General features: G+C 49.4%; 35 protein-coding genes and 1 pseudogene. 13 read left to right on the top strand and 23 right to left on the bottom strand.

What is annotated here, in order from left to right:
- Nucleotides 1-49: 49 nt before the first annotated feature.
- The 5 genes from xdhB to ACUVQO_RS09360 all read right to left on the bottom strand — a co-directional run bounded on the left by xdhB (nt 50) and on the right by ACUVQO_RS09360 (nt 6,793).
- Complete coding sequence (gene xdhB, locus ACUVQO_RS09380; protein ID WP_445925615.1) at nt 50-2,401, bottom strand: xanthine dehydrogenase molybdopterin binding subunit; 2,352 nt, start codon at nt 2,399-2,401, stop codon at nt 50-52.
- Nucleotides 2,402-2,784: 383 nt separating this feature from the next.
- Nucleotides 2,785-4,239: a xanthine dehydrogenase small subunit gene (gene xdhA, locus ACUVQO_RS09375; RefSeq protein WP_445925614.1), complete on the bottom strand. Its 1,455-nt coding sequence runs from the start codon at nt 4,237-4,239 to the stop codon at nt 2,785-2,787.
- A gap of 187 nt (nt 4,240-4,426) precedes the next feature.
- Nucleotides 4,427-5,599, bottom strand: coding sequence for a molybdopterin-synthase adenylyltransferase MoeB (gene moeB / locus ACUVQO_RS09370; RefSeq protein WP_445925613.1), 1,173 nt, complete (start codon nt 5,597-5,599; stop codon nt 4,427-4,429).
- Nucleotides 5,600-5,638: 39 nt separating this feature from the next.
- Complete coding sequence (locus ACUVQO_RS09365) at nt 5,639-6,100, bottom strand: M67 family metallopeptidase (protein WP_445925612.1); 462 nt, start codon at nt 6,098-6,100, stop codon at nt 5,639-5,641.
- 300 nt (nt 6,101-6,400) lie between these two features.
- Nucleotides 6,401-6,793 (bottom strand): DUF6876 family protein, encoded by a 393-nt coding sequence (locus ACUVQO_RS09360; RefSeq protein ID WP_445925611.1) that lies wholly within the window; start codon nt 6,791-6,793, stop codon nt 6,401-6,403.
- 432 nt (nt 6,794-7,225) lie between these two features.
- On the opposite strand from ACUVQO_RS09360, the gene ACUVQO_RS09355 reads away from it, so the two are divergent.
- The 3 genes from ACUVQO_RS09355 (at nt 7,226) to ACUVQO_RS09345 (ending at nt 10,556) form a co-directional block, all read left to right on the top strand.
- Complete coding sequence (locus ACUVQO_RS09355; RefSeq protein WP_445925610.1) at nt 7,226-8,560, top strand: ABC transporter substrate-binding protein; 1,335 nt, start codon at nt 7,226-7,228, stop codon at nt 8,558-8,560.
- A 248-nt stretch (nt 8,561-8,808) separates the two neighbouring features.
- Nucleotides 8,809-9,720, top strand: a complete 912-nt coding sequence (locus tag ACUVQO_RS09350; RefSeq protein WP_445925609.1) for a carbohydrate ABC transporter permease — start codon at nt 8,809-8,811, stop codon at nt 9,718-9,720.
- Nucleotides 9,721-9,725: 5 nt separating this feature from the next.
- Nucleotides 9,726-10,556 carry a carbohydrate ABC transporter permease gene (locus tag ACUVQO_RS09345; RefSeq protein WP_445925608.1) on the top strand — a complete coding sequence of 277 codons (831 nt, stop codon included), beginning with the start codon at nt 9,726-9,728 and terminating at the stop codon, nt 10,554-10,556.
- A gap of 143 nt (nt 10,557-10,699) precedes the next feature.
- On the opposite strand, the gene ACUVQO_RS09340 is transcribed toward ACUVQO_RS09345, so the two are convergent.
- The gene (locus ACUVQO_RS09340; protein WP_445925607.1) at nt 10,700-11,254 is read right to left on the bottom strand and encodes a hypothetical protein; all 555 of its coding nucleotides are present in this window, start codon (nt 11,252-11,254) and stop codon (nt 10,700-10,702) included.
- A 287-nt stretch (nt 11,255-11,541) separates the two neighbouring features.
- Between ACUVQO_RS09340 and ACUVQO_RS09335 the strand changes: the two genes are divergently transcribed.
- On the top strand, nt 11,542-11,868 hold the full coding sequence (locus ACUVQO_RS09335; RefSeq protein ID WP_445925606.1) for a hypothetical protein: 327 nt from the start codon (nt 11,542-11,544) through the stop codon (nt 11,866-11,868).
- A gap of 94 nt (nt 11,869-11,962) precedes the next feature.
- Nucleotides 11,963-12,091, top strand: a complete 129-nt coding sequence (locus ACUVQO_RS09330; RefSeq protein ID WP_445925605.1) for an integrase core domain-containing protein — start codon at nt 11,963-11,965, stop codon at nt 12,089-12,091.
- A 149-nt stretch (nt 12,092-12,240) separates the two neighbouring features.
- Here ACUVQO_RS09330 and ACUVQO_RS09325 read toward each other — a convergent pair whose 3' ends face one another.
- Complete coding sequence (locus tag ACUVQO_RS09325; RefSeq protein ID WP_445925604.1) at nt 12,241-13,818, bottom strand: pentapeptide repeat-containing protein; 1,578 nt, start codon at nt 13,816-13,818, stop codon at nt 12,241-12,243.
- 190 nt (nt 13,819-14,008) lie between these two features.
- Here ACUVQO_RS09325 and ACUVQO_RS09320 point away from each other — a divergent pair, with 190 nt between their 5' ends.
- Nucleotides 14,009-14,851 carry a prephenate/arogenate dehydrogenase gene (locus ACUVQO_RS09320; RefSeq protein ID WP_445925603.1) on the top strand — a complete coding sequence of 281 codons (843 nt, stop codon included), beginning with the start codon at nt 14,009-14,011 and terminating at the stop codon, nt 14,849-14,851.
- Nucleotides 14,852-14,869: 18 nt separating this feature from the next.
- On the opposite strand, the gene ACUVQO_RS09315 is transcribed toward ACUVQO_RS09320, so the two are convergent.
- The 3 genes from ACUVQO_RS09315 to prfC all read right to left on the bottom strand — a co-directional run bounded on the left by ACUVQO_RS09315 (nt 14,870) and on the right by prfC (nt 19,410).
- On the bottom strand, nt 14,870-17,299 hold the full coding sequence (locus tag ACUVQO_RS09315; RefSeq protein WP_445925602.1) for a M48 family metalloprotease: 2,430 nt from the start codon (nt 17,297-17,299) through the stop codon (nt 14,870-14,872).
- Between the two features lie 78 nt (nt 17,300-17,377).
- Complete coding sequence (locus ACUVQO_RS09310; protein WP_445925601.1) at nt 17,378-17,539, bottom strand: hypothetical protein; 162 nt, start codon at nt 17,537-17,539, stop codon at nt 17,378-17,380.
- Nucleotides 17,540-17,781: 242 nt separating this feature from the next.
- On the bottom strand, nt 17,782-19,410 hold the full coding sequence (gene prfC / locus ACUVQO_RS09305) for a peptide chain release factor 3 (protein ID WP_445925600.1): 1,629 nt from the start codon (nt 19,408-19,410) through the stop codon (nt 17,782-17,784).
- Between the two features lie 220 nt (nt 19,411-19,630).
- On the opposite strand from prfC, the gene ACUVQO_RS09300 reads away from it, so the two are divergent.
- Nucleotides 19,631-19,939 carry a DUF4870 domain-containing protein gene (locus tag ACUVQO_RS09300; RefSeq protein WP_445925618.1) on the top strand — a complete coding sequence of 103 codons (309 nt, stop codon included), beginning with the start codon at nt 19,631-19,633 and terminating at the stop codon, nt 19,937-19,939.
- 251 nt (nt 19,940-20,190) lie between these two features.
- On the opposite strand, the gene ACUVQO_RS09295 is transcribed toward ACUVQO_RS09300, so the two are convergent.
- From ACUVQO_RS09295 to ACUVQO_RS09260, 8 genes are all read right to left on the bottom strand, one after another.
- Nucleotides 20,191-21,141 carry an RsmB/NOP family class I SAM-dependent RNA methyltransferase gene (locus tag ACUVQO_RS09295; RefSeq protein ID WP_445925599.1) on the bottom strand — a complete coding sequence of 317 codons (951 nt, stop codon included), beginning with the start codon at nt 21,139-21,141 and terminating at the stop codon, nt 20,191-20,193.
- A gap of 94 nt (nt 21,142-21,235) precedes the next feature.
- The gene (locus tag ACUVQO_RS09290; RefSeq protein ID WP_445925598.1) at nt 21,236-21,820 is read right to left on the bottom strand and encodes a glyoxalase-like domain protein; all 585 of its coding nucleotides are present in this window, start codon (nt 21,818-21,820) and stop codon (nt 21,236-21,238) included.
- A gap of 178 nt (nt 21,821-21,998) precedes the next feature.
- Nucleotides 21,999-23,648 carry an iron uptake porin gene (locus ACUVQO_RS09285; protein ID WP_445925617.1) on the bottom strand — a complete coding sequence of 550 codons (1,650 nt, stop codon included), beginning with the start codon at nt 23,646-23,648 and terminating at the stop codon, nt 21,999-22,001.
- A gap of 352 nt (nt 23,649-24,000) precedes the next feature.
- On the bottom strand, nt 24,001-25,023 hold the full coding sequence (locus ACUVQO_RS09280; RefSeq protein WP_445925597.1) for a GAF and HD-GYP domain-containing protein: 1,023 nt from the start codon (nt 25,021-25,023) through the stop codon (nt 24,001-24,003).
- Between the two features lie 9 nt (nt 25,024-25,032).
- Nucleotides 25,033-25,290, bottom strand: a complete 258-nt coding sequence (locus ACUVQO_RS09275) for a hypothetical protein (RefSeq protein WP_445925596.1) — start codon at nt 25,288-25,290, stop codon at nt 25,033-25,035.
- A 4-nt stretch (nt 25,291-25,294) separates the two neighbouring features.
- Nucleotides 25,295-25,975: a CDP-diacylglycerol--glycerol-3-phosphate 3-phosphatidyltransferase gene (gene pgsA / locus ACUVQO_RS09270; protein ID WP_445925595.1), complete on the bottom strand. Its 681-nt coding sequence runs from the start codon at nt 25,973-25,975 to the stop codon at nt 25,295-25,297.
- A 276-nt stretch (nt 25,976-26,251) separates the two neighbouring features.
- Complete coding sequence (locus ACUVQO_RS09265) at nt 26,252-27,538, bottom strand: hypothetical protein (RefSeq protein WP_445925594.1); 1,287 nt, start codon at nt 27,536-27,538, stop codon at nt 26,252-26,254.
- 164 nt (nt 27,539-27,702) lie between these two features.
- Complete coding sequence (locus ACUVQO_RS09260) at nt 27,703-28,647, bottom strand: peptidoglycan recognition protein family protein (protein WP_445925593.1); 945 nt, start codon at nt 28,645-28,647, stop codon at nt 27,703-27,705.
- A 190-nt stretch (nt 28,648-28,837) separates the two neighbouring features.
- Here ACUVQO_RS09260 and ACUVQO_RS09255 point away from each other — a divergent pair, with 190 nt between their 5' ends.
- The 6 genes and pseudogenes from ACUVQO_RS09255 to ACUVQO_RS09230 all read left to right on the top strand — a co-directional run bounded on the left by ACUVQO_RS09255 (nt 28,838) and on the right by ACUVQO_RS09230 (nt 36,395).
- A complete protein-coding gene (locus tag ACUVQO_RS09255) occupies nt 28,838-30,157 on the top strand; it encodes a protein kinase (RefSeq protein ID WP_445925592.1) in 1,320 nt (439 codons plus the stop codon).
- Nucleotides 30,158-30,515: 358 nt separating this feature from the next.
- Nucleotides 30,516-31,715 carry a BMP family ABC transporter substrate-binding protein gene (locus tag ACUVQO_RS09250; RefSeq protein WP_445925591.1) on the top strand — a complete coding sequence of 400 codons (1,200 nt, stop codon included), beginning with the start codon at nt 30,516-30,518 and terminating at the stop codon, nt 31,713-31,715.
- A 3-nt stretch (nt 31,716-31,718) separates the two neighbouring features.
- A complete protein-coding gene (locus tag ACUVQO_RS09245; RefSeq protein ID WP_445925590.1) occupies nt 31,719-32,858 on the top strand; it encodes an ABC transporter permease in 1,140 nt (379 codons plus the stop codon).
- A gap of 108 nt (nt 32,859-32,966) precedes the next feature.
- Complete coding sequence (locus ACUVQO_RS09240) at nt 32,967-33,923, top strand: ABC transporter permease (protein ID WP_445925589.1); 957 nt, start codon at nt 32,967-32,969, stop codon at nt 33,921-33,923.
- Nucleotides 33,924-34,017: 94 nt separating this feature from the next.
- On the top strand, nt 34,018-35,577 hold the full coding sequence (locus tag ACUVQO_RS09235) for an ABC transporter ATP-binding protein (protein ID WP_445925588.1): 1,560 nt from the start codon (nt 34,018-34,020) through the stop codon (nt 35,575-35,577).
- A gap of 126 nt (nt 35,578-35,703) precedes the next feature.
- A pseudogene (locus ACUVQO_RS09230) lies at nt 35,704-36,395 on the top strand (cysteine hydrolase family protein).
- A gap of 103 nt (nt 36,396-36,498) precedes the next feature.
- Here ACUVQO_RS09230 and argZ read toward each other — a convergent pair.
- The 5 genes from argZ to ACUVQO_RS09205 all read right to left on the bottom strand — a co-directional run bounded on the left by argZ (nt 36,499) and on the right by ACUVQO_RS09205 (nt 42,344).
- Complete coding sequence (argZ, locus tag ACUVQO_RS09225; RefSeq protein WP_445925587.1) at nt 36,499-38,613, bottom strand: bifunctional arginine dihydrolase/ornithine cyclodeaminase; 2,115 nt, start codon at nt 38,611-38,613, stop codon at nt 36,499-36,501.
- A gap of 237 nt (nt 38,614-38,850) precedes the next feature.
- Complete coding sequence (locus ACUVQO_RS09220) at nt 38,851-39,438, bottom strand: GIY-YIG nuclease family protein (RefSeq protein WP_445925616.1); 588 nt, start codon at nt 39,436-39,438, stop codon at nt 38,851-38,853.
- A 184-nt stretch (nt 39,439-39,622) separates the two neighbouring features.
- Nucleotides 39,623-39,937: an HU family DNA-binding protein gene (locus tag ACUVQO_RS09215; protein WP_233743069.1), complete on the bottom strand. Its 315-nt coding sequence runs from the start codon at nt 39,935-39,937 to the stop codon at nt 39,623-39,625.
- 171 nt (nt 39,938-40,108) lie between these two features.
- Nucleotides 40,109-41,584: a glycogen synthase GlgA gene (gene glgA, locus ACUVQO_RS09210; RefSeq protein ID WP_445925586.1), complete on the bottom strand. Its 1,476-nt coding sequence runs from the start codon at nt 41,582-41,584 to the stop codon at nt 40,109-40,111.
- 136 nt (nt 41,585-41,720) lie between these two features.
- Nucleotides 41,721-42,344: a DUF1361 domain-containing protein gene (locus ACUVQO_RS09205; RefSeq protein WP_445925585.1), complete on the bottom strand. Its 624-nt coding sequence runs from the start codon at nt 42,342-42,344 to the stop codon at nt 41,721-41,723.
- Between the last annotated feature and the right edge of the window lie 53 nt (nt 42,345-42,397).

Here is a 42,397-nt window from a genome sequence, read left to right as displayed (position 1 = left end):
AGGCTTCGCATACAGCGCGGGACTTATAGCTCCCCCAACCCCTCAATAGTTAACCGTTAACCGGTGCAGGTTGGAAATTGTCAGAGATTTCAGTCGTGGTTGAAGCAGTAGCTCGCACTTGCTCGATCGCCATCAAGGTCGCCTCTGGGGTTGCAGGAGAAGCGAGGGGCACCGATTGGGGATTGTCTCCAAAGGCGGCAACAGCGGCACGAATCGCTTCCCGGACGGAGAGCGCCAGCATAAAAGGGGGTTCACCCACGGCCTTACTGCCGTAGATCACGCCATCCTGGGCCGCTCGTTCCAGCAAGTGGACATTGAACTGTTCCGGAATTTCGCTAATGGTGGGAATTTTGTAGGTGCTGGGGGCAAAGGTGTGCAAACGGCCCTGATCATCCCAGACCAGTTCTTCCATCGTCAGCCAGCCCATGCCCTGGACAAAGCCACCCTCTACCTGTCCCCGATCGACTAAGGGATTGAGGGATTCACCGACATCATGGACGATATCCACCTGACGTAATTTGAACGTCCCGGTAAAGCCATCCACTTCTACTTCACTGACCGCCGCTCCGTAGGCGTAGTAGTAGAAAGGGCGACCTTTGCCAGTCACGGCATCCCAGTGAATGTGAGGAGTGCGGTAGTAGCCTGTGGCGGAGAGGGAGATGCGATCGCTGTACGCTTGCTGCACCACCGCTTCAAAACTGATCCGCAGTTGGGGATAGGTAGCCGGATAAATCCAATCATCCTCAAACACCAGATCCTCTGGCGCGTCCAGGCTTAACATCCGGGCGGCAACGGGAGCTAACCGGGTTTTGAGCGTTTCACAGGCATCTTTTACGGCCTGTCCGTTTAAATCTGATCCACTGGAAGCTGCAGTAGCAGACGTGTTAGGCACCTTATCCGTACTGGTGGGCATCATCCGGAAGCGATCGATCCTGACCCCCAAGGCTCTGGCCGCAACTTGCAGCATTTTGGTGTGTAAGCCCTGCCCCATCTCCGTGCCACCGTGATTCAGTTGAATGCTGCCGTCAGTGTAGATCAGAATTAACGCTCCGGCCTGGTTGTAAACCGTTTTGTTGAAGGAGATGCCGAATTTGACCGGGGTGATCGCTAAGCCACGTTTCTGATAGGGGTGGGTCTGGTTGAATTCAGCGATCGCGGCCTGCCGTTCTGTAAACCGGGAATTTGCCTTTACTTCCTGCCACACCCGATCAATTCGATTGTCGTAAATCTCCTGTCCATAATGGGTGGTATTGGTTTCGCCAGTGCCCCGGTAAAAATTACGCTCTCGCACGACTTCTGGCGGTAGGCTCAGGTAACGAGCGACGCGATCAACGATTTCCTCAATCACTACCATCCCTTGCGGCCCCCCAAATCCCCGAAAGGCCGTATTGGAGACTTTGTTAGTTTTGGCCATCAAGCCGCGTATTTCCAAATGGGGAATGTAGTAAGCGTTATCGATATGGCACATGGCCCGCTGTAACACAGGGGAGGTTAAATCCATGCTCCACCCGGCATCAGCATACAAAGTGGCTTCCAGGGCGATCAGTTCTCCCTCAGCAGTGAAGCCAACCTTGTAGCGGCCCAGAAAGCCGTGCCGCTTTCCAGTCATGATCATGTCGTGGTGGCGTTTCAGCTTTACCCGCACAGGACGACTGGTTTTGTGAGCCGCGATCGCCGCTGCCGCTGCCATCGGATTCGCCTGAGATTCTTTGCCGCCAAAGCCGCCGCCCATGCGTAAGCAAGTGACCACAATTTGATTTGCAGGTATGCCCAGCACCCGCGCCAGAATCACCTGCATCTCTGTGGGATGCTGAGTAGAGGAATAAACGTGGTAGTGGCCTTCCCCGTCGGGGATCACCCAACTGGTTTGCGTTTCCAGGTAGAAGTGATCCTGTCCCTTGATTGCCACTTCGCCTTCCAGCCAGTGATCCACTTTCTCAATGAGAGCCGCCGGATTCCCGCGATGAATGGTTAACGGAGAGCCAATGAAACTGTTCTGAGCGATCGCCTCCTGGATGGTCAGAATTGGGGACAGGGGTTCATACTTCACCTTGACCTGGGCAGCTCCTAAGCGGGCGGCTTCTTGCGTTTCACCCACTACCCACACTACCGCCTGCCCCCAGTAACTCACCTCATTTACAGGCAGCAACACTTCATCCTGCAAAATTGGCCCGGTATCGTTTTCTCCTGGTATATCTGCTGCGGTTAGAACGGTCACGACTCCCTCTACAGCCTGGGCTGCTGAGGGATCGATTGCCAGAATCCGCGCTCTGGCATGGGGAGACAGCACCGGGTAAAGAGAAAGCATGCCACTGAGTTGCCACTGGTCATCCGTATAAATGGCTGTTCCAGTCACATGATGGACTGCACTTTCATGACTTCTGCGTTTTCCGGCAACCATAGGTACCTAAAGGAGATTTTGGATTTTAGATTGGGAAAGAATGAGAATTGAGTCGAGAATTTATTGGTGATGATTTGTATATGTAGAGGAAGAAGCTGATGAATAGGCTTCTTGCAAATTGGAAAAAAGATAGGATGGGTAAAGGAAAACGTTTCACCCTGTCATACTGGCTGTTTTAAATGGGCATGTCAAGCTTTGTCCATTCTACTGATGATGTCTAATATGCAAGGGTTGCAATGTTTGTACTGGCTAGAGTTACTGACCAAAGCAGATCTTATTCTTGAGACAAAAATGAAAGGTTTAATGTCAGAAACTAATGAAATTCTATCCATGATTATTGTTTTAATTAAAACACTCTGCCCTCAGGCGAATTCATCGTCAATCTAAAATCTAAACTTTTCCTCCATTTCTACAAAGAATTTTTCAAACAGGTTCGCAATTAGCAATTTTCGATATTCAGCACTGCCACGTAGATCGGTTAAGGGAGAAAAGGTGTTTTTCAAGGTGGCTTTTGCAGTCTGGATGGTTGAGTGATTCCAGGGTTGGCCAATCAGGGATTGTTCTACGGCGATCGCCCTTGCCGGAGTGGCGGCAACTCCTCCATAAGCCAGTCGAGCATGAATAATTTGCTGGTCAGCATTCAAGTCGATCGTGAAGGCAGCGGCCACAATGCTGATGTCATCCGTACCCCGTTTACCGACTTTGTAGGACTGGCTGAGGCGACGAACCGCACTAGGAGTTAGCGTTTTGGGGATGCGAATCGAGGCAATCACTTCTCCTGGTTGCAACACGGTTTGACGGTAGCCTGTGAAGAAATCAGCGATTGCCACTTGGCGCTCTCCGGTAGCACTAACCAGTCGCAACTCAGCATCCAGCGCCAGCAAGACGGGAGGCAAATCTCCGATCGGGGATGCTGTGCCAATGTTGCCGCCCATCGTTGCCCGATTCCGCACCTGTCGAGCGGCGAACCAGCGCAGCATTTCATCCAGAGCCGGGAACACCCCTCGCAGCCGATCTTCGATGTGACTTAAGGGCACCACTGCACCAATTTCTATCGCGTCGGAAGTTTCGGTCAACGTCTTCAGTTCGGCCACAGCTTCCAGGGAAATCAGGATTGGGAAGGACTTCGTGTGGTTACTTAGTTCCAGTCCTAAATCCGTTGCTCCTGCGACCAGGGTGGCTGTGGGATGAGTTTGCAGCAGGGCTAATACTTCAGCCAGGGTCGTGGGACGATAGAACCGATCGCTGCCGTTGCTGTAATAAAGAGGTGACAATTCTAAGCGGGCCTGCTGCAGGCGATCGCTAAAAGCATCGCAGGGGGTTGCGACTGTCACCTGTTTGGCCGCCTTGCGAATGGGTATATAACCCGTACAGCGGCAGAGATTTCCCTCGACAGCAACATCATCCACCCTGCGATCGTAATAAGCTGCAAACAGACTCATGATGAAGCCCGGAGTGCAGTAGCCACATTGGGAGCCACCCGTTTGCACCATCGCGGCCTGAACCGGATGCAATTCCCCATTCGCCAAACCCTCCACGGTGATGATTTCTCGATCGGCGATCGCCGCGATCGGAATCAGACAGCTATTCATCGCCTGATAATGCAGTTGGCCATCACTGCCCTGACCAATCACAGCCACTGTACAAGCACCACAATCGCCATCACCACAGCCTTCCTTGGTGCCAATCCGCCCACTTTGCCGTAACCAGTCCAGCAGTGTCAGGGTAGGGGAAATATTTGTCAGACAAACGGCTTCCCCATTCAGCGTAAACCGGAACTGCGGTTGCAAGTCTGGCATTTGCTCTGGCGCCTTGTCTGAACCCTGCACAACACTCATCGTCTACTCCTCAACGATCGATCGCCTTTTGCCCATCCTACCCCTAAGAGCATTTTGCCATCCAAAATCGCAAATCCAAAGTAGAAGATGGTATCACCAATAACAAAACGGCGATCGCGGAACCTCCAAGGTTGAGCGATCGCCCAATTCACCTCTATCTCAGGTATCTCAGGACTTATCTCAGTTGTTAATACTCCGGAACAGACGGATCAATTTCTCGGCTCCAAGCAAGGATACCGCCCTTGACATTGGTTCCCTCAATTCCGGCTTCCTTCAGAATGCTCAGTGCCTTAGCCGATCGTACACCTGACTTGCAATAGACAATTAGCTTTTGCCCATTCAGCAGACTCCGCACTTTATCCACTCCGCTACCGCTTTCAATTTCGGACAGCGGCACCAGCACCGAGTGAGCAATCTTGGCAATTTCGTACTCATTCGGATTGCGGACATCCAGCAACAGAAAATCGGTGTTTCCTTCATCCATTAACAACTGCAGTTGCTGCACGGTGATTTCTGGCAGATGAGCCTGTTGCTCAGCTTCAGCGGCTTTAGCTTGGGGAATGCCGCAGAACATTTCGTAATCGATCAACTTGTCGATTACAGGACGCACGGGATTAGGCCGCAGTTTTAGTTCCCGGAATGTCATGTTGAGGGCATTGTACAGAAGCAGACGACCACTCAGGGTTTCTCCCTGCCCTAGAATAATCTTGACGGTTTCTGTGGCCTGAATCACCCCAATCATACCTGGCAGAATTCCCAACACGCCACCTTCGGCACAGGAGGGAACCAGTCCGGGGGGTGGGGGTTCGGGATACAGATCGCGGTAGTTGGGGCCATCCTGGTAGTTGAAGACCGTGGCCTGCCCCTCGAAGCGGTAGATGGAGCCATAGACATTGGGCTTGCCAAGCAACACACAGGCATCATTCACCAGATAGCGTGTTGGGAAGTTATCGGTGCCATCCACCACAATGTCGTAGGGTTCAAACAGTTTCAGGGCGTTTTCTGAACTGAGGCGGGTTTCGTACAAATCTACCTGGCAGAAAGGATTGATTTCGAGAATCCGCTCTTTAGCCGACTGAATTTTGGGCTTGCCGACCCAGGAGGTGCCGTGAATCACCTGACGCTGCAGGTTGGAGTGATCCACGACATCAAAATCAACCAGACCAATACGGCCAACTCCAGCCGCAGCCAAATAGAGCAACAGGGGTGAACCTAGACCACCTGTACCAATACACAGGACACTGGCGGCTTTCAGACGTTTTTGCCCCTCCAGTCCGACTTCAGGCAGGATCAGGTGTCGCGAATAACGCTCATATTCTTGTTTGGAAAGCTGGATCTCGTCCAGATTGGGATTTAGCATAGCGAGTTTAGTAAGTGATGTGGAAAAGGGGATTGGGGATCAGGGATGGAGAACCATGAGTTCTTCGGGTTGGAATTGATGGTGCTCATCAAGTTGCCAGCTATAGAGTTCCCTAACTTCTCCTTGCCGTATAGACAGAATAACGTAAGAGTATTGCGGCCATGCCAGTTGACGATCGCACTCGGAAGGCAAAGCAGAATGATCGGGATGAGAGTGATAGATCCCAATAATATCCATACCGCGATCGCGAGCATCTCGCATGGCTACCAGCATTTCTTCAGGAGAAATCCAGTAACGACGAGCTTTGGTAATCGAGGGATTGGCTGCCATTTCACTGGCAATTTGTTTGTCCCAGGCATTTTGGACGGCCCGAACCTCTACCAATCTATTCCCTTCTGGCTCGGCAAATCCAAGTAACAATCCGCAACATTCCTCAGGGTAAACCTGCTGCGCGTGGAATTGCATCGCTTGAAGATGATCCGCATTGAGCTTTAATGGCACGGTTTGAAAGCAATGAATCAATGAAGGTGACTGAGATATTAGGCCATGATTCCAGGCCTGCTCCTCAGCAACCTATTTTAGGATGGCCTAGAGCCGATGGTCATAAAATTACTGAAATACACTAAACCTTAATGAAGAGATTAAGAGACAAAGAATAATCTTTGTTAAGAAACAAACGCTAGAACAGGGCAGAAGATAGCCTGAAACTAACCACCTATGGCCCTGAACATCTATTATTTATTTATTGTCCAGGATCTATCGGAGTTTGGCAGGTGCCCTTCAGGGTAATTTCTGTTGTCTTTACTGAAGTACACACGGACTTCGATGCTCATTCGGCAGAAGTAACATACCGTTAACCAACCAGAGTGTCAGGTCGTCCAGGCTGCGATCCACAGAGTCCAATTCTTTGCAGACGATTACTTTGCTGGTTCCCGGTGTTTTACAGGTCAACACACCCGATCCATCTTCCGAGCATGTCAAATGCCAGATCTGGAACAGTTCCAGAGAGCGGTACTGCAGCTTAATCCGGAATTGGCAATAGGCGATCGCGGTCAGTAAACCGCTACATTGGGTGCGATCGCATAACCACTTGACTCCATCGGTAAACACAAACTGATGTAAACAGTGCTGATACCAGCCGTCGATCGTTGTGAACTGGCTTAACCCTAATTGTAATTCCTGTTTCGTTAACAAGGCTCTTTCTCCTGTTGCTGCACTAGCATGAACAGGTAGAGTACCCGATTGGAAAATCTGTTGGTAGAGAGTTTACTTGGTAGAGATTTCAGATTTAGAGTGCCCAAAGAGTAGGGAAGCTAAACGGCTAGCCAGAAATGATTTATCGGCTGAAGCGCAAGCGGCATAACTTTGCAATCAAAGAGTAGGGAAGCTAAACGGCTAGCCAGAAATGAGGTAGTTACAAAGATTTATTAGTATCTGGCGGTTAAAACCGCGACTACATTCACCCAGTCTGCCAACGCAGATTCAATGCAATCAAGGTTTTCAGTAACCTGCGTTGGCAGGTTTTCTCCGGATAGCCGCGACTTCAGTCGCTAGGGTGATTTTGGGGCTATCTAGAGTACAGTATTTTGCTTATAAAATAAGCTTGTTGGCTTACCTGAATCCTTTATGGCGATCGCCCCGTTAAAATCGCTGCGTCACAAGCTGACAAATGTGTCTTTACGATGGGTGCTGGTAGCTGCTGTACTGCAGACCATGGGAGTGATCGGGCTTTCTGCATGTTCCTCCAGTTCAACTCTACAGTTAGGAGGCAATGCTGCTGTCTCTCAAGCAGCGATCGTGACGTTGCGATTCAGCGGTTGGCAGAGTAATCCCAACGAAGGAAAACTTCTGGGCCAACTGTTGCGAGACTTTGAAGCCAAAAATCCCACCATTAAAGTTAAGTACGAAGCGATCAACAGCGAGTACATGGATGTGATTCGCACTCGTTTGATTGGGGAGGTCGCTCCCGATGTATTTTATTTGGAAGCGTTTGAAGCTCCCAAATTGGTGAAATCTGGGGTTTTGGAACCACTGGATCCTTATATTACTGCCGATTTTCACCTGGAGGACTTTCAACCATCTCTGCTCAGTGCTTTTCAGTCGGATGGCAAGCTCTATGGAGTGCCCAAAGATTTTTCCACCCTGGCTCTGTTCTACAATCGGCGATCGCTGGCCGCTGCTAGGATCCCTCGACCTCCACAAACCTGGGATGACCTGTTAACCGTCTCCAAACGCCTGACCATCCAGAAGCCGGGAGGCAGTATCCAGCAGTATGGCTTTGGTCTTACTCCCGAATTAGCGCGGCAGCAGTTTATGATTCAGGCATTTGGCGGCAAGCTAGTGAATCAGTATGGCTATGCGGCTTTTGCTACTCCAGAGGGAATGAAAGGCTTGGCATTGGTCGTCGATCAATATCGCCGCGATCGCTCCTCCGCCCAACCCACAGATGTGGGGGCTACGTGGGGCAGTGAGATGTTGGGTCAGGAAAAGGCGGCAATGGTGATTGAAGGGCCGTGGTCAATTCCTTATTTCAAAGAAACTTTTCCTAACCTCTCCTATGGCACAGCAGAAGTCCCTACCATCAATGGGAAACGGGGTACCATGGCGTTTACAGTAGCCTATGTGATGAACCGTCAGTCTAAACATAAACAGGCGGCCTGGACATTGATTCGCTATTTAACCGATCAACAGGGTATGAAAGCCTGGGCCAAGCAGGGATTAGCCTTACCTTCCCGACGATCGCTCCTGTCTGAACTGGGGTACGATCGCAACCCACTGTATGCCCCCTTCGTCAAAGGAGCTACCTATGCCACGATCTGGCAGGCGGGCGAAAATCTACCCATTATCCGCACAAACTTCAATAACCAGTTTGTCAGCGCCCTGTTAGGTGAGCAACCCCTACCCACGGCCATGAAACGAGCACAGGACACAGCCAACCGGGAGATTTATCTGGCCAATTAGTTAGCTGTAAGTTAAGTTTTGATGCCTGTGATGTAATTGATCTTGGCGATCGCACCAGCAGCCATGAGATGGTAGATAGTAGTTCATGGTGGTCTGATTGGTTTGGTTCTGGTAGTGACAGCGACTTGAGTAGCGATTTCGATAGCAGTGATTTTGGTGGAGGTAGTGATTCTGGTGATGACGGGATTGATTAAGCTGGTAATGCCATAGTCCTAATCCAAATTCCAAAATCTAAAATCCAAAATCGTATGAATTCCTCAATTCAGCAATTCTGGGCACGACAACGCGATCGCGAAACCATCACTGGCTACCTATTCATGGCTCCGACGATGATTATTGCGGGAGTTTTTTTAATCCTGCCAGTTATACTTGCAATTATTTTATCATTTTACAAAATTCAATTGCTGGGGGAAGTGAGCTTCCGATTTCTGGGCTTCAAAAATTTTATTCGTCTATTCAGTGATGAACGAGTTTGGATCGCTCTGAAAAATACGACTGAATACGCCCTGATTGTTGTTCCGATTCAAACTATTCTAGCATTGACCTTAGCACTCATTCTAAATAGTCAGATTCGAGGCAAACACTGGTTCAGAATTATTTTCTTTTTGCCCACTGCAACTTCTTCAGCCGTCCTCACGTTAATCTTTATGTGGATTTATAACTCCAATGGATTACTAAATACCATTCTCAGTTTCTTAGGCTTGCCATCTTATAACTGGCTAGGTGATCCAGCCGTGGCATTGAAAGGCATCATGATCATGAATATCTGGTCAACGGCTCCCCTATTTATGGTGATTTACCTGGCCGCTTTACAGGATATTCCAGAGTCGCTTTATGAAGCTGCTACGTTAGATGGTGCCAGCCAGTGGGAGAAATTATGGTACATCACCTTACCGTTTCTCCAGCCTGTTACCTTTTTTGTGGTGGTCATGGGCATGATCGGCACCTTCCAACTGTTTGACCAATCCTACATCTTCTCAGCCGGATCCGGTGGTCCCAATAACTCCACATTGACGATCGTGCTTCTGATTTACCAATACGCCTTCAAAAGCCTGGATATGGGCTATGCGCTGGCTCTGACTCTGGTACTGGCACTGATATTAATTGCAGCGACCTTCGTGCAACGTAAAGTCTTTGATGAAGAGCGGTTGGGGGATTAGGGATTATGAAAAACTTCCACTGGACAACTGGCTTACTCTACGGCGTACTGATTCTCTATGCGGTGATTACGATCCTGCCGTTCGCATGGGCGTTGTCTGCGTCCTTCAAACCGTTGGCAGAAATTGCGGCGGGGGGAGCAAATTTGATACCCCAAACGTTTACCTGGGAGAACTATCGGACGATATTTTTGCAAGAGCCATTATTTGGTCGCTGGCTGTTGAATAGCACGATCGCCGCGATCGTCATTACCCTGTTGAATTTGCTGTTTAACTCAATGGCTGGATATGCCCTGGCCAGAATTTCCTTCCCTGGCAATCAGGTTTGGTTCTGGATGATTCTGGCTGCTTTGATGATTCCTGGACAGGTTACCTTACTCCCCAAGTTTTTAATTCTGAAGTCTCTCGGCTGGTTGAATACCTATACGGGTTTGATCGTTCCAGCAACGGTGAATGCTACCTTCATCTTCATGATGCGCCAATTCTTTGTCAACTTCCCCAAAGAACTGGAAGAAGCTGCCGCTTTAGATGGTTTGGGTCGCTTTGAAACCTTCTTTCGGATTGTCCTGCCCTTAGCCAAACCCGCTCTTGCTGCCCAGACCATTTTTGTATTTATGGCCGCTTGGAACGAATTTCTCATTCCTCTAGTGATCATGGCTGACCCTGAAATGTTTACGCTGCCTGTGGGTCTGAATGTTTTCAAAGGGCAATACATCAGCTACTGGAACTACATCATGGCGGCCTCAATGATCTTTACACTTCCGGCTCTCGCCATCTATGCGTTTTTCAATCGCTACTTCATTCAAGGATTGAGCCTTACAGGGGGGAAAGGTGGATAGCACAACCTACCCTGCAAACTTTGTTATTGCTCCAAATATCGATGTTGTCGAATGCCGTATGGTAAGCCAAGAAGATTTATGTCATATACTCCGTGCTGTTGCGCAGATGCTGCAAGGGTCGCTGAAGTCCAAAATCCAAACTTCTAGAATCCTTTCCTAACCAAAAACTGGTGGAAGCAGCTTTGTAAAACCGCTTCAGAGCAAAAGGTTTCCGCAAAGCCTTTGCCATTGCTACCGAGAAAATTAGATTTGTTGGGATCATGCCAGAGGTCACAAATTGCCTTGGTTAAAGCTTCTGGTCGATCAAGTGGGTAGAGAACGGCATTGGAATTATGAAAGGCATAGTCACTGATACTGGGTACATCTGCCGTGATCAGTGCTTTGCCGAACTGCATGGCCGTTACCAGAATTTCATAATCACAGCAGGGCTGCTTATCTGATAGGGGTACAACCACAAATCGAGAATATTGCAGGACGTTCAATCTGGAGTTGGGTGAGAGATTGGTTAGCAGCAAGATATTGGCAGGAATGGCTAGCCCTCTCAGGCAATGCGGCTCAGTCACTATCACCATACGCATATTGGGCAGATGTTGTAGGGCTGCGATCGCAGTCTGGCATTCCTGACGCGATCGCACCACAACACATCCATAGTCCCCAGAGATTAACGGCTCTGCGGGTAAAGCATGGGGGATAGTCAAACTCCAGTGAACTCGTTCAAACCGAGTGGGGGAAATCCAAAATATTCTGCATACAACTGCTTAAACGACTGTCGCCCTGGTACCCATTAATCATTACTGCTTGCCTAACACCATTCAGAGAAGAGCACGGAGACTTTTGCCAATCTTCAAAAGATTGCTGAATTTCACGTATTTGCTTGAATTCTTCTTTAAAGTCTTTACAACAGATGTAATCGTTCTGAGGTGGTCCCCAAAAATTGGACAGGGGGTTAAGCTCTGAACGATACCCAAGATGATAAGAGTAGTTCATGAGTAACAAACGCAAGCAATACAGCCCTCAATTCAAAGCCAAAGTTGCCCTGGAAGCCATTCGAGGTGAGAAAACTGTGGCGGAGTTAGCCGGCCAGTACGAAGTGCATCCGACGATGATTAACAATTTGAAGGGTCATTTTTACCTGGTTGTCATGATGGATTGGTTTAGTCGTAAAGTACTGTCCTGGAGGATTTCTAATACGTTGGAGGTATCGTTCTGTACCGAAGCCTTGCAGGAGGCAATCGCCCTCTATGATAAACCCTTGATCTTCAACTCCATCAAGGCAGTCAATTCACCTCAAACTCATTTACAGCCTGCTTAAAGGCGGCTGGAGTGCAAATCGGTGTATAGATGGTCGAGGACGGTGTCATGACAATATCTTTATTGAACGCCTGTGGCGATCTCTGAAGTATGAGTTGATTTATTTGATGGCGTTTGAAGATGGAATTCATTTGAGAAAAGAAGTACAACGATGGTTTCATTGGTATAATCAAGAGCGCCCACATCAAGCATTGAAGTATCGCACTCCAGAAGCCGTCTATTGAGAAACGCGATCGCTCTTTGAAAAAGAAGCTTGAAGATGGACATGGAGATCTCTCATTTCAGAGCTTAGAGATCCCTCAGAATTGTCCAATTAGTTGGGGCCACCTCAAACCTTGCAGGGCGATCGCGACTGCTCAAACATTCCTTCAAATTAAACCTGAGACAGGGAAGGTAGGTTGGTACTTTTGAAGCTTTGAATAAAGTCAATTAACGAGCTTAAAGTCGGTAAACAGGCTCTTCGTCTCGGTGCGGACTCGGACGAGTCAGTAGAAGTCGTTAACTCAGAGTTTTGCATCCATTTGCCAAACTCCGGATGGCTATAAAGCGTCAGAGGTTGATTTTTAGACGTGGTTAGCGTGATTTGAATCGGCGCATGAAAGAATTTGATTTTTTCTACAAAACTCTGGGATGCTGTCAACTCCATAATTTCAGTAGTGCGTACACTCAGTTGCGCCAGAGTTTGAGTTAACCATCCAGTCGATGATAAGTTTGCCGCCTGTTTAGTTAATTCTGCAGGTTGCAACATTTCTAATAAGGCCGTCAGGTTATGCCGCAGGTACATCGAATCTTGAAAAGGCAGACTGACTAAATAAGCGGCGAGAAACAGATGCTCATCATGGCTCAGCTCAAAGGTGAAGATCGTGCGACGGCGACCAATGCGAATATTGGGGGGCGGCAGGGCGATCGCGTATCTCTGCGATAACTGGTAGTAGGCCATTGCCAAACCATGATGGGCCGCTATATCCAGAGGCGCATCCACCTTCATACGAATACTTGGAGGAGCTTCCTGAAAGAAATCTTTGATTTTTTCGGTGGTTAAGCGGCAGATATTACTTTGATCCCCATTAGGACTAAGATCAACCCATTCACAGAGCAACCCATCTGTTTTTACCCCAAACCGTAGCACTCCATGCAGTTTTGCTCCTGTTAAGGTCGCTCCACTCAGATCCGCTCCAGCCCAATCGGCATCAATCAAACTAGCGCGAGTCAAATCGGCATGAACCAGGATAGTTCCCAACAAATTGGTAGAACTCAGGTTAACCCCTGTAAGATTGGCCCCACTCAACCGGGCACCACTGAGATCCGCCCAGCTTAAATCGGCTCCACTTAAATCCGCCCAGCGTAAATTGGCTCCGCTTAAATTAGCGCCCCGTAAATTAGCCCGACAGAGATTGGCCTGTCGAAGTTCTGTATTGCTTAAATCGGCTCCACTGAGATCTGCACTACTCAGATCCACCCCATGCAAGTTGGCATGGGTGAGAATGGCATCGGTGAACACAGCCCGTTTAAGATCGGCCCGATTAAGATTGGCATAGCTAAGGTTAGCTTCCCGCAACCGAGCATCCTTAATGTCGGCTCCAGACAGATTGGCCTGACTGAGGTTGGCTTCACTCAGGTCTGCCCTGGCCATTTCTGCCCTGACTAAAGATGCCTGACGCAAGACAGCCTGACTTAAATCAGCCAGAGTTAAGTTTGTGACATTCAGGTTTGCTTCGTAAAGGTTTGCTTTGCTGAGGTTCGCTCCACTTAGCTTCGCCACATTGAGTTTGGCCCGACTCAGATCAGCTTCACTCAGATTACTGCCGCACAAATTAGCCACACTGAGATTGGCTCCACATAAACTCGCTCTACTAAGATTAACTCCACTGAGATTCGCTTCACTGAAGTTAACAGCGGGAAAATTTCGTTCCCCCTTGGCGTACTGGTTTAGAACTTCCTCGATTGTCATCTCAACCTTCATGTAGATTCACCCTTGCCACAATTCAAGGTTCTTCTATAATCAGGATTCCCCCATGAGGCATCTCAAGCTCTCTCGAAAATATTTCTCGAAGATAATTTTTTCTGGGATCCCATCTTCCCCAGTAGCGTAGGATGAGCAGAGGGTATTGCCGTACCCATTACATAACAGAATCGGGCAGATGAATATTGGAATTGTCGGATTGGGATTAATTGGCGGTTCACTGGGATTGGACTTGCGAACGTTGGGGCATCGGGTGTTGGGAGTAAGCCGCCAGGTACAGACCTGTGAACGGGCGATCGTACGGGGAGCCGTAGATGAAGCCAGCGTAGATTTGCGATTGATGCAGCAAGCCGAGGTGGTTTTTCTTTGTACTCCTCTGGGAGTGATGGAAGCTACAGTGAAAGATTTGGTTCCCCATCTGGCGGCCACTACGGTATTAACAGACGTTGGCTCTGTAAAGGGCTGGGTTATGCGGACGATCGCACCGCATTGGAGCAACTTTGTGGGGGGCCACCCTATGGCCGGAACAGCAGAAAGTGGCATTGAGGCGGCTAAACCCAACTTATTTGTCAATTGTCCTTACGTTCTCACTCCCACAGCGGAAACCCCAGCAGTGGCTGTGCAGCAGGTCGAAGCCCTAATCCGTCCATTGCGAGTGCGGCTGGTACATTGCCAGCCGGAAGAACACGATCAGGCCGTCGCCTGGATTTCTCATTTGCCTGTCATGATCAGTGCCAGTTTACTTGCGGCTTGTCAAAATGAATCAGATTCTAAAGTTCTGAATCTGGCTAAAGCACTAGCCAGTTCTGGTTTTCGAGATACTAGCCGGGTAGGTGGCGGCAATCCGGAGTTGGGCATGATGATGGCCCAATACAATACTGAAGCGCTGGTACGATCGCTCCACGCCTACCGTGACACATTGGCTCAATTCATTTCACAAATTGAGCAGCAGGATTGGGAAGCCTTGCACACAACCCTACTGCAGACCCAACAGTTTAGACCCACTTTTATAAAGGATTGAGAAACCAAAAGCAGACGGCTAAAAGTTGAGGATTGTGAGGATCCCAAGCAGGGCTGCGATCGTGGCTGCTAAAGTAGACCAGATAGGATGATAACTGCGACTGACCCGACCTCCGGTAGTTCTTAGGGTTTCCCCATCGATCCAGGGTGTAGCTCCCTGACGAAACCAGCCTGTGACTGTTGTATCGTGATTCACCAGATCACAAGGGCGACTGGGTTGGGGGAAGAGATTTCCGAATGGCCCCAGACGTGATGTGCAGTGAAGTTTGATTAGTCCTGTCTGGGTTTGTAGCCATAAGTCCTGATTCAAATAATTGCTGATGCCCGATCGCCCCAGCAGTCTCCCGGAAAGGGAAACAGGTTGGTTGACCAGGGGCAGGTTTCCAGCCTGCTGCTGCAGTTCAGGATAGGACTTGGGATTGGTTAAACGTCGTTGTATCTCTGGGAAAAATGGATTGAGCCGGATTACCGTCCCCAGAGAGAAGCCAATCAGCATCAGCCCCCGCAAGACAGTACGATTGCCACTGGCCCAATCGGTATACAGCCACAGAATTGACTCTTGCCCCAGTTGCAGGCCAATTCGACCCAGCAAGGATAATGCAACAGCGATCGCAGCACCAAAGGCAATTCCGAAGAAGGGTGCCCCTTGCAACAGCAATGCCCGCCACTGTTGACCTGTAAGCGCACGCTTAAATCGACTCGATTTCGAGCTGGTTTCAGGCCAAACGAGCTCTTCCTTCAGTCGCCAATGACGGGCATACAAGGTCAGCAGATACAGACGATCGCCCAGGATAGGATGGGATTGGTTGATCGTCAGCCAGGTTTGATAAGGATTGGTGCGTTCCTGCTCCAGGAGCGGTTCTAATGGTGTGTAGGGATGCAGACTGCCGATGGAAATTGCCTGACGTAGGCCCAAGGGAGTGAGAAGTTCCATTCCCTCCAGCAAGTAATTCGTTTTGCCCTGTTGCTGCACCTCTTGAGCGGTTCCGATCGCCATTTTCAGCAACGCACGGGTGTAAGCGTTAGGATTCCCCGTCAGATCTACTGCCATGCGATCGCTGTAGTAAACCCGCTGCCGGGAGATCCACAATCCGACCCAGCGCAACAGGCGGAACAGACCATAACTGAGAGCCGTAATCAGGGTGGCAGAAGCTCTGGAAATAGCGACTGATTTGTGTTCTCCCCAATCTGCTGTCAGGCGATACAGAGTGTAGGGAAGCTGCACCAGAACCACCAACATCGACATTACAGGCACATCCCAATAGGCTAAATGCCCGACTTCATTCGCGAAGACGGTGGCAATCTCTTCATCCGACAACTGTTCCAGTAAGCCCTGACTGACGACTGTGCGAGTAAGCCAGGGAACTGGGCCATAACTAAAGGCGAGAGGAGCCTGAGTCGGCAACACTCCCAACGTCGGTAGAGGCAGTTTGTGCTGGCGGCAAAATCGTTGCAGCGATCGCGCCGTTTCGGGACTATAGCCTCCGAGCGCGTCCAGGGAGAGGGGCTTTAATCCATACAACCAGACGAGGAGACCATCTAAAATCCAGCGAGAGGCAAGAAAGGCGATACTCAGAAGCACGATCGTCATTGGTACTGTCCAATGCGGTGGCCCCCACAAGACCCAGCGAAATCCCAGCATGGGGATCACTCGATTGAGTGAATTACCGTATAGACTGACGGTGTGGTGCAGCAGTTGCTCAATTACCCAGAAAAGGGCGACGATCGTGAACACTTCAACCCCCACTAGACGCAGCATATTGACTCTACCCAGTGGCTTCCACTGCTGGGCACGTCCGGCCAGTCGCCAGATGGGTTGGTAGAGAGAAGGACTTTCCTCAACGAAATCAGCGCGAGTAGCAGCGGCGGATTCTTCTGATGGCGACAAGAAGCGAGATTGAGGCGATTTGGTGAACCGTGGTGTGCGGTCGGGTGAAGCTGAAGCGGATGAAAATGGCTGTTCTGAACTCGGAGTTGTGACAAATCCGGTGGCCGCTGGTTCTGGCGGGGCGGCGATCGCAGGATTAGCTGCTTCTAAGGGAATAAATCCAGTAACATTCTCAGGCGTAGTGACTGCAACCGTAGAAGCTGCAGAAGGATCTGGCTCAGTTGGTGCTGCATGGTCTGACGGCACGGTTATCTCTGGATGCCGTTTCAGCAGGGTGGCCATTGTCTGCGTTGCCCAGGCTTGTAATTGTGGTTCAGGACTTTGCTGCAAGCGCTGGCAGAGTTCGATCGCTTGTCCAGATTCGCCGACTCGTTCATAGGCCAGCACCAATCCCATCTGAGCTTTGGTGAGTAGAGGATGATCGGTCGAATTGGCCAGCACAGGGGACAGCAGGGCGATCGCCTCTGAATAGTTGCCTTGCTTAAACGCAGCCAATCCAGCTTTCAGGTTGGCCAGGGTCTGAGCATTGGGGTGAGAAGACGAGTCAGGAAAAGCCGTCATAGGATGCACTCCTACGCAGAACCTTTTAAAGATACCCTTATCGCGCAGAAAGTTATCTTTTGTTAGACGAGTTAGCCCTCAGTCCTGCGGTAAAAACACTACGCTCGGTTGTGTGTGAGTTCGGATGGCTTGCTCGATGCCTTCTAGTGTTTGCAGTTGTTCAGCGAGCGTGTTGCGATACAAAATGCTGGCAATTGTTTCAACACACTGTTGCAGTTGGGCTTGGTCTTCAGGAGTCATAGATATGGCAGATAGATACTGGTCTTCTCCAGCCTAATTTTTCTACCAAGAAGGTGGCCACGCTGAGTTCGATCGTTACCGCTCTCTTTCTGCCAGTAAGCGGTTAACTATACTGACCAATTCAGACACAGTATTAGTATTACGGTCGGCTACCCGTTCCGATCGCTCAACCGTTTGAATCAATCTGTCCATTGAGACAGTCAGAGTTGCTACCTAATCGGTAAGCGTCTGCAACTGAGTATTCATAAAGATGCAGGTTGACTTCCTGAAACCACGGGCGCGATCGCGCTGAGTTGCAACTCTGGATGGTCAGCCTGTACCTGATTCAGGTTCCACTCGTTGCGGAACAGCAGCACAGGACGGTTCCAGCTATCCTTGACTGTGACCGTATTGAACAGTCGTCCCACTTTTTCCAGGGCAGGCCAACCCGCAACCACCCACCGTGCTACAGAGTAAGGCAGGGGTTCCAGTAAGGTTTCTGCGCCGTATTCGTTTTGCAGCCGGAATTGTACCACCTCAAATTGCAGTTGTCCCACAGCGGCCAGAATCGGATCTCGTTTGGAATCATCGGCAGAGTACATGATTTGTACCGCTCCCTCTTCCCGCAATTCCGATACGCCTTTCTGGAATTGTTTGAATTTGGAGGGGTTGGGATTTTTCAGATAGGCAAATAATTCCGGCGAGAAGGATGGGATGCCCTCGTACTCCAATTTCGGGCCGACATAAATTGTGTCCCCAATGGCGAAAACTCCCGGATTATTCAGACCAATCACATCACCGGGATAGGCTTCTTCAATTACTTCCCGATCCTGAGCAAACAGCTTTTGAGGCCGAGAGAGGCGCACGGTTTTTCCTGTCCGGGCATGACTGACGGCCATATCTTTCTCAAACTTGCCGGAACAAACCCGCACAAAGGCAACACGATCGCGATGCTTCGGGTCCATATTGGCCTGCAACTTAAAGACAAAGCCAGTGAACTCCGGATAAGTGGGATCAATCTCACCTTTAGTGCTGGCATGAGGAGTGGGTTTGAGGGCGTAATCCAGAAAGGCATTCAGGAACGGTTCCACGCCAAAGTTAGTCATGGCGCTGCCGAAGAATACGGGAGTCATCTGGCCATGATGCACTTTTTCCAGATCCAGTTCGGCTCCCAGTTCTTCTAGCAGTTCCAGGTCATCCTTGAACTGATAGTAGAGGTCTTGTTCCAGCAGTTCTTCCACTCCTGGATCTCCCAGATCGATCACTGTATCGCGGGCTTCTCGTTGACCGTGAGCACTCCGCTCAAACAGGTGGATTTGACGACTGCGCCGCTCGAATACCCCTTTGAAGCGATCGCCCATGCCGATCGGCCAATTGGCGGCATAGGTCTGTAATCCCAATTCCTGCTCAATTTCATCCAGCAGTTCCAGGGGTTCGCGTCCGGGTCGGTCTAACTTATTGACAAAAGTGAAAATCGGTAATCCCCGCATCCGGCAAACTTCAAATAATTTGCGGGTTTGGGGTTCCAGACCTTTGGCCGCGTCAATCAACATCACTGCATTGTCAGCCGCCGCCAGGGTTCGGTAGGTGTCTTCACTAAAGTCCTGGTGGCCAGGTGTATCCAGCAAATTAATTTGGAAGCCTTTGTAGTCGAATTGCAAGACGGTGGAGGTGATGGAAATTCCCCGTTGCTGTTCCATTTCCATCCAGTCTGAGGTGGCATGGCGCTGTGCCCGTCGGGCTTTGACGGCTCCGGCCTGATGAATCGCACCCCCGTATAGCAACAATTTCTCAGTCAGCGTTGTTTTTCCGGCATCTGGGTGGGAAATGATGGCAAAGTTGCGGCGGCGATCAACTTCAGCTTGCAGTTCAGCCTGGAGTTCAGTGGGCATGCGTTCACACCAGTAAGAGAGTCTTAAAGTTTAGCAATACTTTAAAGATAACAACAACGCCTGGAAACTTATCGCTAGAATGGGTATCTAAATCAGGTCCAGCTAGAAAACGATCTTTTTCCGATCAGAGAAACTCCGGTTCTGGACTTAGATAAGGTTTAATTCTGGCACTTGCAAGCAGGGCAGGAAGGTGTATGGATGATTTAGCACAACGCAAGTTATTATCCGCGCTCTGTCATGGGGCAATTTTTTTAGCTCACTGATCATCTCCATCGGGATTCCGATCTTCCTTCTCCTGCTTACCAATGATCCGATCGTCAGAGAAAATGCTAAGGAGTCGATTAACTTCCACATCAATCTATACCTCTATGCAATCATTTTTGGGATATTGACGTTGATGGTGATTGGGATTCCGCTGCTGATTATTCTGGCTATTGTAAGTATATTAATGCCGATCGTGGCGATCGTCCATTGCGCTACTGTTACCGATAAGCCATACCGCTGTCCCTTCATTTTCCGAATTGTTTAGGGCTTAACGCCCATAATTACCCTGGCGACTGAAGTCGCGGCTATCCGGAGAAAACCTGCCGACGCAGGTTACTGAAAACCTGGATGGTATTGAGTCTGCGTCGGCAGACTGGGGGAGTGTAGTCGCGGTTTTAACCGCTAGATACTTTTCAAACGCCCTCTTAGAAATCGGAGTTTTGCAATGAATTCATACTCTTGCTGGTGAGCGTTTATGATAAAGTTCCAAGTTCTGCACCAAGCGGCTATTCATTCTCACAGTTTCTGCCCCCTCCTACGTTCTAAAAAATCAGGGGGAAGGTTTCTAGCTGGCTCATCTAAGGTGTTTTGCAGCAAGATAGTGAAGGCTCCGGCTCCTAAACCGGATTGGGGAAACAGGCGATAAGCCGGAAGCCTGGTGAGATAGGATTGGTAGTCAGATAAATGGGGAACCGCGACCGCCTGAAAGTGAGGAAACCGTTCTAAAAACCATTCTGCTACCTGCTCATTTTCTTCTGGGGAATAGGTACAGGTCATGTAGAGCAAATACCCCTGACCTGCAACCAGTTGAGCAGAATTGGCCAGAATGCGTTTCTGTCGGTTGGCGTTGTTTTTAATAGTGACGGGATGAAAGCAACCTGGAGCCTTTCCACCCTTGGCAATTAACGACTGTCCACTGCAAGGGGCATCTACAAGTACCACTTGAGCAGTATTGGGGATCTCCTGAGCCAAGATTTTAGAGTCCATACTCAAAACCACCGATGGACTGATGTGACAGCGCTTGAGATTAGAAATCAAGGCTCCTGTTCGCTTACCGATTACCTCATTACTGAGCAACAGGTGGGGGTGCAGCACTCTCCATGCAAAGATGCTTTTGCCACCAGGAGCAGCACAAACATCGATTATGCACTCCACAGGTGGGGATAACTGGAGCAAGGGAGAAATGGCAAAGACTGATGAGAAATCTAAACAGTAAAATGCACCCCGATCATGCCATGGATGTTTCCCGGGCTGTTGACCCAGAGCCAAACGATCGATAAATTCCGGCTGCCAGAATAATGCTGGCTCCAGTGCAAAAGGTGAATCATCAGGTTTGGTATCTCGCCAGAGAATGCAGGGATACAAGGGCTGAGGATGAATCAGGCAATCGCAGAAGGCAATCCACTCTGCTTCATTGACAAATAATCGCTGACCTAGCTTCAGCAATAATCTCGATGGCTCACTCATGGCGATCGCCAATTTTCAGAGCTTTAGTTTCTCTCGGTACACATTGGTCATTCGTCACTTACAAAAGGCTTGGCCAATGGCTCTTGCTACTGACCTAGTTAGAGACTTCCGCCATTTCAATAACATTCCCGTCATAGTCTTTCACCAGAAAATTTAGGGGTTTTTCACGACGGATCTTATGCTTCAAGCCCCGCATCTGAATTCGTAACAAGATCTGTTCCAGGCAGTTGCGGTCAAAACACACATGACGTTGCTGGTTGCGATCGCCCAAACTGGCTCCGGTCACTACATGTAACTGAGTATTCTTTTTCAACTGATACCACAATCCATCCTGCCCCGTAGAAGCAACTGTAGAACGGCTAACGGCCGGAGACATATAAAGTGGATCAACCATTGAAGTTCCCAGGGACTGCTCGTAGTTGTAATAGTAATGCAACGGGACATCAGCAGCTGGAAGTTCCAGCATCCCCTCATAAAGCTGCCGTGCCAGTTCCAAATCAGACACCATGATGGTGTGAACTTTGGGAGCACTGGTCAGGAACATCCACATTGCGCCTGCATAGGCGGCCAACAGCAACACCATAACACCCTGCGTGGAAAATAAGGCATCCAGTCCGGGAAGTGCGGCCAATACAGGAGAGAAGAACATGGCTGAGATATTACTAATATCGATATTCATTCGTTATACGTCACCGCTGCAAGCTCATTCTAACAGTCCCAAATTAGTCTCAACACCAGTGCTGCAAGACTTATACGGTAACTTGATAAACAAGACATAACCAACAAATAAAGGGATAGACAATGCCTATCCCTTTGCCATAGCCTCCTAAGGCTTATGAAATTTCACATTCACACTATTAGAAAGTGAAGGTGGTTCTCAAAGTACCAATCAGTGCATCTTTGTCCGATCGTTGTCCTTGATTGATTACCCAAATCACGCCAGGAGTGACAGAGATATTGTCGTTCAGGCGAATGCGGTACAGCCCTTCAACATGAATAGGAATTTCACCCACATCTGTTCTGTAAGGAGGTACACCAGCAAACAGCCCCAGCAGATTACCTTTCTTACCGAAGTCAGGGAAGGACAGACCCAAGGCATAGCTCCAGGCATCGATAGGATCCTGTCCATCTCTTAAACCATCCAGTCTGAAGTAAGATACCCAACCGTTAATGGCAAAGGAACTGCTGAACTTGTATACAGCAGATAGACCTCCTGCATTAACGTTAACTCCCTGAGGGCCAGTCAGCCCAATACCCAGGAAGTTAGTTGTGTTACGCACTCCAACGAGGGCAGGGCCAACACTGTTAAAGACACCACCCGTAAAGGCGTTGTTATCATCAACTCCTTTCTGGAAGGCATTAACGTAGGTCAAGCTAACAGAAAATTGGTCATTTGGAGCAAAGGTAAGCTGTCCTAAGGCACTGTAACTACCATTGAACAGACCTTGCCCCTCATTGGGGTTGTTGGCGGTGCTAGACAGATACATTGCCGTTAAGGAAAGGGGCTTGCCAGCACCAAACGTAATCCCAGCACCAGCACCACTACCAATACCATAGATAGGGTTGCGTTGAGCAAATATAGACAGTGCTCCATTTCCACCGTCATAGTCTTCCAGGTAGCCAGCGCTGGTAGGTGCTAAGTCGTACAACAAACCACCCGTGGCAGGAACATAAACCTGAATGTTTTCGCCAATTGGGAAGTAATAAGCTGCCCAGTCTACGGAGACAGAGTTGTTACCTCCAGAATTAGTATTGAAAGTCTGGGAAGCCTCAGTCAGAGGCCCAACTCTGTTGCCAGCAAGGTCAAATTCGTTAAACAGGTTCGCATTACCAGCCGCCAGACGAACAATCAGCTTATCTTTACCGCTGAAGCTACTAGATAAGGTGAGGCGAATCCGATCTTGAAACACTGCTTCATTTCGACCGGGTTGAGCAAACTCATCCGTAATTGCGAAAATGGCTTCCCCAGACAGTTTGGTCGTCGTAGAGAACTGCTGTTTTTCGAGCGTTGCGGTGCGAACTTCGAGGGCATCTACACGTCCCCGGAGAGCAGCCAGTTCAGCCGCAAACTCTTCCTGCAGTTTTTTGACTGTTTCCAAATCTTCCTTACGGACAAAATCAGCCGTAGCAGCCGCGATCAATTCCTGAATCTTATCCAGGCAGGCATTGAGACCAGCTGCAAATTCCCAACGAGTCAAAGCTCGGTTGCCGCGATAGGTCTTATCGGGATAACCGACGATACAACCGTAGCGTTCAACCAGAGATTTCAGTGCCTGGTAAGCCCAGTCTGTCGGTCTGACATCTGAGAATTGGGAAACGGAAGTCACCTGATCTCTGCTAGACCGGCCTTCGCGAACATACTGATTAATCTGATTTAGAGTTGAGGCATCTGAAGTGTCAGTATTTTGAGCAGGCAGGGCTTGAGCTAACTTTTGCTCAGTAGTAGCAGGTTGCAGGCTGGAAACTGAAACTTGAGGAGTGGTGGCTGGAACTTGAGACTCTGAAATATCCGAAACAAGAGTTTGAGTCTGAGCTGCATCATCTGAAGTTTTGGTAGCCTCTGCTCATATGCCTGGAGAGGACATAGCCAGAAAAACACCCATGAATGCTGGAGTAATCAACAAGGATTTCAGCAAGATTTTCGACATCATATAGAGTCCTCCTCACACCGACGTACGTAGGCGACTGTTCATACTGTCCAGGACGAAAAGACGAATATTGTTCAGATCAGCACTACAACTAACAAATCAGGCGTAGTCTAGATTACTGGTTGGATCAACAGGAAAATGTAGCCGTCTATACATTTTTGAGCAAGAGATACAAAGTGCTAATTGCTTCACTCAAAGCTATAAGGGATCACTAATTTTCAAGAGGGCGCTCTAAAATGGCGAAGACTTGGCGCTGTTCAAATAACTCTACTAACTCTGGATTAAGCTTGTTGTGGGCAGCTTCCTGTTGCAAAATTCTGAGTACTCTTGCTACGGGTAGGCCACTTTTGTAGGGCCGATCACCTGCCGTTAATGCGTCATAAATATCCGCGATCGCCATAATTTGAGACTGAATTGGAATATCGCTTTCCTTTAAGCCTCTGGGATATCCACTGCCATCTAACTTTTCATGATGACCATAGGCAATCATTGGGACGTTCTGTAACTCCTGAGTCCAGGGAATCCGTTTCAAGAATTCGTAGGTCTGTACACAGTCTATTTCTAAGGTGCGTTGGGCCAAGGCAAAGCGCCCTTTAATCACTTCAAGTTGCAAAGGATAGAGTTTCTTGGCTTTTACCAGAATTGCTTCTGGCACGCCCACCTTACCGAAATCATGCAAAAGTGCCGCATACCGAATTTCTTGAATTTGGCGATCGCCGAAATGGATTGACGCTAATGCTCCGGTTGCAACCGAGTTGACTTCCTGAGCGAGGCGCACGGTTAATGCTGCTACTGGTTCAGAATGTCCAGAAGTACAGGGATCGCGAGTTTCAATAATCTGCACGGAAGCTCTGACGAATCCTTCAAACAAATGCTCAATGCTTTCCTGGAGATGGTTGCGCTCAATTGAAATAGCCGCCTGGCTGGCCAGCGACCGCACCACTCGTTCTTCCCAATCGGAGAAGGGCTGAGTTATAGCCGACGCATTTTCAACGGTGATGACCAGATCGGGAGCCAGTTTGCGGTTAATCAGTTGCAGAACACCGATCGTTTCACCCTTCTGGTTTTGCATGGGGAGAACCAGGATCGAGCAGGTGCGGTAGGCAATTCGCTGATCAAAACTGCGATCGAGTTGATAGGGGGCATCCTCAGCTAGACTGTAAGCATCCGGCAAGTTTAATGTCTTGCCGGTCATCGCTACATATCCCGCCAGACTTTTTTCTGTAACGGGCATTGCGAGTTCCTAGAAGGAAACCGTTGGTTTAGAGAAATTTTGAGCCACTTTAAAGAGCAAACTTGGCTTCTCTAAGCGGGGGTCAATTAGATAGACGCTGCCTGCATCACTGCAGGTAATCTCCCGGCTTTTGGTTAGGATTAAGCTGAGAATTTCTTCCAGATCAGACGCACTGGAAAGAGCCGTGCCGATCGCCAGCAATTGCTCAATCAGTTCGGCCCGGTCGGTTGCTGCCTGTGAAAATTCCTGCCTGTCCCTTCTTATCATCTCGTTATCTCGTCTTCTTCCCTAGTTCCCATTTTTCCGCTTGCTGGATTAAAGGCGCTTTGGAAACAGGTATTAGATAGATGATTCCTGAGATCCAGGTCAGGACAACGGAAAGCCAAAAAGCGGTCAGAGAAGGAATACGCCAAAGGTCAGGCAGGGGAGCAATGAGGAGGGCGATCGCGGTAATTTGGCTTACGGTTTTTAACTTGCCCCAAAGATTTGCCCCTTGAATTTCCTGATTTCCCTGTAAGGCTGGATTAACTCGCCATCCCGCGATCGCAAGTTCTCTCGCCAGAATTAGAAAAACTCCCCAGGCGGGAATCTCTCCTAGTTCCACCAATCCTAATAAAGGAGCTAAAACCAGCAGTTTGTCTACCAGTGGGTCTAAAAACTTACCAACCTCCGTCACCTGATTTAGCTTGCGGGCTAAATAGCCATCAACCCAATCTGTTCCAGCACCTATCAGGAAAATCATTAATACGGCCCAGCGAACGGTTGGAGTTGGAGTACTCAAACCATACAAAATAGGTGGTACAGCAAACAAGCGAGCAATGGTGATCCAGGTTGGCAGGTTCATAGAAAGGGTTTCAGCACCTGTGAAAACTCTATGATAAAAGCACTTGGTTAAAACTCCCGCGATCGCCAGAGGGGCTGGCTTTAAACGGAAAGTAGGGCCCAGCTTCATATAGACTGGCCCCAAAGGTAATAACCCCGCTCAGAAACTTGGATAAATTGAATTGGCTTACTGAACGTGCTTCTTCCTCTTAAAATAAGTAAATTCCCTGAGACTACGTAAGAAAACGGAGAAAGTTCGCATAATCTTTGAAGTTTTTCAGGCTTCTTTAAAGATCCAGTAAGTAAATCAAAAGATCCAGTAAGTAAATCAGTAGACCGATCGGCTCAGACGGCTCTGTTACCGATCAGTAGAGTTCTTGCAAATTAGAAAAAATGCCAGTCACATTTACTGCTGATGTTCACTAACCTGCATAGCTGACAGGGGCCTGATCAGTTTTTTGCTAATCTCGGTTGCGATCGCCGCAGCTCCATACCGATTAATGTGGCTGGGATCCTCAAAATAGCGATTCTGTTTTAGATCTTGCTGACTTATCAGGTCAATGAAGGTCCACTGCCGCGATCGGGCTAGAGCTTGCATATGAACCTGAAACTGCTTTTCGTAAGCCTTTCTGGTCGAATCCAGATAGATTTCTGTGAGGGGTAAATTCACAAAAACCAAAGGAACTTGATGCTGATTCGCAAACCGGACTGTAGCTTGAAACGCTACTGCTTGCTGCCCTGCTAAGTTAAAGTTGCGATAATCCGCATCGAACTGACCGGGCACTCTGGAATAACGCTGAAAGTAAGTGGCTGGTATGAATTGGGTATTCACGACCCGAAAGCCCAAAGCTTCTGAGTTCAAACCTGATTGCAACGGCTTGAAAGTGGCAGTTACGGCCTGTTGAATAAGTGCTTGCAGGGACTGCTGACAGAATAGGCTTCTGAAGGAAACCTCAGACAAGGATTTGTTCAGGGACTGAGAAGCCGTGAAAGGCGAGGACAGCAAGGGCATCAGGTTATTCACGCAGATTTGCCCCAGATCAAGCCGTTTGGGAGCGGGTAGTTCAGGGCGAACCCCAAAACTGAGCAACTGATAGCCATGGGAAGTCACAATTTTATTAAACGTGTGATCAATGCGGCCACTATTAAAGGCTCGTGCACCATCTCCCCAAACAATCAACCGAGGCAAATGATTGGCAGATAAAAGGTCTTGCAGCAGCCAGTTGACAACCTGGGCCGTCGCTCCATTGATACCGAAATTAAATACCTTCACCCCCTGATGACCTTGTTGAGCCAGGGACTGTTGCAAAATTAGCGGATCAATTCCTTGAAAGGAGCGGGAACTGCCCACGATTAAGACATCTGGAACTCCGTAGGTGGCTACAAACCTGGCATAACGACGCAGCTGCTGATCTAATTGCTCACTATTAAAAGTGGGAAACTTATCCAGTGGACGAGTCTCAGGCCGATTGGAACGATCTCTGGCCAGACCACTTGCAGGTTTTTGCAGAGACGAAACTAAATGCGGCAATTCAGAAATTTCAGATTGAGAGGCAGTAATCCCCTCAATTTTGGCAACAACAGCAGCAGGGAAGGCTGCGAAAAAACTCGCCAGCAGCAAACTTGGGCAGGCTCCGCGCACTGTATGAAGATAAGATTTTGCTTGATCAGCGCACCACTGAATCCGTTTCACCGAGATCATTCCAACTCTGTCAAATTCAGTGAAGCATACCTGGCAGGATTGCTGCAATGTCGCCAAGTTACAGCGATTGTCAGATGAGTGAGCTATAGCCCTGAAATTGGAGGATGGGATGTAGCGGGTGGGATAGGGTGAATTCCGGTGAAAGTGGCTGTAGGTCAGGACTGTTGAGCTTCTGGCGGAACGGTACAGCGGACAGCGATTTCACTGGTCGCAGGATAAGTTTGCAACAGTTTGAAGAAGTTGGCAAAGCTAAAGCTTCTGGGATCCATGCGTTCACCAGAGCGATCAACCAGTCGGTGCGTGGTGATGCGATCGCTAGTGACTCCTGTTTTAGCAACTACCCAGGCCAGAGACTGATACTGAGCAGGAGTGTAACCACTGTGGGTATAGCCATTGTGATTACCGTCGGGCGGCGTTTCCAGGGAGATGTGATAGGCAAAGTTATTTACTGAGGCCGGAAAGCGTGGGTGAGTTTTCACACTTTCAGGGCCGTTTGCCCCCTGAAAGACCGAGTTCCCTGCCCCAAATGCCCGTTTATCCGGTGGAACGAGATACACGACCGTACCATCCAGCTTAATCAGGGTGTGATAGCTGGCCTGATCTTCATCCCGTGGGTGGGGGGTGCGAAAAAAGTTGATGGCGCTACTGGCAGATCCGACTGTTTCATGAAGAACCACTATCGGATTGAGATTGGCCGGATTGCCATCAATGTCTCGCACATAGCGATCGCCATAATTGGTAGGGTCAATTAACACAATCTCTTCTTTGGGCACATAGCCACTACTCGTAGCAGCGGCAACTTGATTGGTGCTAACGGGAGTCGGCAGCAATCGTCGAAATCGTTCCAGGGTGACTGAACCAATGTCAGGAGTGAGTAATCCTGCGGATTCTGACCCTGATTTTTTTCTCTCTGGTTGAATTGCACAGGCGGTAGGTATAGATGAATTGGGATTAGTCAGCAGATTTAAGGGGCGAACTACGCCGGAACGATTACCTAGCGATTCAAACTGCATTTGCTGTGCGTCTCCTTTGATGGCCAGAATCAAGGTGAAGACACAGAGCGAAATCGGTAATAAAACACTGAAAAATTTGCGTTGCATGCCTACCTAACTAAGCAGTAACTGAAGTGCAGTATAAATTCATTTGCTCTAAATAAATCCACCGGCCGCTAAATTTTTCTCAGAGTAGTGAAGAGATGATGAGATAACGGGGGATGCGATGACGGGATGGTGGGTGGATGGTGGATAGTGAGTAGTGGATGGTGCTGGGGTGACGAGGTGATGAAGTGATATGGAAACCCTTGATTTATTGCGGTCTGGAAAACTTACAGGTATTAAACGGCTGGATTTAGCGGCAGAATTGACGGAATTTCCGCCTGAAATCTTGGATCTGGCAGATTCATTGGAAATCCTGAATCTGACCCATAATCACCTGAGGTCTTTGCCGGATGAGTTAGGTCGCCTGAAGAAACTCAAAATTATTTTCCTGAGTAATAACAAGTTTGAGGAACTGCCAGAGGTACTTTCTGACTGTCCTTCTCTATCCATGATTGGCTTTAAATCAAACCGGATCAGAACGATCGCCGAGAAGGCGTTACCTGACTCCGTTCGCTGGTTAATTCTCACCGACAACCAGATAGAACAACTTCCTGCTACGATGGGCCGTCTGGGCAATTTGCAGAAGCTGATGCTGGCCGGCAATAGGTTGCGATCGCTGCCCGATGAAATGGCCGCCTGTCAAAATCTAGAACTGATCCGGCTATCTGCCAATTGTCTCCCATCGCTTCCGTCCTGGCTGTTCACGCTGCCGCGTCTGTCCTGGTTGGCCTACTCTGGCAATCCGTTCTGTAAAGTAATGCCTGTCTTGATCGAGCGATCGCTCCCGGATATTGACTGGGCTGAGTTGACCTTAGGAGACACGTTGGGAGAAGGAGCTTCTGGGATCATTTCCAGGGGCCTTTGGCAAAGTGAACCCTCGGACATAGTGGAAGTTGCCGTTAAGGTCTCTAAGGGGAATGTCACCAGTGATGGGTTGCCTGCAGATGAAAGGAATGCTTGCTTGGCAGCCGGAACTCACGATCATCTCGTGAATGTGTTGGGAAAGTTGATTAATCATCCTGAAGAGAAAGCAGGGTTGGTGTTTTCCTTTATTCCACCTAACTACAAAACTCTGGGCTGGCCTCCCAGTCTGGATAGTTGCACCCGAGATGTTTACCCAGAGGGCACTTCATTTTCATGGCCTGTAGTTCTACGCATTGCTCAAGGAATGGCTACCGCCGCTGCTCATCTCCACGCCAGAGGCATCATGCATGGTGATCTCTATGCTCACAATATTCTGGTGAATGAAACTGGAGACAGTTTGCTGGGAGATTTTGGAGCCGCTTCTTTTTACCCTGCCAGTGAACTGGTTGCTGGTGAAGCGCTGGAAGCATTGGAGGTTAGAGCTTTTGGCTGCTTATTAGAAGATTTGCTGAATTACTGCCTGGTGGAGGGGGTTGCTGAACAGGCAGGGTACGATCGCCTGCGTCAGTTACAGCAAGACTGTATGAACCCGGTTCCCTGTGAGCGGCCATTGTTTACAAAAATATGTAACACTCTTGGCGCTCTTTAGCTGGGTAGATAGACGAGAGTGGTGTATCTCAGGATTTTTTAGTGATCTCACCTTCTCCTAAACAGCCGATATATAAAAAATAAACATCTGTTAAGTAAGATGCTGAACTTTTGCTTACCATAAATATGTTCGTTTGAATCCATTCCGTTGGATACATTTCCCATAGTCTGGCAAACATCCGTGTGTAATGGATCCCCAACATTGCCATCTAAGTCTTACTCCTTCTTGGTTCAAACTAAGCCCGGCTAGGGAACGGGCGTTTTCCAAATCTGGAGAAACGACGGGTCTGGAGTTGGGCAAGGTTTAGTTCAACGAGTTGGAGTTCAACTTATTATCTTCTAAAGGAGATCTTCTCAGAGTGGGCACAAATCGATACATTTATGTTCCCCGGCGGCAAGTGATTCGGGGATTATTGGCCACGGCAGCCTTTGGTGCAACCTCCAAACTTTGGACAGGCTGTTCTTCGTCTCCCAACAACACAGCCAGTACAGAGGGATCTGCGACAGGAACGGACGCGTCCCCTAGTAAGCCGATCACCATTGGGTTCATCTATAACGCACCTAAGGATGATTACGGCTGGAACCAGGCTCAGGCTAAGGGGGCAGAAGCGATTAAGAATGTCCCTGGAATTAAAGTGATTGAGCAGGAAAGCGTTCCAGAAACCAAGGAAGTTCAGGAGGTCATGCGGAACATGATTGACCAGGATGGGGCAACCGTTCTGGTGCCTACTTCCTTTGGTTATTTTGATCCCCACATTCTAGAAGTGGCGAAAGATTATCCGGAAGTGCAGTTTTTCCATGCCGGCACCCTATGGAAAGAGGGCATGCCCAAGAATGTTGGCAGTTACTTTGCCTTGATCGATGAAGGGCAATACCTGGCGGGCCGGATTGCAGCCAAGGTCAGTAAAACAGGAAAAATTGGCTTTGTGGGTGCCAAACCGATTAACCCCGTATTGCGGAATATCAACAGTTTCATGCTAGGTGCCCGCAGTGTGAAACCCGATACGAAGATGCAGGTTATCTTTACGGGGGATTGGTCGCTGCCCGTAAAAGAGGCCGAGGCTACCAACTCTCTAGCCGATCAGGGCGTAGATGTGATCGCGGTGCATGTAGATAGTCCCAAAGTGGTGATTGAAACGGCAGAAAAGCGAGGCGTTTTCTCCAGTGGTTTCCACTCAGACCAAGCAGCTCTGGCCCCCAAAGGCTACCTGACTGGCACCATGTTCAACTGGCCTACTATTCAGAAGCAGTACGTAGAATGGTTGCAGGCTGGTAAAACTTTGATGAACGGTGGCATTCCCCATCAGGTGCTGGGTGGCATTGCCGAAGATTACATCAGAATGGCGACTTTTGGCCCTGCAGTTACGGATGCAATCAAGCAAGACTTGGAAACAACCAAAGAGAAAATTGCCAAAGGTTCTTTAAAGATCTACACCGGGCCGATCGAAGACAATACAGGCAAAACCAGAATCCCTGCAGGAAAAACCTATGCGGTCACGGCACCGGAATTGACTCAAATCGATTGGCTGGCAGAAGGCGTTTCTGGAAAAACAAGTTGACCTATGGCACTCAGTCGTTATCACTGGCGAGCAAAGGCGGAAGCCATCTGCATTCCCCTGGCTGCCCTGTTTGTGGCCATGATTTTGTTTGGGATTTTTGTTGCCTTCTGCGGTAAAAATCCGTTTGTAGTCTATGGTGTGATGTTCAAGACGGCGTTTGGCAACTGGCGATCGTTCCAGGGCACCCTGCTACGATCGGCTCCCCTGATGTTGACCGCTCTTTGTACCGTTCTCCCGGCCTGTCTCGGTTTGATGGTGATCGGCAATGAGGGGGCATTGGTGATGGGAGGGCTGGGGGCGATCGCCGTCGGCCTCACACTCTCTTACGGAGCCATTACTCCCTCCCCCGAACAACTAAAAGCCACCTTGGGATTACCATCCTTCATAGTGCTGGTCGGCATGGCGATCGGCGGCATTGTGGCCGGGGGAGTGTGGATTGGGATTGTGGGGGCACTGCGCCATTACCGGGCCGTCAACGAGACGATCAGCAGTCTGTTAATGAACTACATTGCGGTCGCGATTCTCAACCATCTGGTGGAAGGCCCCTGGAAAGATCCCAGTTCCCTGAATAAACCATCGACCTTTCCCCTGCCAGAAGCGTATCGCCTGGAGAATATTGTTGCCACACGGGTACATTACGGCCTGTTGTATGGCTTGATTGCCTGCGCGATCGCCTACTTCCTGATTGTGCATACTACGTTTGGATTTGCCGCCAGAATCACTGGGGGCAATGTGAAAGTGGCTCGGGTTGCTGGGTTGCCTGTGGGTCGCTTGGCAATCATCATTTGCTTCCTGGCAGGTTCAGCGGCAGGGTTAGCTGGCATGGTGGAAGTGGCGGCGGTGCAGGGACAGGCCAACACTTCTCTGGTGGCGGGATATGGTTATGCGGGAATTCTGGTTGCTTTTGTGGCTCGCTACAATCCCCTGGCCACGATTTTGGTAGCGATCGGGCTGGGTGGCATTATTAATAGTGGCGGGGCACTGCAGCGCACCTTTGGGATGCCCGATGCTACCGTGCTGGTGTTTCAAGGGATCGTGTTTCTGGTGGTTCTGTATAGCGAATCATTATATGGATGCTTCAAGATCTTCAGGGAACCAGAAGTTCCCTTCGCCCCCCCTGCTTCTCCAGCAGTTACGGTTTAACCCAACTCCAGCTAGCCAGCGATCGTTTCCCACAACAGAAATTACAGCTCTGGACATGGATAAGGCTTAAATACTCGCTTATTTCGCAAACGTAAGGAATCAAACTCAATGGCAACTGAGGCATTAGGCTGGTGGGGGGTACCCCTGGGGATTCTGGCAGGAACACTGAGAGGCAGTGCTCCGTTTCTGTTTGTCAGTCTGGGTGAATGCTTAACTGAGAAAAGTGGCAAGATTAACCTGGGTCTGGAAGGTACGCTCTTGATGGGGGCTATGAGCGCCTATGCCATTTCCTATCTGGGTGCCTCTCAATGGGGACTGTCCCCTGCTGTTTCCCCCTGGTTAGGAGTGCTGGTAGCAGGTCTGGCAGGCATGGTATTGGGATCGATTCATGCTTTTCTGGCTCAACAACCCAGGGTAAATGACATTGCGGTGGGGATCGCCATGATTATTTTTGGCAGTGGGTTGGCCTTCTTCCTGGGCAAACCGTTTATTCAACCCAAAGCCCCTCAATTACCAACGATCGATCTGGCTAACTGGAGTTCGATGCCACAAATTCAGTCCGCTTTCAAAATCAGTCCGCTGTTTGTTCTGGGCGTTCTGCTGGCTCCGCTAATGGCCTGGTTCTTCCGTTCCACCCGCTGGGGTTTGTTTGTCCGGGCGGTGGGAGATAGCCCTGATGCAGCCCTGGCAATGGGCATTTCGATTAAGAAAGTGCGGATGCTGAGCATTATTGCCGGCAGCTTTCTGGCTGGAATTGGAGGAGCCTGTCTTTCCCTCTACTACCCCGGCCTCTGGTCGGAAAGCGTCTCCAGTGGTCAAGGGCTGATGGCCGTGGCCTTGGTGATTTTCGCCCGCTGGAATCCAATTCAGTGTCTCTGGGCTTCTCTATTTTTTGGCGGTGCTCAGGCGATTGGGCCAGCCTTGCAAGCTGTAGGAATTGAGCAGGGACGTTATTTATTTAATGCAGCACCGTATGTGTTAACGTTACTGATTATGATCATCACCTGTTCTCCCAAGAAAACCCTTTCCGGTGCGCCCGGTGCCCTGGGAACTATTAATTTGTGAGCCGTGATTTTGGAGGTCAACGGTTTCGGTTCGAGACAGCGATCGTGCATCCGTGCTTGGCAAAACTCACTATTGATGGGACTCAAGAGGTTTCATGACGGACGTTGTTCAATCCCTGCAACAGGATGTAGACATTTACGGTTCCGCAGCCCCCCCAGAACTGCAAGTGGTAAACATGACCAAAATCTTTGGTAGCCTGGTAGCCCTGGACCATGTTTCTCTACATCTGAAGCCCGCTACCTTTCATGCCTTGCTGGGAGAGAACGGAGCCGGAAAAAGTACACTGGTGAAGTGCATCATGGGATTTTACCGTCCTACCTCTGGCGAGGTACTGATCAACGGACAGGTTTGCACGATTGAAAGCCCCCGTGATGCTCACCACTATGGGATTGGCATGGTCTATCAGCATTTCACCTCAGTCCCGGCTATGACCGTCGCGGAAAATCTGGTGCTCTCCCGATATGACAGCCCTGCCGTGGTCAACTGGAAGCAGGAGAAGGAAAAACTGCAGGCATTTATGGATACGGCTCCCTTCAAAGTGCCCCTGGATATGCTGGTGGGTCAACTGGCGGCGGGACAGAAGCAAAAACTGGAAATCCTCAAACAACTCTATCTGAAGAGCAAAATTCTCATCCTGGACGAACCGACCTCCGTACTCACGCCAGGGGAAGCAGACGAAGTACTAGGCCTAATTCGGGGGCAAGTTACGGATGGCAAGCTGAGTGTATTGCTGATCAGTCATAAATTCCGGGAAGTAACCGCTTTTTGTGATGAAATCACAGTTCTGCGGAAAGGCAAGTTTGCTGGAACAGGAGCCGTTGGAGATCTGACGGTGGCCCAGATGGCAGAAATGATGATGGGCGAAAAGCGAGAACCGCAGAATGTGGAAAAAGTCGCAACCCCCAATCCCGTTCCCGTTCTGGAAATTAAAGACATTCATGCCAACAGAGATAATGGCGTGGAAGCAGTGCATGGAGTCAACCTGACCGTTAATAGTGGTGAAATTGTGGGCATTGCTGGAATCTCTGGAAATGGACAGCGGGAACTGGTGGAAGTGCTGGCAGGGCAACGTCCGGTCACTGGAGGCCAGATTTTGGTGAATGGAGAGCCGTACTCCGCCACCCGCGCTCAAATGTTTAAACATCGGGTCTTCGTGCTGCCGGAAGAACCGCTGAAAAATGCCTGTGTTGCTCACATGAGCGTCGCCGAAAACTTAGCCCTGCGAACCTTCGATCGCCCCCCCCAATCTAAAGGCATTCTGCTGATTTTCCAGGCTATCCGCAATGCGGCAATGAACCTGATTGGCACCTTCAAAATCAAAACCCCCTCTCCGGACACTCCTGTCGGCACTCTATCCGGTGGCAACGTGCAACGCACCGTATTGGCGCGGGAACTCTCTGCGGATCACATCAAATTGCTGATTGCCGCCAATCCCTGTTTTGGTCTTGATTTTGCCATGGTGGATTACATTCATAGCCAGATTCTGGAAGCCCGCAACCGGGGTGTCGCTGTATTGCTGGTGAGCGAAGACCTGGATGAATTGTTGAAACTTTCCGATCGCATTTTAGTGATCAGCGGCGGTCAATTTGCCTACGAAAGTTCCATCCATACGGCAGACTTTGCCGCAATTGGCCACGCCATGGCAGGGCATTAAGATTTAGGAATCTAGGAATAGAGACGTGACTAATCACGTCTGTACCGAATGATGGGTTGCCAATATCGCGCCACCCCAATCCCTAATCCCTGATCCCTAATCCCTAATCTCTACCTCCTAATCCCTATGGCCTTCATTCCTGCCCTTCCCTACAACTATGAGCTTCCCGAATCCAGCCAGGTAGCCCTTATCGTGATCGATATGCAGCGGGACTTCCTGGAACCTGGAGGCTTTGGAGACATCCTGGGCAATGATGTGAGTTTGCTGCGGGCGATCGTGCCCACCCTGAAACGCTTGCTGGAAGGCTGTCGAGCAATGGGGATCCCAATTATTCACACGATCGAGTGCCATCAACCGGATCTCTCCGACTGTCCTCCTGCCAAAATCAAACGGGGTCAGGGAGAGTTGACGCTCGGCAGCGAGGGACCAATGGGCCGCATCCTGATCAAAGGGGAACCGGGCAATGGCATTATTCCAGAACTGGCCCCCTTCCTGGCGAATTTGTGATTCACAAACCAGGAAAAGGGGCGTTTTACGCCACGGAACTGGAAACCATTTTGCAGGAACACAACATTACGCACCTCTTAATCACCGGAGTCACAACTGAGGTGTGTGTCCAAACCACCATGCGTGAGGCCAACGATCGAGGCTATGAATGTCTGATGGTGGAAGATGCCACCGAAAGCTACCTCCCTGAATTCAAACAGGCCACTCTGGAAATGATCCGCGCCCAAGGCGGCATCGTCGGTTGGACAGCCACTGCAGAGCGAGTCCTGCAAGGCTTGAAGCAGGCAATATCCTGTAGGGGAAGTCATTAGTCGTTCCTGGCTATGGTTGTCTACGCCAGTTGTCTGCTGAAGCCATCTGCTGCTGAAGCCATTGTCCACCAAAGTGAATCAATGCAGGTCTTCTTCAGTTCCTCTAGACCAATTGAGCCACCTGATAGCGACTGGTGAGCCGATCAAGTTGTTGCACCAGCAGGCTGAGGAAGAGACCAACATCGGTGACCACGCCGATGGATTCGACCGAGCCACGATCGCTCAACTTTGTCACCACAGCAGGGTTGATGTCTACACAAACCATCTTCACACCAGCAGGAGTCATGTTGCCGACACCGATCGAATGCAGCATAGAGGACAGCATCAGGATCAGGTCTGCCCCTTCAATGAGGCGAGCGTACTCTTCCTGAGCTTTAATCAAATCCATTTGGGTGTCGGGTAAAGGGCCATCATCCCGAATAGATCCCGCCAGCACAAAGGGGATGCGATTCTTGATGCACTCGTACAGCACACCACTGGTTAGTACACCCTGTTCAACAGCATTAGCGATACTGCCACAGCGACGGATGGTATTGATCACTTTCAGGTGATGGCGATGGCCACCGTTGACAGATACACCCCGCTTCATATCGATTCCCAGGGAGGTGCCCATGATGGATTGTTCAATGTCATGAACGGCGATCGCATTGCCACCCAATAATGCCTGCACATATCCCTCGCGGATCAGACGAGCCAGGTGTTCACCACCACCCGTATGAATCACAACTGGGCCTGCCGTGACAACTACTTTGCCACCCTGATCACGAATCTGGCGCATTTCCCAGGCAATTTGTTCCACCACCAGTTCTACTCGCCGTTCACTGGAAACCCCGGAAGCCATAAAGCTGAATTCCTGGGTATTGCGTTGTTCGCGGGATTCGGTCTTGCGCACGGTACGAATGCCTTCCGTGCCAACAATCACCCGATCGCCGACTTGCAGATCGCGCAGGAGCTTGCATTGTGCAATTGGCCCCTGGGGCGTATTGCTGACGACGATCGCGCCATCCATGCGTTGTTTTTGGACTTTCACCCACTGACAATTCACCCGCACTTCGGTGGGATAGATGGTTGTCACATAGAAGTCGTCAGGAGCGACTCCGGGCAAGGTGACCGTTTCAGTGTTGATGTCACACACTTCTTGCGGCGGTGGAACAGCACCCAGATCAATCAGTTGCGACACCAGGGTTTCCATTACTTCATGGGAAGGAGCGGTGACTTTCACTTCGGCAGAAGACGTGCTTTGCCGCTGTTCTCCCAGATTGAAGTTGAGTACCTGGAAGCTACCGCCGCCTTCCACAATCAAGTCCAACGCCCGGTTAATTAGGCCAGAATCGAGTAAGTGTCCTTCCAGACGGAGAATCCGGCTTTCGATCGTGGCGATCGCACGGTGATCAGGTATGATCGGTTCTGTCACCCGCAGCGTCAAACATTTGGCTGCTCCTCCTGCTTTCAAAAACTCAGTCAAGGGAGTTTCCAGTACTTCAAAACCCGCTGTTTTCAGTTGCTGTTTCAGGCCATCCGTGGCTTTGTTCATAATCACAACCCGGTTGACATTCACCGCATTACAAGCAAAGTTCACGGCATCTTTTTCATCGACAATAATCCGTTTTTCCGCAGGTACCCGCAATTCAATCAAGCGGTTGGAGTAGGAATCAAACGCCGGGGGATAGTAGAGTAAATAGCCATCAGTGAGGGGACAGAAGCAGGTATCCAGGTGATAAAAGCGTTCGTCCATCAACCGCAGGGACAATACTTCAATGTCCAGCCACTTGGCCAGATAGGGGTGAGAATCCAGTTCTGAGCGAAAGCCATACCCAGCCCAAAGCCAGCGCCCCTCGCGATCGAGCAGCGCATCTCCAGCTCCTTCAAACGGTAAATCCTTGGGCAATTCATGGACGGTAAAGCCCTGTTCTACAAACCACTGTTTGAAAAACGGTTCTTCGCCCTGCCGTTCTTTGTGGAAGAACCGACTGAGTACCACTTCATTTCCCAAAACCAGTCCGGCATTGGCCGTGAACACCATGTCCGGCACCCCTGGTTGTGCCTTCACCAAATCGACTACCGCCCGGTCTTTGAGGATGTGATACAGCCCCTGCCACTGCTCCACAGCCCGATCTCGAGAGGACTTGTGAACATTCCCCTCCATCCAGGGATTAATCACATAGTCCACGTCGTAGTGGTCAGGTGCACACATCAAGAAGCGGATTGAAGAAGTCATAATACTTAAGCTCAGTAGAAGATTAAAAGAGCGAAACAGCGATAAGAAAAGGTCAACTTTTTATTCTATCAAAGTCAGATGAATACTGACCTGAACGAAACAGACAAATTGAGTGTACAAAGCAACGCCAGGCTACCGCGATCGCTAGCAGCCAGACCATCCAATTACTTAGAAAGCCACGAAGGTAGCACCCAGTTTTGTATCTAAAAAAACAATTTGCACCTTTGATTAAGATTTTTACTTTCCTCCAGTGAAGGGAGTTTGCCAGTAGTGCCAATTTTCCTTGTTGAAGGGCGATCGCCACTTGCGAATCAAAACGGACTCCAGTTTCTGGCGATCGCGGGTTTGAGTTGGTGCATTTGCCCAGAAACCAATATTGACCTTAACAGGAAAACCATGCGGACGGTGAGCTGAAATGTAATTGAGAATGTAGCGCTTACAGTCATGCTCCCTTTTCCATCGCTGATTCGATTTTACGGTTTCACCCACATAAAGCAAAATAGGCAGCTCGTGATCAATCACAAAATAAAGAGCTGCCACACCCAGGTCGGTAAATTTCCCTCGCCAAAATTCAGCATTTTGTTGAGGGAGGGTAAAAGGATCAATCCATTCAGCAATTTCATCCGCCGTCGGCAGTGAATCAAACAGGCTACCCTGTTGAGGTGTCTCCCCAACCTGCACCTGTTGCTGATATTGGAAAATCCGCTGCTTCCAGCTTTGCAGTGCCTCAGCACTCATTTGTAGCGGATCAACCTGCTGCCCCAAGTCGCTACCGGGCAGATCAGCGACAGAAAAGAGAGAAGGTTGATAGTGACTCAATCGCACACTCCAGCCAACACTAATCTGGGTAACGATAGCACAAGCCCTTGCAAATGCGTTAGGCACTCCAGAAAAATGGTAATCGATGCTCAAATGGAGATTTGAAAAAGGCGACGAACCAATCCATAGCATCCTGCTTAAGAACAGAACCTATTAATCCAAAATCGCCAATCCAAAATCCAAAATCGCTCTACTTTTTCTTCCCTTTAGCTTTTGGTTCTTCTGCTTGAGTAGGGGCAACTTTTTCTTTAAAGAGCTTACCGGCTGAAAATGCTGGAACAGTTGTTGCCGGAATTTGAATCGGCTCACCAGTACTGGGATTGCGGCCTTCGCGTGCCTGCCGTTGCCGTGCTTCAAACGTACCAAACCCAACTAAGGTGACTTTTTCCCCTGCTGAAACGGCTTCAATAATGGAATCTACAACTGCCGTTAACACAGCATCCGCCTCTTTCTTGGTGGTAGAGGCTTTAGCGGCGATTGCATCGACCAATTCACTCTTATTCATGGTAAATCTCTCACACTAGAGAATTGTGTGCAAAAATTATAGTGCAGCGTTTTAAAAACGGCGCAAAAATCCGGCCTATTAGTCGGTTGGTGGCAATAAACGCGAAACCGGTTTGTCTCTGCTCATCTGCCCTGTGTCGTTTGTGAATGGCTACTGACCCAATGACGCTCTCTACTTGTGCCGAATATATTCGTAAATCCCCAAGTAGTCCTTACCAGGGTAGTTCCAGGAGTAATCGTAATTCATCCCCTGGATGACTAACTTTTCGAACTCATCCGGGTAATGGTTCCACAAACCGATCGCCCGATCCATGGCTGACTCCAGCGCTCGATTATCCGTTTGATAGAACACATAACCGTTGCGTTCCTCCGGTAAATGAGTCTGGTCATAATCGCGATCGAACACCGTATTCACCAGACCACCTACCCCGCGCACGATCGGAACAGTACCATACTTCAGGCCGATCATTTGGGTAAGGCCACAGGGTTCGTAGTTGCTGGGCACTACAATCATGTCGGCTCCAGCATAGATCAGATGCGACAGTTCCTCGTTAAAGCCGATTTCCAGATGGACATTGGGGTTGTTGTTCAGGTGGTTCTTCTCATGCCAGAACCAGTTATTTAGTCCCTCTTCCGTCGCCGATCCCAGCAATACAAATTGCGCGTTCCGGTGCAGGGCATAGTAAACCGCATGATGCACCAGATGTACTCCCTTTTGATCATCTAACCGACCGATAAAGGCCACAATCGGCTTATCTTCATGGCTGAGCCAGAGCCGTTCCCGCAGAGCTTTTTTATTTTTGGCTTTGCCTTCCAGGTTGTCTTTTGAGTAATGGTAAGGAATGTAGCGATCGATCTCTGGATTCCAGAAGTCGGTATCAATCCCATTTAGCACACCGCCGAACTTGTGTTGATGCTGGTGCAAGGTATGTCCCAAACCATAGCCAAACTCCCCGTAATGGGCTTCCCAGGCGTGATGGGGAGAGACAGTGGTGACAAAGTTGGAATAGACAATGCCCCCTTTCATAAAGTTGAGAGCAAAAGGATTGAAGTTGTCGCGCAGGCGATCGTACTCAAAGTAATACTCCGGTCGATGCAACCCCGTCGCCTGGAGTATATTCAGCCCCGCAATTCCCTGATGTTTGAAGTTGTGAATGGTGTAGCAGACCCGCTGATAAGCCATGCCATGCCATTGATAAATCTCGTATAGCAGGACAGGTACCAAACCCGTTTGCCAATCGTGGCAGTGAATTACATCTGGCCTCTTGTTACTCTGCTGCATGAACTCCAGGGCCGCCTTACTGAAGAAGGCAAAACGCATGGTATCATCATTGCTACCGTAGTAATAGCCGCGATCGAAAAAGCTGTCTTGGGAATGTGGCTCAACGAAGAAGCAAAGCCGTCCATGCACCCAGCCACAATAGACAGAACAGTGAATCCGTCCATCGTACCAGGGTACATACAAATCTTGGTAGGCCATGTGCAAGCCCCAGATATGGTCATACCGCATACAGTCATACTTGGGCAGAATGATTTCGACTGTATGCCCTCGATTTTCCAGTTCTCGGCTGAGTCCATAAACGACATCACCCAAACCTCCCGCTTTAATGACCGGAGCACATTCAGAAGCGATCTGGATGATGTACATATTTATTCCTCGCTCAAATAAAACAATCTCCTAACTTCACAAAAGTATACACCCAGTAAAACCCCTTCACGTCTCTCCAAAAGAAGCAACCAATGCTGGATAGAGAGGAGGAAGTGAAGGGCGGGAGGGTGGCTCTTCACTCTTTCACAGCTTTTATATATTGATGTCTCAGCAATAGGGCCAGATTGATTTGCTTGATGATCCAGTACAGTCCAGCGATCACAGCAAAGCCCAAAATCATAAAGAAGAGTGGCTGGGGATCGAGAAAAGTATCGGCAACGCTGCGAACGACACGATGGGGACGGGTCATCAAATCCCAACTGTTGAATCGTTCGATACGGCCTAAATAGACCCCGATCGCGCTCAACCCATGTAACAACAACTCACCTTGTAGCACCCAATGAGCAAGTCCCTGTCGCTTCAGGTAGTCTCCCAGGTTAATTAAAGACAGCACGTAAGCTTCAAAGCCAATCCCAATGAACAGCACATATTTAGGAATGATTACCAGAGTGTTGAACAACAGTGAATCCGTACTTTGGATATCAAACACCAGATGAATCAGATCGGTTAGGACATAGGGGGCATTGGGCAGAAAGGCAACAAATAAAAACAGTCCCATCCACCAGAGGACTAAACACTGTTTAGCAGTTTGAAATAGCCAGAAACTGAGAACCAAGGGGATCAGCGCCAGAAACAAGTTCCACGTCATCCAGCGACTTGAGAGGGGAAGCAGATACCAGAGATTCATCCAGGTCATCATCTAAAGTCCGGGTAGGATCAAAAGGGTTCTATAGCGTCGATCCGGTTTTAACT

The sequence above is a fragment of the Leptodesmis sp. genome (assembly GCF_052746595.1).
Note: the sequence above shows the minus strand (reverse complement) of the source record. Positions and strands in the feature narration are given on the sequence as shown.

Excerpts from the sequence above, each read along its gene's own strand:
- xdhB (WP_445925615.1), bottom strand. The coding sequence starts at position 2,401 with ATGGTTGCCGGAAAACGCAGAAGTCATGAAAGTGCAGTCCATCATGTG.
- xdhA (WP_445925614.1), bottom strand. The coding sequence starts at position 4,239 with ATGAGTGTTGTGCAGGGTTCAGACAAGGCGCCAGAGCAAATGCCAGAC.
- moeB (WP_445925613.1), bottom strand. The coding sequence starts at position 5,599 with ATGCTAAATCCCAATCTGGACGAGATCCAGCTTTCCAAACAAGAATAT.
- ACUVQO_RS09355 (WP_445925610.1), top strand. The coding sequence starts at position 7,226 with ATGGCGATCGCCCCGTTAAAATCGCTGCGTCACAAGCTGACAAATGTG.
- ACUVQO_RS09350 (WP_445925609.1), top strand. The coding sequence starts at position 8,809 with ATGAATTCCTCAATTCAGCAATTCTGGGCACGACAACGCGATCGCGAA.
- ACUVQO_RS09345 (WP_445925608.1), top strand. The coding sequence starts at position 9,726 with ATGAAAAACTTCCACTGGACAACTGGCTTACTCTACGGCGTACTGATT.
- ACUVQO_RS09335 (WP_445925606.1), top strand. The coding sequence starts at position 11,542 with ATGAGTAACAAACGCAAGCAATACAGCCCTCAATTCAAAGCCAAAGTT.
- ACUVQO_RS09325 (WP_445925604.1), bottom strand. The coding sequence starts at position 13,818 with ATGACAATCGAGGAAGTTCTAAACCAGTACGCCAAGGGGGAACGAAAT.
- ACUVQO_RS09320 (WP_445925603.1), top strand. The coding sequence starts at position 14,009 with ATGAATATTGGAATTGTCGGATTGGGATTAATTGGCGGTTCACTGGGA.
- ACUVQO_RS09315 (WP_445925602.1), bottom strand. The coding sequence starts at position 17,299 with ATGACGGCTTTTCCTGACTCGTCTTCTCACCCCAATGCTCAGACCCTG.
- ACUVQO_RS09310 (WP_445925601.1), bottom strand. The coding sequence starts at position 17,539 with ATGACTCCTGAAGACCAAGCCCAACTGCAACAGTGTGTTGAAACAATT.
- prfC (WP_445925600.1), bottom strand. The coding sequence starts at position 19,410 with ATGCCCACTGAACTCCAGGCTGAACTGCAAGCTGAAGTTGATCGCCGC.
- ACUVQO_RS09295 (WP_445925599.1), bottom strand. The coding sequence starts at position 21,141 with ATGAGTGAGCCATCGAGATTATTGCTGAAGCTAGGTCAGCGATTATTT.
- ACUVQO_RS09290 (WP_445925598.1), bottom strand. The coding sequence starts at position 21,820 with ATGAATATCGATATTAGTAATATCTCAGCCATGTTCTTCTCTCCTGTA.
- ACUVQO_RS09280 (WP_445925597.1), bottom strand. The coding sequence starts at position 25,023 with ATGCCCGTTACAGAAAAAAGTCTGGCGGGATATGTAGCGATGACCGGC.
- ACUVQO_RS09275 (WP_445925596.1), bottom strand. The coding sequence starts at position 25,290 with ATGATAAGAAGGGACAGGCAGGAATTTTCACAGGCAGCAACCGACCGG.
- pgsA (WP_445925595.1), bottom strand. The coding sequence starts at position 25,975 with ATGAAGCTGGGCCCTACTTTCCGTTTAAAGCCAGCCCCTCTGGCGATC.
- ACUVQO_RS09260 (WP_445925593.1), bottom strand. The coding sequence starts at position 28,647 with ATGCAACGCAAATTTTTCAGTGTTTTATTACCGATTTCGCTCTGTGTC.
- ACUVQO_RS09255 (WP_445925592.1), top strand. The coding sequence starts at position 28,838 with ATGGAAACCCTTGATTTATTGCGGTCTGGAAAACTTACAGGTATTAAA.
- ACUVQO_RS09245 (WP_445925590.1), top strand. The coding sequence starts at position 31,719 with ATGGCACTCAGTCGTTATCACTGGCGAGCAAAGGCGGAAGCCATCTGC.
- ACUVQO_RS09240 (WP_445925589.1), top strand. The coding sequence starts at position 32,967 with ATGGCAACTGAGGCATTAGGCTGGTGGGGGGTACCCCTGGGGATTCTG.
- ACUVQO_RS09235 (WP_445925588.1), top strand. The coding sequence starts at position 34,018 with ATGACGGACGTTGTTCAATCCCTGCAACAGGATGTAGACATTTACGGT.
- argZ (WP_445925587.1), bottom strand. The coding sequence starts at position 38,613 with ATGACTTCTTCAATCCGCTTCTTGATGTGTGCACCTGACCACTACGAC.
- ACUVQO_RS09215 (WP_233743069.1), bottom strand. The coding sequence starts at position 39,937 with ATGAATAAGAGTGAATTGGTCGATGCAATCGCCGCTAAAGCCTCTACC.
- glgA (WP_445925586.1), bottom strand. The coding sequence starts at position 41,584 with ATGTACATCATCCAGATCGCTTCTGAATGTGCTCCGGTCATTAAAGCG.
- ACUVQO_RS09205 (WP_445925585.1), bottom strand. The coding sequence starts at position 42,344 with ATGATGACCTGGATGAATCTCTGGTATCTGCTTCCCCTCTCAAGTCGC.